Source organism: Kitasatospora sp. NPDC085895 (assembly GCF_040702125.1).
Classification (GTDB): Bacteria; Actinomycetota; Actinomycetes; order Streptomycetales; family Streptomycetaceae; genus Kitasatospora; species Kitasatospora arboriphila.
Genome location: NZ_JBFBJY010000026.1, coordinates 1 through 57,671, shown reverse-complemented (window position 1 = coordinate 57,671; position 57,671 = coordinate 1). Strand labels below are relative to the sequence as shown.

41 protein-coding genes, 3 pseudogenes and 1 riboswitch (1 of these 45 running past the window's edge) are annotated in these 57,671 nt (G+C 74.1%); of the genes and pseudogenes, 17 read left to right on the top strand and 27 right to left on the bottom strand.

The window, feature by feature from the left end; all coding sequences use genetic code 11:
• Positions 1 to 727: the 5' portion of a long-chain fatty acid--CoA ligase gene (locus AB0442_RS18510; protein WP_366164023.1), read on the bottom strand. Its footprint begins 800 nt before the window's first position; only the first 727 of its 1,527 coding nucleotides appear in the window; it begins with the start codon at positions 725 to 727; its stop codon lies beyond the left edge, outside the window.
• Between the two features lie 208 nt (positions 728 to 935).
• Between AB0442_RS18510 and AB0442_RS18505 the strand changes: the two genes are divergently transcribed.
• Positions 936 to 1,580, top strand: a complete 645-nt coding sequence (locus AB0442_RS18505) for a TetR/AcrR family transcriptional regulator (RefSeq protein ID WP_366164021.1) — start codon at positions 936 to 938, stop codon at positions 1,578 to 1,580.
• Positions 1,581 to 1,608: 28 nt separating this feature from the next.
• Here AB0442_RS18505 and AB0442_RS18500 read toward each other — a convergent pair whose 3' ends face one another.
• The gene (locus AB0442_RS18500) at positions 1,609 to 2,766 is read right to left on the bottom strand and encodes an acyl-CoA dehydrogenase family protein (protein WP_363539400.1); all 1,158 of its coding nucleotides are present in this window, start codon (positions 2,764 to 2,766) and stop codon (positions 1,609 to 1,611) included.
• Between the two features lie 225 nt (positions 2,767 to 2,991).
• Here AB0442_RS18500 and AB0442_RS18495 point away from each other — a divergent pair, with 225 nt between their 5' ends.
• Positions 2,992 to 4,215: a helix-turn-helix domain-containing protein gene (locus AB0442_RS18495; RefSeq protein WP_366164019.1), complete on the top strand. Its 1,224-nt coding sequence runs from the start codon at positions 2,992 to 2,994 to the stop codon at positions 4,213 to 4,215.
• A 42-nt stretch (positions 4,216 to 4,257) separates the two neighbouring features.
• On the opposite strand, the gene AB0442_RS18490 is transcribed toward AB0442_RS18495, so the two are convergent.
• The 5 genes from AB0442_RS18490 to AB0442_RS18470 all read right to left on the bottom strand — a co-directional run bounded on the left by AB0442_RS18490 (position 4,258) and on the right by AB0442_RS18470 (position 11,201).
• Positions 4,258 to 6,090 carry a thiamine pyrophosphate-binding protein gene (locus tag AB0442_RS18490; protein WP_366164018.1) on the bottom strand — a complete coding sequence of 611 codons (1,833 nt, stop codon included), beginning with the start codon at positions 6,088 to 6,090 and terminating at the stop codon, positions 4,258 to 4,260.
• The gene (locus AB0442_RS18485) at positions 6,087 to 8,195 is read right to left on the bottom strand and encodes an FAD-dependent oxidoreductase (RefSeq protein ID WP_366164017.1); all 2,109 of its coding nucleotides are present in this window, start codon (positions 8,193 to 8,195) and stop codon (positions 6,087 to 6,089) included. The genes AB0442_RS18490 and AB0442_RS18485 overlap by 4 nt, the downstream gene beginning before the upstream one ends.
• Positions 8,196 to 9,060: 865 nt before the next feature.
• The gene (locus AB0442_RS18480) at positions 9,061 to 9,555 is read right to left on the bottom strand and encodes a universal stress protein (RefSeq protein WP_366164016.1); all 495 of its coding nucleotides are present in this window, start codon (positions 9,553 to 9,555) and stop codon (positions 9,061 to 9,063) included.
• Between the two features lie 190 nt (positions 9,556 to 9,745).
• Positions 9,746 to 10,174, bottom strand: coding sequence for a hypothetical protein (locus AB0442_RS18475; protein ID WP_366164015.1), 429 nt, complete (start codon positions 10,172 to 10,174; stop codon positions 9,746 to 9,748).
• 79 nt (positions 10,175 to 10,253) lie between these two features.
• On the bottom strand, positions 10,254 to 11,201 hold the full coding sequence (locus tag AB0442_RS18470; RefSeq protein WP_366164014.1) for a chlorophyllase: 948 nt from the start codon (positions 11,199 to 11,201) through the stop codon (positions 10,254 to 10,256).
• Positions 11,202 to 11,377: 176 nt separating this feature from the next.
• Between AB0442_RS18470 and AB0442_RS18465 the strand changes: the two genes are divergently transcribed.
• Positions 11,378 to 11,986, top strand: a complete 609-nt coding sequence (locus tag AB0442_RS18465) for a TetR/AcrR family transcriptional regulator (protein ID WP_366164012.1) — start codon at positions 11,378 to 11,380, stop codon at positions 11,984 to 11,986.
• A 136-nt stretch (positions 11,987 to 12,122) separates the two neighbouring features.
• Here AB0442_RS18465 and AB0442_RS18460 read toward each other — a convergent pair whose 3' ends face one another.
• The 6 genes from AB0442_RS18460 to AB0442_RS18435 all read right to left on the bottom strand — a co-directional run bounded on the left by AB0442_RS18460 (position 12,123) and on the right by AB0442_RS18435 (position 20,901).
• On the bottom strand, positions 12,123 to 13,139 hold the full coding sequence (locus tag AB0442_RS18460; RefSeq protein ID WP_363539415.1) for a ketoacyl-ACP synthase III family protein: 1,017 nt from the start codon (positions 13,137 to 13,139) through the stop codon (positions 12,123 to 12,125).
• Positions 13,136 to 13,843, bottom strand: coding sequence for an SRPBCC family protein (locus AB0442_RS18455; RefSeq protein ID WP_366164011.1), 708 nt, complete (start codon positions 13,841 to 13,843; stop codon positions 13,136 to 13,138). Before AB0442_RS18455 ends, AB0442_RS18460 begins: the two co-directional genes overlap by 4 nt.
• Entirely contained in the window at positions 13,815 to 15,608 is a 1,794-nt protein-coding gene (locus AB0442_RS18450; protein ID WP_366164009.1) for a thiamine pyrophosphate-binding protein, read from the bottom strand. The genes AB0442_RS18455 and AB0442_RS18450 overlap by 29 nt, the downstream gene beginning before the upstream one ends.
• The gene (locus AB0442_RS18445; protein WP_366164007.1) at positions 15,605 to 16,624 is read right to left on the bottom strand and encodes a GlxA family transcriptional regulator; all 1,020 of its coding nucleotides are present in this window, start codon (positions 16,622 to 16,624) and stop codon (positions 15,605 to 15,607) included. Before AB0442_RS18445 ends, AB0442_RS18450 begins: the two co-directional genes overlap by 4 nt.
• Before the next feature lie 548 nt (positions 16,625 to 17,172).
• Complete coding sequence (locus tag AB0442_RS18440) at positions 17,173 to 18,882, bottom strand: SulP family inorganic anion transporter (protein ID WP_366164006.1); 1,710 nt, start codon at positions 18,880 to 18,882, stop codon at positions 17,173 to 17,175.
• A 174-nt stretch (positions 18,883 to 19,056) separates the two neighbouring features.
• Positions 19,057 to 20,901 (bottom strand): ABC transporter ATP-binding protein, encoded by a 1,845-nt coding sequence (locus AB0442_RS18435; RefSeq protein ID WP_366164005.1) that lies wholly within the window; start codon positions 20,899 to 20,901, stop codon positions 19,057 to 19,059.
• Between the two features lie 234 nt (positions 20,902 to 21,135).
• On the opposite strand from AB0442_RS18435, the gene AB0442_RS18430 reads away from it, so the two are divergent.
• Positions 21,136 to 21,681 (top strand): very short patch repair endonuclease, encoded by a 546-nt coding sequence (locus tag AB0442_RS18430; protein WP_366164004.1) that lies wholly within the window; start codon positions 21,136 to 21,138, stop codon positions 21,679 to 21,681.
• A gap of 70 nt (positions 21,682 to 21,751) precedes the next feature.
• Here AB0442_RS18430 and AB0442_RS18425 read toward each other — a convergent pair.
• A pseudogene (locus AB0442_RS18425) lies at positions 21,752 to 21,826 on the bottom strand (hemerythrin domain-containing protein); the annotation flags it as partial.
• A gap of 189 nt (positions 21,827 to 22,015) precedes the next feature.
• Positions 22,016 to 23,230 (bottom strand): MFS transporter, encoded by a 1,215-nt coding sequence (locus tag AB0442_RS18420; protein ID WP_366164002.1) that lies wholly within the window; start codon positions 23,228 to 23,230, stop codon positions 22,016 to 22,018.
• Positions 23,231 to 23,461: 231 nt separating this feature from the next.
• Between AB0442_RS18420 and AB0442_RS18415 the strand changes: the two genes are divergently transcribed.
• The 5 genes from AB0442_RS18415 to AB0442_RS18395 are packed head-to-tail and all read left to right on the top strand — an operon-like array spanning position 23,462 to position 31,394.
• The gene (locus AB0442_RS18415) at positions 23,462 to 27,154 is read left to right on the top strand and encodes a nitrate reductase subunit alpha (RefSeq protein ID WP_366164001.1); all 3,693 of its coding nucleotides are present in this window, start codon (positions 23,462 to 23,464) and stop codon (positions 27,152 to 27,154) included.
• On the top strand, positions 27,154 to 28,665 hold the full coding sequence (narH, locus tag AB0442_RS18410; RefSeq protein WP_366164000.1) for a nitrate reductase subunit beta: 1,512 nt from the start codon (positions 27,154 to 27,156) through the stop codon (positions 28,663 to 28,665). The genes AB0442_RS18415 and narH overlap by 1 nt, the downstream gene beginning before the upstream one ends.
• A 4-nt stretch (positions 28,666 to 28,669) precedes the next feature.
• Positions 28,670 to 29,431: a nitrate reductase molybdenum cofactor assembly chaperone gene (gene narJ, locus AB0442_RS18405; protein WP_366163999.1), complete on the top strand. Its 762-nt coding sequence runs from the start codon at positions 28,670 to 28,672 to the stop codon at positions 29,429 to 29,431.
• Complete coding sequence (narI, locus tag AB0442_RS18400) at positions 29,428 to 30,162, top strand: respiratory nitrate reductase subunit gamma (RefSeq protein WP_366163997.1); 735 nt, start codon at positions 29,428 to 29,430, stop codon at positions 30,160 to 30,162. The genes narJ and narI overlap by 4 nt, the downstream gene beginning before the upstream one ends.
• Positions 30,163 to 30,212: 50 nt before the next feature.
• Positions 30,213 to 31,394, top strand: coding sequence for a molybdopterin molybdotransferase MoeA (locus AB0442_RS18395; RefSeq protein ID WP_366164069.1), 1,182 nt, complete (start codon positions 30,213 to 30,215; stop codon positions 31,392 to 31,394).
• A gap of 601 nt (positions 31,395 to 31,995) precedes the next feature.
• On the opposite strand, the gene AB0442_RS18390 is transcribed toward AB0442_RS18395, so the two are convergent.
• Positions 31,996 to 32,832 (bottom strand): alpha-amylase family glycosyl hydrolase, encoded by an 837-nt coding sequence (locus AB0442_RS18390; protein ID WP_366163996.1) that lies wholly within the window; start codon positions 32,830 to 32,832, stop codon positions 31,996 to 31,998.
• A 173-nt stretch (positions 32,833 to 33,005) separates the two neighbouring features.
• Positions 33,006 to 33,374: pseudogene (locus tag AB0442_RS18385) on the bottom strand (hypothetical protein); the annotation flags it as partial.
• Between the two features lie 132 nt (positions 33,375 to 33,506).
• Positions 33,507 to 33,649: riboswitch (SAM riboswitch) on the top strand.
• Positions 33,650 to 33,841: 192 nt separating this feature from the next.
• Between AB0442_RS18385 and AB0442_RS18380 the strand changes: the two are divergent.
• The 4 genes from AB0442_RS18380 to pknB all read left to right on the top strand — a co-directional run bounded on the left by AB0442_RS18380 (position 33,842) and on the right by pknB (position 38,911).
• Complete coding sequence (locus AB0442_RS18380) at positions 33,842 to 34,555, top strand: IclR family transcriptional regulator (protein WP_366163995.1); 714 nt, start codon at positions 33,842 to 33,844, stop codon at positions 34,553 to 34,555.
• A gap of 109 nt (positions 34,556 to 34,664) precedes the next feature.
• Positions 34,665 to 35,444 carry a class I SAM-dependent methyltransferase gene (locus AB0442_RS18375; protein WP_366163994.1) on the top strand — a complete coding sequence of 260 codons (780 nt, stop codon included), beginning with the start codon at positions 34,665 to 34,667 and terminating at the stop codon, positions 35,442 to 35,444.
• A gap of 168 nt (positions 35,445 to 35,612) precedes the next feature.
• Complete coding sequence (locus tag AB0442_RS18370; RefSeq protein ID WP_366163993.1) at positions 35,613 to 36,599, top strand: phospholipase; 987 nt, start codon at positions 35,613 to 35,615, stop codon at positions 36,597 to 36,599.
• 272 nt (positions 36,600 to 36,871) lie between these two features.
• Positions 36,872 to 38,911: a Stk1 family PASTA domain-containing Ser/Thr kinase gene (pknB, locus tag AB0442_RS18365; RefSeq protein WP_366163991.1), complete on the top strand. Its 2,040-nt coding sequence runs from the start codon at positions 36,872 to 36,874 to the stop codon at positions 38,909 to 38,911.
• A gap of 73 nt (positions 38,912 to 38,984) precedes the next feature.
• Here the strand turns inward: pknB and AB0442_RS18360 are convergent, their stop codons facing one another.
• The 7 genes from AB0442_RS18360 to AB0442_RS18330 form a co-directional block, all read right to left on the bottom strand.
• Positions 38,985 to 40,700 (bottom strand): protein kinase, encoded by a 1,716-nt coding sequence (locus AB0442_RS18360; protein WP_366163989.1) that lies wholly within the window; start codon positions 40,698 to 40,700, stop codon positions 38,985 to 38,987.
• Between the two features lie 140 nt (positions 40,701 to 40,840).
• Positions 40,841 to 41,755 carry an NlpC/P60 family protein gene (locus tag AB0442_RS18355; RefSeq protein ID WP_366163987.1) on the bottom strand — a complete coding sequence of 305 codons (915 nt, stop codon included), beginning with the start codon at positions 41,753 to 41,755 and terminating at the stop codon, positions 40,841 to 40,843.
• A 201-nt stretch (positions 41,756 to 41,956) separates the two neighbouring features.
• Positions 41,957 to 44,482 (bottom strand): acyl-CoA reductase, encoded by a 2,526-nt coding sequence (locus tag AB0442_RS18350; RefSeq protein ID WP_366163985.1) that lies wholly within the window; start codon positions 44,480 to 44,482, stop codon positions 41,957 to 41,959.
• Positions 44,479 to 45,660 carry an acyl-protein synthase gene (locus AB0442_RS18345; RefSeq protein WP_366163984.1) on the bottom strand — a complete coding sequence of 394 codons (1,182 nt, stop codon included), beginning with the start codon at positions 45,658 to 45,660 and terminating at the stop codon, positions 44,479 to 44,481. The genes AB0442_RS18350 and AB0442_RS18345 overlap by 4 nt, the downstream gene beginning before the upstream one ends.
• Positions 45,657 to 46,799 (bottom strand): GNAT family N-acetyltransferase, encoded by a 1,143-nt coding sequence (locus AB0442_RS18340; protein WP_366163983.1) that lies wholly within the window; start codon positions 46,797 to 46,799, stop codon positions 45,657 to 45,659. Before AB0442_RS18340 ends, AB0442_RS18345 begins: the two co-directional genes overlap by 4 nt.
• The gene (locus AB0442_RS18335) at positions 46,796 to 48,100 is read right to left on the bottom strand and encodes an MFS transporter (protein WP_366163982.1); all 1,305 of its coding nucleotides are present in this window, start codon (positions 48,098 to 48,100) and stop codon (positions 46,796 to 46,798) included. Before AB0442_RS18335 ends, AB0442_RS18340 begins: the two co-directional genes overlap by 4 nt.
• Positions 48,097 to 49,359: a phenylacetate--CoA ligase family protein gene (locus AB0442_RS18330; RefSeq protein ID WP_366163980.1), complete on the bottom strand. Its 1,263-nt coding sequence runs from the start codon at positions 49,357 to 49,359 to the stop codon at positions 48,097 to 48,099. Before AB0442_RS18330 ends, AB0442_RS18335 begins: the two co-directional genes overlap by 4 nt.
• Before the next feature lie 508 nt (positions 49,360 to 49,867).
• On the opposite strand from AB0442_RS18330, the gene AB0442_RS18325 reads away from it, so the two are divergent.
• Positions 49,868 to 50,905, top strand: a complete 1,038-nt coding sequence (locus tag AB0442_RS18325) for an alpha/beta hydrolase (protein WP_366163978.1) — start codon at positions 49,868 to 49,870, stop codon at positions 50,903 to 50,905.
• A gap of 54 nt (positions 50,906 to 50,959) precedes the next feature.
• On the opposite strand, the gene AB0442_RS18320 is transcribed toward AB0442_RS18325, so the two are convergent.
• Positions 50,960 to 52,471: an MFS transporter gene (locus tag AB0442_RS18320; RefSeq protein ID WP_366163976.1), complete on the bottom strand. Its 1,512-nt coding sequence runs from the start codon at positions 52,469 to 52,471 to the stop codon at positions 50,960 to 50,962.
• Positions 52,472 to 52,670: 199 nt separating this feature from the next.
• On the opposite strand from AB0442_RS18320, the gene AB0442_RS18315 reads away from it, so the two are divergent.
• Entirely contained in the window at positions 52,671 to 53,021 is a 351-nt protein-coding gene (locus AB0442_RS18315) for a YciI family protein (RefSeq protein WP_366163975.1), read from the top strand.
• A gap of 9 nt (positions 53,022 to 53,030) precedes the next feature.
• A complete protein-coding gene (locus AB0442_RS18310; protein WP_366163973.1) occupies positions 53,031 to 54,308 on the top strand; it encodes a sigma-70 family RNA polymerase sigma factor in 1,278 nt (425 codons plus the stop codon).
• 27 nt (positions 54,309 to 54,335) lie between these two features.
• Here the strand turns inward: AB0442_RS18310 and AB0442_RS18305 are convergent, their stop codons facing one another.
• Together AB0442_RS18305 and AB0442_RS18300 are read right to left on the bottom strand one after the other, a co-directional pair.
• Positions 54,336 to 56,141, bottom strand: a complete 1,806-nt coding sequence (locus tag AB0442_RS18305; protein WP_366163971.1) for a hypothetical protein — start codon at positions 56,139 to 56,141, stop codon at positions 54,336 to 54,338.
• 233 nt (positions 56,142 to 56,374) lie between these two features.
• Entirely contained in the window at positions 56,375 to 57,106 is a 732-nt protein-coding gene (locus AB0442_RS18300) for an alpha/beta fold hydrolase (protein ID WP_366163970.1), read from the bottom strand.
• A gap of 227 nt (positions 57,107 to 57,333) precedes the next feature.
• Between AB0442_RS18300 and AB0442_RS18295 the strand changes: the two are divergent.
• Positions 57,334 to 57,579: pseudogene (locus AB0442_RS18295) on the top strand (5'-methylthioadenosine phosphorylase); the annotation flags it as partial.
• Between the last annotated feature and the right edge of the window lie 92 nt (positions 57,580 to 57,671).

Sequence of the window (57,671 nt, the reverse complement as noted above, 5' to 3'; positions counted from 1 at the left end):
CCGGCCCCTGCTCGAACCGGGGCACGAGGACCATCGTGCCGCCGTACCGGACGCAGGCGTTCAGTACGCTCGACAGCCCGAAGACATGGAACAGCGGCAGCACCGCCACGGCGATGTCGTCCTCGCGGAAGCCGAACAGCTCTCCGGCGACGGTGCAGTTCATGTAGAGCTGGAAGTGGGTGAGTTCGGCGCCCTTGGGCCGGCCGGTGGTGCCCGAGGTGTAGAGCAGCGCGGCGGTGTCGTCCGCATCGGTCGGCTCGATCTCGCCGGTGTCCTCACCGGAGCAGAGCTCGTCGTAGTGGACCGTGCCCGCCGGCAGCCCCGCGCCGCTCGGCGAGGTGACGACGTACGTCGTGACGCCCTCGACCTGCTGTGCGCCCCTGAGCGCCTCGTCGGCGAACGACTCGAAGGTCACCAGCAGCTTCGCGTCGGAGTCGTCGAGGTGGTAGGCGATCTCGGGGGCGCGGAGCAGAGGGTTGAGCGGGACCATCGTCAGTCCCGCCTTGAGGATCCCGAAGTACGTGAACAGGAACTGCGGCACGTTGGGCAGGTGGACGGCGACCTTGTCGCCGCGCTCCAGCCCGAGGGCGCGAAGGCCGTTCGCGACGCGGCCGGAGATCTCGTCGACCTGCGCGTAGCTGAAGGACGTGTCCGCGAAGTGGCACATCGGCTTGTCCGGACGGGCCTGGCGCGACTCCCGGAGCATGGTCGCGAGGTTGAAGCTCATGAGGGCACTCCCGAGGGGATGGGTGCTGTGCGGCCCGGGTGGGCGGGGCGGCGGTCGGCGGTCCCGGAGGCGGCTGGGGAGAGGGGCGTGGGCGGTCGCCTGCGGTGCGGGCGTGTGACGGAGGCTATGACCCCCACCGGTGCTAAGCAAGCGCTTAGTAAGTGTTACTGGCGGGTAATTTCCGCGGCGCGGTTGATAGGGTCGGCACATGCGTCGGAGCGAGGGAAGATCTGCGTCCACCCCGGCCGCCCTGGCGGACGAGCTGTGGCCCGACGTCCAACCGGAGACCGCCCGCCGGCTGATGGCGGCCGGCCTCGAGTGCTTCGCCCGGCAGGGCTACCACGCCACCACCACGCGCGACATCGCCGCGGCGGCGGGGATGAGCTCGGCGGCGCTCTACGTCCACTTCCCGTCCAAGGCCGCCCTGCTCTTCGAGATCGTGCGCAGCGGCCACGAGCAGATCCTCGCCGTGGTGGACCGGGCCGTCACGGGGGCGGGTGACCCGGTGGTGAGGATGGGCCGGCTGGCCCGGGAGTTCACCGAGTGGCACGCCCGCCGCCACGCCGTGGCCCGGGTCGTGGCGTACGAGCTGAAGTCCCTGCCCGAGGACGACTACCGCACCGTGGTGGACCTGCGGCGCAGGATCGAGCACCTCACGCAGGGACTCGTGCGCGAGGGGATCGAGGCCGGTGTGTTCGAGGTCCGCGACGTGCAGGCCGCCGGCCGCGCCGTGCTCTCGCTCGGCATCGACGTCGCACGCTGGTACGAGGACCGCATGCGCACCTCACCGCGGGCCCTGGGGCAGCAGTACGCCGACCTCGTCCTCCGCATGCTCGGCGCCGACCCGGCGTAGTACCGGCCGCGGGAAGGGCCCGCTGCGGTCACAGCCCCATGGACTTGGCGATGACCGTCTTCATGACCTCGCTGGTGCCGCCGTAGATGCGGAAGACGCGGTTGTCCGTGTAGAGGCGGGCGATGGGGTACTCGAGCATGTAGCCGTAGCCGCCGTGCAGCTGCAGGCACTTGTCGACGACCCGCGACGCCGTCTCGGTGCAGAAGAGCTTGGTGGCGGCGGCGTCGGCGGAGGTGAGTTCCTGCTGCTCGATGAGGTCCAGGGCCCGGTCGCAGAGGGCCTGTGCGGCGGCCACCTCGGCGGCGCACTCGGCGAGGACGAACTTGGTGTTCTGGAAGCCCGAGACGGGCTGCCCGAAGACCTTGCGGTCACGGGTGTAGGCGAGCGCGAAGTCGATCGCGGCCGCAGCGGCGGCCACGGCGGACACGGCGATGCCGAGACGCTCGGGAATCAGGTTGTGGGCGAGGTACGCGAACGCCTTGCCCTCCTCGCCGAGCAGGTTCTCCACCGGCACCTTGACGTCGGTGAAGGACAGTTCGGCGGTGTCCGAGCTGCGCAGGCCGATCTTCTCCAGCTTGCGGCCGACCGCGTAGCCCTCGCTGCTCGTGTCCACGCACAGGATGGACAGGCCGCCGCGGCGGTCGTCCGCCGGGGCCGGGGAGGTGCGGCAGACCACCAGCATCAGGTCGGCGAGGACACCGCCGGTGATGAAGGTCTTCGCGCCGTTGAGCACGTAGTGGGTGCCGTCCTCGGACAGCACCGCGGTGGTGCGGATGCCCGCCAGGTCCGAGCCGGTGCCGGGCTCCGTCATCGCGATCGCCGTCATCATCCGCCCGGAGACGAAGTCGGGCAGCCAGCGCTTCTTCTGCTCGTCGTCGGCGAACTCGAGCAGGTACGGCAGCACCAGACCGGTGTGCACGCCGGAGCCGCCGAAGGACACGCCCGCGCGCATCAGCTCCTCGACCACCACGGCCTGGTACTTGAAGCCGCCGACACCCGAGCCGCCGTACTCCTCCGGGACCTCGATGCCGAAGATCCCCAGGTCGCCGAGCTTGTGGTAGAACTCGCGCGGCGCGTGGCCGGCGGCCTCCCAGGCGTCGTAGTGGGGCACGACCTCGTGGGCGATGAAGTCCCGGATCATCTCCCGGAAGTTCTCGTGGTCCTCGGTGTAGACGGAGCGCTGCACTGCCTGTCCCTCCTCTGCGCCCGGGTGTCCGGGCGACCGCCGGTGGTCTTCGCCGCGGGCCGCGCGAGGCGGCCGACGGCGGTGTCCGGCGGACCTGAGCTGCGGTTCTGTCCTGCGACGCGCTCAACCTAGGGTGCGGGCCCGCGCATGGCCAGGTGCATCTGCACAAGACATCGGCCCATGAGTGTGCAGCCTGCCCAATGTGGTCCGGGCTAGCCTGGGACCATGAAGGACGGCTGGGCGGCGCCCGCGCCCGAGGTGGCGGAACACATCCGGGCGACCGCGGAGCGGATGCAGGGCGCGTTGGACGAGCTGCTCGCCGAGATCGGTCAGCAGTTGGCCCCCGACACGCCGGAGGCGCCGACCGACCCGGTCATGGCCCAGGAGATCGCCGCGAGCAACCGGGACACCGTCGGGCGCTGGGTACGCGCCAACCGGCTCCGTCCCGGCCGCCCGGTTCCCGCGGACCTGACGGCGCAGATCCTGGACGTGGCGCGCGACATGGTCCGACGCGGCGTCGACGAGCGCCATCTGGTCCAGGGCTACTGGCGCGGGCACAACCTGCTGTGGCGGTACTGGATGCGCGCCGCGCTCGCCGAGCCGGCCCCACCGGAGGTGCTGGAGGCCTCCCTCGACCTGGCGGCCCGCTCCATGTCCCGGTTCGTGGACCGCACCCTGGCCGGCGTCCAGAAGCACGTGGAGCACGAACGCGACCAGCTCGTCGGCGGCATGCCGGCCCGGCGGCTGGAGACCGTCAACCTCCTGCTGCAGGGCGCGCCGATCGGCGAGGAGCGGGCGAGTGCGCGCCTCGGCTACGACCTGCGCCGGCGTCATCTGGCCCTGGTGCTGTGGCACGCGCCCGGCGTGGCGGAGCAGGGCGAGCTGGAGTCCGCGGCCGATGCGATCGCCGAGGCGGCCGGAGCCCGGCGGCCCCTCACCGTCGTCGCGGGGATCTCGGTGCTGTGGGCCTGGATCGCGGTTCCCGGGCGGGTGGACACCGAGGTCCTCGCCGAGGCGCTCGCCGCCACGGGCAGCAACGCCCGTGCGGCCGCCGGGATGCCGGGTGACGGTCCCACCGGTTTCCGGCTCAGCCACCAGCAGGCGCTGACCGCCCAGCGGCTGATGTTCCGGATGCACCAGCCGCCCCGTCTCACCGCCTACGAGGACGTCCAGGTCGTCGCCATGGCGGCACACGACGAGGACCAGGCACGCGAGTTCGTCGCCGCCACGCTCGGCAAGCTGGCCGACGCGTCCCCCGAACTCGCCCGGACGCTGCGCGTCTACCTGCAGGAGGACTGCAACGCCGGCCGCGCCGCGCGCCGGCTGTACACCCACCGCAACACGGTCCTCAACCGCATCGCCCGCGCCGACGCCCTGCTGCCCAGGCCGCGTCCCGGACGCGGGCTGCAGATCGGCCTCGCACTGGAGCTGCAGCACTGGCTCGGGTGACGCACCGGCCCCCGTCGGGGACGGGGGCCGGTGGGCGAGGGCCTACGTGCACTTCTCGTCGATCTTGTACTGGAGCGCCTTCGGGTAGTCGTGCCGGCCGAGTCGGACGCGGGCCAGGATCGGCGCGTGGTTGAGGTCGTTGCCGGGATCGGCGATGTCCTCCAGGAGCGAGTCGAGCTCGGCGTGGGTGGTGAGCTCGAACCCGTGCATCCGGTCCTTGTCCGTGCCGAAGACCTCGGCCAGCTTCTCGTAGCGCCACGGGTGCAGCACGTTGTAGAAGTCGGCCCCGTTGGACGGCTTCTCCTTGTAGTAGCAGGGGCTGACCAGCATCTGCTCGATGCCGTAGAAGCCCTCGTTGTCCAGGACGAAGACCACCGGCCTCAGATGGTGACGCACGTGGGTGGACAGCTCCTGGCAGATCTCCTGGAACGAGCCGTCCCCGACGAACACGAGCGGGCGCTTCATCGGTTGCTGCCGTCCCAGCGCCACGCCCGTGGCCGCGCCGACGGAGTAGCCGATGGACAGCCAGCTGTTCTGCGCGAGGAAGCCGGCCCGCTCGGTGATCCGCAGGTTCATCGAGCCCAGCAGTGCGAACGCCGCGTCCGAGACCACCGTGAACGGCGAGGGGGCTTCCGGATCGCCACCGGTGGCCCGGTGCTCCAGGAAGAAGTTGACGTGCTGGAAGAAGCTGTCGTACGTCAGCTCGGGCGGGTACCGGTCGGTGCTCAGCGAGTCCAGGAAGTCGGCCGTGCTGGCCGGGACGTCCAGGCCCGCCGCGTGCGCCAGCGCGAAGTGGTCGGCGGGGAAGGTCCGCCCCGCCAGCGCCTCGCGCAACGCCGTGATGAACCGGCCGAGTCGGACGTCGGGGAAGTAGCCGGCGCCGACGCTGACGCCGCCGCGTGCCGCCACGATCCAGTCGTCGCCGATCGACTGCTCGCCGGCGAGGTTCTTGGAGGTGGTCCAGATCCCCAGGCCGATCCGGCACCCGGCGTTCTTGAAGGTCGTCCGGATCTCCGGCAGGCTCGCCCTGCCGTTGTAGACGCCGGCGAACAGCGGATGCCGTTCGGACACCACGGACTTCGCGCCGACCGTGGTGCAGAACTGCATCCGGGTGGTCTGCACGAACTCCAGCAGCTCGTTCTCCAGCCGCCCGCGGACGAGTTCCTCGCCGGCCCAGACGATCGGTGTGCCGAACTTCCCGATCAGCTCCACCGCTGCCGTGACGGCCTTCTCCAGCATCTCCTCGTTGCGCCGGGTGAACGGTCGCTCGTGGGCGCGGAGCTCGCCCTGCGGAGGCTCGCACGGCGCGTGCCAGAGGTCCTCCGTGACCTCCAGGTAGACCGGCTTGCGCTCGGTCAGGCACGCGGTGATCGCGCTGTCGATCTGCGAGGGTGCGAGTCCCGGGTTGGAGAGCACCTGTGCGTCCACCGTGACCTGCCGGTAGACCTCCAGGTTGCTCTCCCGGCGCGGGCTCATGTGCGAGGTGAGCAGGCCGACCGCCTGCTGGTTGAGCCACTGTTCGTAGGACGGCGCCGCGTTGATCGCGATCAGTGGCACGTCCTCGACGTAGGCGCCGCCGATGGTGTTGAGGAGGCTGAACGCGCCCACCCCGTAGGTCACCGCCACGGCTCCGACGCCCTGTTCGCTACCGTCCGGGTCGGCGTCGGCGGCCCGCACCCTGGCGTAGGCATCCGCGGCGTAGCCGCCGCCCATCTCGGTCGGGGTGCCGATCCAGCGCACGGCCGTGGTGGCCTGCATGATCGTCAGGAACGGGCCGAGGAAGTCCCCGGGCACCCCGAACAGGTGCCGGATGCCCAACTGTTCGAGCCTGGTGGCCAGGTAGCGGGCCACCGTCCATTCGCCGTCGCCGCTCATCCGCGCAGTGCCTCCTGTCGGCTCTCCTGCTGCAGCCGGGCCTCGGGCCGGATCTCCGGTTCCGCCGGGGCCGGCGGCGCCGGTGCCTCGTGCACGGCGACGGCCGCCCGGACGGCGGTCTCCACCGCGCCCTCGATCCAGGCGTGCTTCAGCGAGGCGTGCTCGCCGGCGAAGTGCACCGGGCCCTCCGGCTTGACCACGTCGAGGTGGAAACCGGTCATCTGGTGCGGGGTGTACACCGCCGCCTCGCCGAAGGCGTACGGGTCGCGCAGCCAGCTCTGGGTCTTCCCGTAGCCGGTGTAGAACACCTCGATCCGCCGACCGTGCACCGACTGGAGGTTGCGCAGCGCGTGGACGTACCGCTCGTCGTCCTCCATGGAGTCCCAGCGCACCGCGTCGTCCGACCAGCTGTAGCTCGCCAGCACCACCCCGCCGCCGTCGCCGTCGGGCACCGGGTGCGAGGGGTAGTACATGAAGCGGTTCGGGTTGTCGGTGGTCGAGCCTCCGCCGAAGCAGTCGGTGGCGGGGCGCACGCTCGCCCGGAGCAGCGGGGTGTGCCGGTACACCTCCCGCTGGGCCCGGCTGATCCGGCTCTCGTCCACGCTCGCGTGCGCGCCGAGCAGCACCTCGGGCAGGTCCCGCGGGGGACGGTGGCCGTTCTGGGCGGCGGCCACGGCCGCCTCGGCGTCGTCCTCGCCCGCCCGCTGGTAGTACTCGTACAGGCCGGGTGCGACGGTGTCGAGTTCGGCCTTCCAGTCGGCCTCGGTGAACTCCCACCACCGGCGGGAGAACTCCAGCAGCACCTTGGTGGCCTGGTCGTAGTGGGTCTCGATGATCGCCCTGCGCTTCTTGTAGGAGAACGGCGGCGTCACCTGGACGAACCGCAGCGCGGAGAACGGGACCGTGACGATCGCGAAGTCGCCCTTCCAGACGGTGGGTTCGGCCTGCGGGTCGTCCTCGGGGACGGTCTCGACGGCGACCTGCGGCCCGACCGGGCCGACGCTCCGGGCTCCTCCGCCGTCCCGGCGCGGGTCCCAGTACTCCATCCGGATCATTCGCTCGCCCATCCGCAGCTCCTCCCGGAGCTCCTCGGCGAGCGCCTCGGGCAGCTTCGAGCTGCCGCCCACGATCTCCCAGTACGTGGCGTTCGGGTTGATGTCGCTGCGGCCCAGGAAGGTGTGGAAGAAGGCCAGGTGCAGCCGCGAGGTCATGTTCTCGATCGTGCCGATCGCCTCGATCGCCTCGTCGCTGAAGCCCGCGTACTCGCGCAGGAAGCGGCCCATCGAGTACCCGTCGAAGTCGCGGATCACCCGGGCCCAGCCGTCCAGCCACTCGGCGAACGGCTTGTTCACCCGCTTGCCGTCCCTGATCACCGAGTAGTAGTCGCGGACCGGCTCCAGGGCCTGGTTGACCATGTCGGCGGCGGTGATCCGCACCTCGTCGCCGGTGAGGTGGAAGCTCTCGTTGACGCAGCTCGGATCGGCGGCGTACTCCTTGCGGCGGGCCTGGACCCGGTTGGTCCGGATCCAGGAGTTGAAGCGTTTGACCGGTTCGCGGAAGTCCGGGCTGTCCGCGCCGTACTTCCAGACCTTGCCGGGTTCGAACGACTCGTAGACCACCGGTGGGACGGGCGCGTTCTGGTTGCCGGTGTCCGGATCGACGTCGACGTTGAAGAACAACTGCCGTCGCAGGCCGAGGCTGTCGACCAGCGCGAGGGTGAGCGGGTGGAAGCCGGGCAGCCGCATGGCCCCGGCCTCGGCGTACTGCTCCGGGTCGCGGAACGGTCCGTCGACCGCGCCGTCGGTCGACCGGAAGGTCTTGATCCGCCCGCCGACCCGGCTGGCGTTGGCCTCCAGGATGGTGACGTTGTGTCCGGCGTCCTTGAGCAGCTTCCCGGCGACCAGGCCCGCGATGCCCGCGCCGATGATCAGCACGTCCTTGGGTTCGTCGGTCTCCGGAATGCCGTCCTTGATCAGCACGTCGAGGTAGCGGAGCTTCAGGTCCTCGTCGTCCGGACCGACCAGTAACAGCTCGCGCGCCAGTCGCCGGCAGGTCTGCCAGCGGGCGCGCTCACCGGCCGTGCCTTCGATGACGGGGTTCTCCATGGTGTCTCCTCGGGGATGCCCGGCGGTCAGGGACCGACCGGCTTGTCGGGGGAGGTGCTCGCCCTCGGCGAGGGGCCGCAGGCGCGGTCCGCGAGTCCGACCTCGGCCTTGCGGGCGAGGCCGGCGGCCTCGTCGAAGCCGTCGGGGACGTGTGCGGGGGCTCCGGCTCTCCGGGGGGTGAACCCGGGACGGCGGACCGGTGCTGCCGGACCAGCTCGAACCGCTGCTCCGGTGGGGCCGCGTCGCGGGCGGACTTCAGCCCGCGGCCCCGGCCGTCGTCCGCTTCGCGCTCGGACCCCGGCTGTACGGGATGCCCCGGCGCCTCGGCCGCCGGCTCCTCGGCCCGTCGTCGACGATGCCGGCGAAGGCGCGCGGGTGGGTGCGGCGGAGGTGGGCGATTCGGGGGGACGGGCGGGGCCGAGGTCACGCTCGGGTCCTCGCGGTGGGTGACGGGCAGAGGCGATCACGGCACGTGAATTCCTCCGTACCCAAAGTAGCTGCGCTGTCGAGGGTCCTGTCAACCGGAGGCCGGCCTCCTGGCCTGCTCGCGCAGTGTCGCCGGGGCGATCCGGGCCCGGGCGGCAGCCGAAGCCGGAGCCGACCGCGGGGCGCCGGTCGGGTGGCGCGCCGACGGTGCCGCGACGTGCGCGGCTTCCCGGCGGGAGGTGACGGCCTGTTCGTAGGGCCGAGCGCCGCCACCGGTTCCTCGGCCTCGTCCTCGCCGACTCCGGGGCGCAGGTGCGCGCCCCGAAGGCCTCCTGCGCGGGGTGCCGCGACCTGATCGCCGACCACCGGGCGCGGCACGGGAGGTGGGCCGGTCGGGGTGCGTTCCGACGGGTGCGTCGATGGTCCCGGGCGGCGGCGCTCAGGAGGGTGCGGTGTCGTGTTCCGCCGGGACGACGACGACCGGCAGGCGGGCGTGGTGGACGACCTCGGTGCTGGTCGATCCGAGGGCGAGGCGTCCCCAGGCCCCCGATCCCCGGGAGCCGACCACCAGCAGGCCGGCGTCCTTGCTCGCTTCGAGGAGGACCTGCGCCGGCCGGCCGGGCTCGCAGACGATCTCCACGTCCACGAACGGTTCGCCGAGCTGCTCCTGCAGTTCCCGGACGGAGTCGGCCACGGCCTGCATGACGAGATCGCGCTGCTGGGGGACGGGCTGGCCGTCGGGGCCGGAGGAGACCGTCCATGCGAAGCCGGACTGCCGGGCGGGGGTGTACTCGTACGCGCAGACGGCCCGCAGGCCGGCGGCGCGCAGCCGGGCCTCGCGGAGCGCGAAGGTCACGGCATGCCGGGCCTGGGGCGAACCGTCCGTGCCGACCACGATCGGGCCGGCCGCGGGGCGGGCAGCAGGATCGGTCATGGGTGACCTCCAAGGACTCGGTGCGCGGCGTTGCGTGCGGCCGGCGCGGCCGGTACGGCCACGGGTCCGGTCGGCCGTCCGTCGCGAGGCGCACTTATCAGCCTGCCCCGGTCACTCCCCGGGCACCATCGCAGCCGGTGAGCCGTGTCCGGTCGGTCACGATCGGCGACCGACCGGTCGGCGGGGCCCGCTACGACGCGACCGGATCCGGGGCCGCCCAGCGCAGCGAGTACCAGGAGAGCACGGCGAGGACCGTCGCCGCGGGCAACTCGGCGCAGTAGGCGAGGACTTGGGCGAGCAGGTAGTCGTGGCCGTGGTGCGCGGACCAGATGTCGAAGTAGGCGTCCATCGCCAGCAGGACGGCGGTGGCGGCGGCCAGCGGGCTGGTGGCCCGGTGGCGGCGGCGCACCAGTGCGGCGAGCAGCAGCAGCGCCGCCACCTCCATGACGTCCAGCCAGACCCAGGAGTTGGCGAGGTTGCGCGCACCGAAGCGGCGGACGGACAGGGCCAGCACCACGATCCACGGCACCAGCAGGGTCGCGGCCGTCCGCAGCCCGATCGGCAGCCATCGCCGGACGTCCGCCTCGCGGACCGTCGGCAGTCGTCCTGTTCCCGTCACGCGCCGATCGTATCGGCCGGCCGGCCGCGCGCGGGGGCCGGGGACACCGCGCGGGGTCCGTCCGTTCAGCCCCGGCGGGCTACTTGGCCTCGACCCGTCCGACCGGGTCGGGGTCGGCCGCCAGCGCCTCGCACGCGGTCTGCCAGGCCGGGTCGCCGGGGTGGAGCCGGCTGCGGAGGTAGGCGGCGGTGAGTCGCGCGAGGGCGGCGACCCGTCCGGGGTTCTCGTCGGTGGTCTCGGCGGCGTCGTATCCGGCGATCCCGCCGAGACCGTGCTCCGCCCCGAACAGGGTGAGCAGGGACTTGGGGCCGGGGGCGAGGGCGTAGGGGTCGGCGTGCCAGTCCGGGCCCATGTCGGTGAAGTGCCGGGAGTCGTCCTCGTCCCCCGCGACGACCAGGGCGGGGGTGGTCATGGTGGAGAAGTCGACGGCGCCGACGATCGGCCACTGCTCGGCCATGGGCCCGTTGAAGGCGTCGCCGCCCCTGCCGGGTGCGGCGAGCAGGACGCCCGCCTTGATCCGCGGCTCGGCCAGGTGCACCACCTTCCCGGTGTCCGGGTCGGTGAGTCCGGCGCCCAGCAGGAGGGCGGTGGTGAAGCCGCCGAGCGAGTGCCCGGCGACGGCGACCCGGGTGGGGTCGATCCGTCCCGCGAGCTGCGGCACGGTGCGCTCGATCACGTCGAGCCGGTCGAGGACGTGGCCCATGTCCTCGGCGCGGGAGCGCCAGAAGTCCGGTGCGCCGGGGGCGTCGGCGACCAGCTGGCTCAGCGTGCGGGAGGTGAGGTGGGTGGGCTGGACGACGACGAAGCCCTGGGCGGCCCAGGCGTGGGCGAGCGGGGCGTAACCGTTCAGCGAGGAGAGGTTGTTCGAGGGGCCGTGCCCGTGGGAGAGCAGGACGACGGAGAGGCCGGTCCCGGAGGCGGGGGCGGAGACGCGTACCTCGAGGTCCACGGGGCGTCCGGGCACGGGCAGGACCAGGGGGCCGTACGACAGGACGGGGACGGGGGCTGTGCGGGTGGATGCGTGCATGGCGGGCGGGTCTCCCTACTGTGGCGGGTGCCGCGGCCGACCGGAACGGGCGGCGGCGGGCACGGGTGATGGCCGGCTGCGCCCCGCTTCGGCTAGCCTGAAGCGGAACGCTGTCCCGTTTACTATCCGGAACATCGTTCCGTTTTGTCAACGGGTGTCGGAGGGAGCGGAGAGTCGTGTCCAGCGAGAGCCCCACGGGAGGGGCGCCGGCCAGGAGCAAGCGGGCCGACGCGCTGCGCAACCAACAGGCGCTGCTCGCGGCCGCCGCCGAGGTGTTCGTGGCCTCCGGCGTCGACGCGCCGATCCGCCGGATCGCGGAAAAGGCGGGGGTGGGGACGGGAACGATCTACCGGCACTTCCCGACCCGCGCCGATCTCGTCACGGCCGTCTACCGCCACCAGATCGAGGAGTGCGCGCAGGCCGGCCCGGAGCTGCTGGCCGGTGCCGGTTCCCCGTTCGCCGCCCTGCGGCAGTGGATCGACCTCTTCGTCGACTTCCTGGTCACCAAGCACGGACTGGCCGACGCGATGCAGTCCGACAGCAGTGGCTTCGCCGCCCTGCACGGCCAGTTCCTCGACCGCCTGCTACCGGTCTGCGGGCAGTTGCTCGACGCCGCGGCCGAGGCGGGTGAGATCCGGGCGGGCATCCGGCCCTACGAACTGATGCGCGGCATCGGCAACCTGTGCATCGGAGGCGCCGACCCGCAGTACGACCCACGGCGGCTGATCGGCCTGCTCCTGGACGGCCTGCTCCTGGACGGGCCGCGGCGCCCCCGGCCGGAGTGACGCCGACGGCGACCGCTTGCCGGACGCCGGCGGGTGCGCACGGGGCACCGGGCGGGCGGGGCGGCGGGTCGGGTCGCCGCCGAACGCCACCGTGCGATGTCGTCGGCGGTCGGGCCCCGGTTCGGCGAGCGGGCGCTCACCCGCCCCCGGCGCCCCAGCGGACGGCTGCCGCACCCGCGTAGTCGCCGGCGTGCGCGAAGCCGCCCAGCACCACCAGGTCGCCGTCCTTCACCCGACCGGACCGCCGCGCCCGGTCCAGGGTGACGGGGATGGCGGCGCCGAAGAGGTTGCCGCACCGGTCGAAGGTGTCGGGATGCCGGTCGGGCGGAAGTCCCAGCGAACGCCGCCAGTTCTCCAGGAACGCACGGTTGGGCTGGTTGGTGACCAGCACGTCGATCTCCGCGGTGGGGACGCCGATCCGTGCGCAGACCTCGGAGACCAGGTCGGGCACCAGCCGGTTGCCGCGTTCGAGGACGGTACCGACGCTCTCCTCGGTGAAGCCGATCCGCAGCTGGGACCGCCCCGGTTCCCAGTAGCGCCGGCCGTCCTCCAGGACGGCCGTCATGTCCCCACCGTGGGCGCCGATGTGGCGGCCGGCCACGGCCAGCACCGGCGAGGCCGCCGACGTGGTGAGGTAGCCGACGCCGCAGCCGTCCCCGGGGATCGCGGCCTGGGCGAGCCGTCGCACCTCGGACTGGGTGAAGAGCTGCCCGGCGGCGGTCTGCGCGTTGCAGATCAGCGCCGTCCTCGCCTCGGTGGTGCGGAGGATCTGCCCGGCCAGCTCCAGCATGTGGACGAAGGAGGCGCAGCCCGCGTTGGCCACGTCGATCAGCCAGGACGGGTTCAGACCGAGCCGGCGCGCGACCTCGGTGCCGGCCCCGACGAACGGGCTGTCCGGCAGCTGGCTGTGCACCAGCAGGACGTCCACCGCCCGGATCTCGGCCCGGCCGTGGCGCTCGATCAGCGGCTGGACGGCCTGCTCCACCAGGTCCACGTTGCTCTCCCCGGTCACGTGGTGCCGCAGCGCCGGGACGCGGAACATCGGGCTGTCCCTGAGCCTGTCCTCCGCCCCCGGGTGGTCGGTGTAGTACGAGGCGGGAACCGGCTCCCCGGGCAGGTGGCCGGAGACGTCGGTGAGGCTGACGGTCTTCACTTCGCCCCCGGACCGGCAGCGGCGACCGCCGAACGCGGCGGCACGCCCACCGGCAGGGAGTTGTGGGAGCGGTGCTCCAGGATCGCCTTGAGGTTGGCCATCTCCACCGTGTGCCCCGCGTAGAAGAGGTCCCAGTACGCGCCCACCCAGACCCGGTCCGGGCCCGGGGCGAGCTCGGGGCGCGGGTTGGCGTCGTAGTGCGGGTGCCGGCAGTTGGTCCAGGTGATGACGGAACCGGGCCGCCCCAGCACCGGTTCGGCGGGCACGACCCGCATCAGGTAGATCATCCAGAGCTGCTCGCCCTGGTCCCAGGCGCAGTGGAAGTCCACCGTCCGGGCCTCGGCGTTGGACTCCACCCGGCAGTAGATCCTGGTCCCGGCCTCCAGCAGGTCGTCCCCGACCCACAGACCGGGGGTGCCGGCGGGCTCGAAGTTCCGCAGGCTGAACGTCCACTCCTCCAGGTGGTGCCCCTGACGCAGGTAGGCGTACGCGTCGTCCGGCGGGCAGTCGACGTACGCGTGGATCGTGCAGTACTGCCCGTAGACCTCCTGGTGCGGATGGGCCGGGCGGGTCAGTTCCGCACAGCGGGCCGCCAGGACGGCCGGTGCGGTGTTCTCCACCGTGGTCAGACCGGGCACGCCGGTCGGGCCGGGCGCATCGGTCGGGCCGGACGGCTCAGCCGGTGTGGACGGTGCGGCGTTCATGAGCGCTCTCCTCGTGGTCGGCCGGCACGGGGCCGGCTGCGTTCGGGAAGGGAAGGAACGGGGGGATCTCCGCGGGGTCGACGTCCACGGCCACCAGGACCGGACCGCTCGTCGTGTTGCCGCGCAGCAGTGCCCGTCGCAGCTGCGGTCCGGTGGTGGCCCGGTGCACGGCCAGGGAGGGGAACATGCCTGCCGCACCGGCGGCGATGTCCGAGGGGAGGAAGAGGTTGGCCGGGTTCGGAGCACCCAGGAACAGCTGCTCGCGGGTGGCACACATGGCGTGGGCGTTGTTGTTGAGGATCACGAAGGTGACGGGAGCGCCGTACTCGAGCGCGGTGTGCACCTCCATGCCGTGCATGAAGAACGCTCCGTCCCCGGCGAGCACGTAGCTGCGCTGCCCGGTGGCGAGTGCCGCCCCGATGCCGGCGCCGAAGGCGTAACCCATGCCGCCCATGCCGACGGCCACCACGAACCGCCCCCGCCGCGTCGCCCGGAGCCGGTGGATCGCGCTGGCTCCGGTGTTCCCGGCGTCCACGAAGACGTTGGCGTCCGGCGGAAGGGCGTCCGCCACCGCGGCCACCGCCGCGGTGTGGGAGAGGCCTCCGGCACCGGGAGGCGGGGGCGCCAGCGGAACCGGACCGGCGTGCCCGGGGGCGGGACGGACGCCGGCGGCGAGCCGGGAGGCCAGTTGCCGCAGGGTGTCACGCAGACCGCCGGAGAGGTGGAGTCCGGGGACGGACGGGACGAACGGCGGCTCGGGATCGACGCAGATCACGGGGGTCTCGGCCAGGGCCGACTCCAGCCCGCCGCGGGCCAGCACCGGCAGGCGGGTGCCGACGAGCAGACAGAGCTCGGCCCGCCGCAGACAGTCCAGGACGTTCGGATGCCCCATCACCCCGGCCACGCCCGCGAAGTGCTGGTCGTCGTTGTCGAACACGTCCCTGGCGTCCGGGGTGACCGCCACCCAGGCGCCCAACCTCGCTGTCAGGTCGGCGAGTTCCTGCTTCGCCCCGGCCGCGGCGACGCCCTCGCCGGCGATCACCAGCACCCGGGTGGCGGTGCGCAGCCGCTCCGTCGCGCGGTCCAGCCGCACGGTCGGGGTGCGCGGTTCGGGTGCCGGGGTGGGCGGTGCCGTCCCGCGGGGTGTCAGGGTGGCCTGCTGGACGTCCTTGGGCAGCAGGAGCACCGCGGGCCCGCGCGGGTGCGAGCGGGCCGCGGCCATCGCCTCGGCGAGCAGCCGCGGCAGTGCGTGCGGGTCCTCGACCCGGGCGCAGAAGCGGCTGACCGGCGCGAACAGTCGGTGGGCGTCGAGCGATCCGGCCCGTCCGCTGGTGTCCTGGAAGGCGCCGAGCCCGTCCAGGGCGGTGGGTGGCTGCCCGACGAGGGCCAGCACCGGGACGCGTGAGGCGTACGCCTCCGCCAGGCCCGGGAGCAGGTTCATCGCGCCGCCGCCGGAGGTGGCTGCGACGACGCCGAGCCGCCCAGTGGTGCGGGCGTACCCGTCGGCCATCGTGACGGCCGAGAACTCGTGCTTGGCGACGACGGTGCGCGGGCGGTCCCCGAGGCGGTGCAGGGCGTCGTACAGGTCCTCGATGTTCGCGCCGCCGATGCCGAACACCTGCCGGACTCCGTCCTCGGCCAGAGCGGCCGCCAGGTGGTCCACGACGCGGACCCCTGCGGTCGCGCCCGTGGTGTCCCCGGGCGGGGTCGCCCGGATGCCGGTGGGGCCCGTCGGCGGGGTCGTCTCCCGGATGTCGGTGGTCACGGGGTGGCACTCCTCTCTGCCGGGCCGGTACCGAGGACCAGACCGGCCGGCGCGAGGGCCTGGAACCGCCGGCGGTACTCGTTCGGAGTGAGCTCCAGCGTCCGGCCGAAGGAACGGAAGAAGGTTTCGGCGGAGGCGAATCCGCAACGGCGGGCGATCTGGCCGACCGGTAGTTCGGTGGACTCCAGCAGTTTCCGGGCCCGGGCGATGCGCATCCGCTCGATGTACTGGCCCGGCGGAGTGCCGACCTCGCGCCGGAACACCCGGGCGAAGTTGCGTACGCTCATGTTGGCGCGCCGGGCCACCTCGGGTACGGGCAGAGGCTGTTCGAGGTTCTCCAGGATCCACTCCTGCGCGGCCCGGATCGGCGGACGGTCGGCCAGCTGGGCCTCCAGGATCGTGCTGAACTGCGACTGGCCGCCGTTCCGTTTGAAGAACAGCACCAGGAAACGGGCCACCTCCAGCGCGAAGGAGGCGCCGTGATCGGCCTCGACCAGGGCGAGGGCCAGGTCGATCCCGCTGGCCACGCCGGCCGAGGTCGCGTAGGTGCCGTCCCAGACGAAGATCGGATCCGGGTCGACGGCCACCTCCGGGTAGCGTCGGGCCAGCTCGTCGCAGAACGCCCAGTGGGTGGTGGCCCTGCGGCCGTTGAGCAGACCCGCCTCGGCAAGCAGGAAGGCGCCACCGCAGACGGACACCACCCGTCGCGAGCGCCCGGCCGCCCGCCCGATCCAGGAGACCAGCTCCCGGTCGGCCAGTGCCTCGGGGAGGCTCCAGCCGCCCGGCACGACCAGCGTGTCGATCGGGCCCTCGCCCGTCCCGAGCGGCTCGGCCTCGATCACGATGCCCGTGCTGGTCCGCACCCGCGGCGCACGGGGCGAGACGATCTCGATCCGGTACTCGCCCTCCTCTCCGGGACGCCGCCGGTTGGCGGTGTCGAACACCTCGATCGGGCCCGTGATGTCGAGGGCCTGGGCACCCGGGTAGACCACCACAACAACTCGTCGCTGGGACACCGTCACAGCCTGTGTCCGGCCGGGGAGTGGCGGCAATGACGGCTTACTGACGAATCCGGCCACGGGAGTTGGACATGTCCACGGCGAGCAGCGCGAATGACGCAGCGTCACGACTCCGTGTGAGGCGTGTCATAGTGCCGGTGCGCGCGTCCGGCCGAGAGGTGGCGGTGATGGCGCGACGTCACGATCCGGTGCGAGACGGGTCGTAGTCCCGTGCACGTCCCCGGCTGCTCCCCGCGACTTCCCGACCCGAGGGGTGAGCCCCCGGCGCTTCACCACGGCGACCGGAAACACCCTGCACCCCTGACTGCTGGACCAACGCCTCGCCCGTGCCGAGGAACTGCTGGAGACCACCGGCTACCGGTGGAGGAGGTCGCCCGTAGAGTCGGCCACGGCAGTGCGACGGCCCTCGCGGGCAGTTCGTCCCCCGCCGCGGCGTCCCGCCGAGCGCCCGCGCCGCGCCTTCACCCGCACCGCGCGGCCCCGCTGACGCCGTACGCGCCCGAGCCCGTGGCCAGGCCCGGGAGTGCGCGAGGACCGGGCCGGGCTCACCCGGCCGGGGGCTCCTCGGGCGGGGAACCGGGTGACCGGCCTCCCGGATACGCGCGGACGGCGTCGATCAGGTTGCCGAAGACGTTCTCCGGCGGGATCCGCTGCCACAACTCGTAGACCTTCAGGGTGTCCACCAGGGCCGCGTCGGGCCGCGCGAGGACGAAGGTGACGCCGCGCGTGGCGAGGAAGTCGAGCAGGCTGTGCAGGCGGACCCCGGCGGAGTAGTCGACGTCGGCGATGCCCGCGGCGTCGAGCACCAGCCAGCGCACCGGATGGGGCGCGCCGTCGACGAGCGCCCTGACCTGGTCGGCGAAGCGGCTCGCGTTCGCGTAGAAGAGCTCCGCGTTGAAGCGGAAGACGATCAGGCCGGGCGCACTCTCGACCCCCGGCCCGGCGACCGTGTAGGTGGGCACGCCCTCGCCGGTGACGCCGACGACGAAGTCCTTGGGCCGGTACTCCCGCCGGACCACCTCGAACAGGGACAGCGCGAGGGCCAGCAGCACGCCCTGCTCGACACCGATGCAGAACACCGCGAGGGCGGTGGCGACGGCCACGACGAACTCGTTGCGGCGCCGGGTGCGGATCCGCCGCAGACCGCGCACGTCGATCAGGTCGAGGCCCACCAGGAACACGATCCCGGCCAGCGTCGCGAGCGGCATGTCGGCCAGCAGATCGGTGAAGACCAGCGCGACCAGGAGCGACAGGAACGCCATGGTGAGGTTGGCGACCTGGGTCCGGCCGCGCTGCTGGTCGAGGATCTCCGTCTTCGTCGGGGAGCCGTTGACGACGAAGGTGCCGCTCAGCCCGGCGGCGATGTTGGCGACCGACAGGCCGACCAGGTCGCGGTCGACGTCGACGCGGTCGCCGTGGCGGGTCGCGTAACCGTGGGCCGTGGCCGCGCTCTGGGCCAGGATCAGGACGAAGCAGGAGACCGCGACGGAGAAGACCGCGGACACGTCGCCGGGGGACAGCCCGGACGGCAGGCCGAGCGGTGGGAAGCCGCCCTCGACGGCGCCGACGACGGCGACCCCGTGGCCCGAGGCGTCCGTCGCCGCTGACACGGCGATCAGCACCACCACCGCCACGACGGAACCGGGGAACCGGGGCAGGAGGCGCTTGAAGGCCACGATGATCACGACGGTGGCGGCGCCGAAGGCGGCGGTGCGCCAGGAGACCTCGTCCAGGCGGGACATCCAGGACCACTGCTGCTGGAACCAGTTGCCACGGCCCCTGGGGATGCCGAGCAGCTCGGGGATCTGAGCCGTCGACACCTGGACACCGACACCCGTCAGGAACCCGATCAGGACGGCCGCGGACAGGAAGTCGGCGAGGAAGCCGAGCCGCAGCAGCCGCGCGGCGGCGAGGATCACGCCCGACAGCAGGGCGACCAGCCCTGCCAGCCCCACCCACTGCGGCGACCCCGGGACGAGACCGTCCACCCCGAGCCCGAGCAGCCCGGCGGAGAGGATCGCCGCGGTGGCGGAGTCCGCGCCGACGACCAGCAGCTTCGACGAGCCCAGCACGGCGAAGGCGATCGCCGGCAGGACCAGCGTGTACAGGCCGGTGACGACGGGCATGCCGGCGATCGAGGTGTACCCCATGACCTCGGGGATCGCGACCGCCGACAGCGTCACCCCGGCGAGCACGTCCCGGCCCAGCCACGCCCGCCGGTACCCGCGCAGCGACACGGGGACCGGCCTCGTCATGCCAGTCACCTGGGCACCTCCGCAGCGGCCGGAGAACGCGTACGCCCCCATGGTCGCCGTCGCCGGACCGCGGCTGCGGCATTTCGCCCGGGTCCGCGACGTCGGCGACCGACTGCCGGTACGGCCGGCCCCGACCACGTCGCCCCGGATGCGCGGAGAGCGCCGCGGCCGGCGTCAGTGCAGGTCGGCACGGGCAGGGTCGGCACGGGCAGGGTCGGCGCGGTCCGGGGTGTCGTCGAGGAAGCCGCCCGACTGGTGCTGCCAGAGCTTCGCGTAGGTGCCCTCCGATGCGAGCAGTTCCTCGTGGGTGCCGTGTTCGACGATCCGTCCGCGGTCCAGGACGACGAGCCGGTCCATGGTGGCGACCGTGCTCAGCCGGTGCGCCACCACCAGTGCCGTCCGTCCCTCCATGAGCCGCCACAGGGCCTCCTGGACGAGGAGTTCGCTCTCCGAGTCCAGGGCGCTGGTCGCCTCGTCGAGCAGCAGGATCGGCGCGTCGCGCAGGATCGCCCGGGCGAGGGCGACCCGCTGCCGCTGTCCGCCGGACAACTTGATGCCGCGCTCGCCCACCATGGTGTCGAAGCCCTGCGGCAGCGCGTCGGTGAACTCCGTGACGTGCGCGGCCTCCGCGGCGCGGCGGATCTCGGCGTCGGTGGCGCCCGGCCGGGCGAACGCGATGTTGTCCCGAAGCGACCGGTGGAACATCGCCGGGTCCTGCGGCACGTAGGCGATCAGGCTGCGCAGGTCGGCCTGGCGCAGCCGGGTGATGTCCTGGCCGCCGATCAGGATCCGTCCGGCGTCGACGTCCGTCATCCGCAGCAGCAGCCGGGTGAGGGTGGTCTTCCCGCCGCCGGACCGGCCGACCAGTCCGAACTTCGCCCCGCTCGGCACCGTGAGGTCGAGGCCCCGGAAGATCGGGTCCGCGCCCGCGTGGGCGAAGTGCACCCGCTCGAAGCGGACGTCCGCGCCCCGGCGCAGCAGCGGTTCCGGCACGGCGGGATCGAGCACGGTCGGCGGCGTGAGCAGCAGCTCCGTGAACTGTGCGGCCTCCGTCAGCGAGCTCTCCAGCCGGCGGTAGATCTGGTTGAACTCGAACATGATCCGCGTCGCGTTGCTGTAGTAGGTGAAGGCGACCACCACCGCCTCCACGTTGTGCCGGCCCCCGCCGAGGGTCACCGCCAGCAGCAGGCCGAGGGCGTTGGTGAGCACCGACATCGGCGCGACCAGGGTGTCGATGCGCAGGTTGCCGTAGTCCCAGGACCGCAGCGAGAGCCGGCGCGACTCGGCGACACGGGACCGGTGTTCGGCCGCCTCGCCCCGCTCGGCCGCGAACGCCCGGACGGTGTCCATGTTCATCAGGCTGTCGGCGACGTGGCCGGACACCCGGGCGATCGCCTCCTCGCGCTCGTTGACCAGTGCCTGGCGACGGCGGATGAGCGGGGCCGCGCACAGCGCCGTCAGCGCGATCATCACCAGCAGCCCGACCACGAGGAGCGGTTCGTAGCGCCACAGCACCACCGAGCCGAAGACCAGCGGCACGAAGCTGGCCACGACCGAGAAGGTCAGCGTGTCGACGAAGTCCTCGAAACGGGAGGCGAAGCTCAGCACCCGCTTGGTCAGCGAGCCGGCGAAGTTGTCGTGGAAGAACGCCGCGTCCTTGGCGAACAGCTCGTCCATGCCGATCACGTAGAGGTGCTCGATGCCGAGGGCGTCGAGGCGGTTCAGGCAGTGCAGGCCGACGCGCCACACCGCCTCCCCGGCCAGCAGGGCGCCGGCGAAGCCCAGGACGTACGGGAGCAGCGAGCCGGAGCCGGCCCCGGTGGGGGAGGCGATCTTGCCGACGAGCTTCGCCACCGCCAGCGGCGCGAGGTAGGCGATCCCGATGTTGCCCAACGCCGGCAGCAGCATGGCCGGCACCGTGAGGTACGGGAGCCGGGCCAGCTCCCGTCCGTAGTAGCGGAGTGCGAGGAGCACCGAACGCCTGCCCGGTGCTCCTCGGAATGTCTCGGACGATCCCATCCCGACCTCGTTGCGTCGTGCGAAGCCCAGCGACTGCCCCTCCCGGCAAATGAAATGATGTATGACTAATCGTCAAAAACCTTGTACAGAGGGGCAGAAGCCACAGTCTCCCGCGACGGCCCCGGTGCAGTCCAAGCAATTTCCGGCAGGGCGTCACCTCCGACGGTCGCGGGCCGCTCGGGGTCGGCGACGGGTCGCAGTGACCACCCGGGCCGGGCCGGAGTTGATCGGGGCATGGAAGAGACGGGTGCCCGGCAGGTGGTCCCGCGACCGAGGGACGCCGACGCCCGCCGGGTGATGCGGGCCCAGCGCCGTGTGAACACCGCGCCCGAACTCGCCCTCCGGCGGGCGCTGCACGCACTCGGCTTCCGCTACCGGGTGGACCTTCCCCTCCCCACCATGCGGCGCCGGAGGGCGGACATCACCTTCGTGCCCTGGCGTACCGCGGTGTTCGTGCAGGGCTGCTTCTGGCACGCGTGCCCCGAGCACCTGCACGCGCCGAAGCACAACGCCGAATGGTGGTGGCGGAAGCTCGACGACAACGTGCGTCGCGACCGGCACACCGATGCGAACCTCGTCCGGCTGGGTTGGCTGCCCCTGAGGATCTGGGAGCACGAGGCCGTCGAGGCCGCCGTCGACAAGGTCGTGGAGTTGCTCGCCCACCAGGGGCATCCACGAGCACGGCGGCTGCACCGGAGCTCCGGACGCGGCACGGGGGTGCCGCCGAACGCGACGGACCCCGTCGGCCCCGCCCGGCTCCGCTCCGGCGGACCGGTGTGATGCCGGTGGGGATGCCGGCCGCGGCCTCGGCGAGGACGGCTTCGATGCGGCGGTGGTCGGCCTCCAGGGCGGCGATGTGCTCGGGGAACTCGCCGGCCAGGGCCGGGAACAGGCCGTGTTCCTCGACCTCGGTGTGCGGGCGCAGGATCGCGGCGATCGCCCGGGCGGCCTCGGCCGTCCGGGCCCGGGTCGCCCTCGCGGTGGGCGACCCGGGCCGTGCCGATCAGGTTGACCGCCGCCTCGTGTTCGTTCGTCAGACCGCGGATGGCGGCCATCGCCCGGCACCCGCAGTACTCGCACATGTCGGGGTTCTCCTCGTCGGTCGGAGGACGGGTCAGGCGGCGCGGACGGCGCGCCGGACCCGGGTGGCGGTGAAGACCACGGCGGCCAGGGCGACCAGGGTGAGGGCCGCCAGGCCGGCCGCGTACGAGTGGTAGCTGCCGTACAGGGCGCCCATCACGAGCGGCGGGACGAAGCCGCCGAGGCCGCCGGCCGCGCCGACCACGCCGGTGACGGAGCCGACCTGGTTCGCGGGGGCGAGGAGGGCGACCAGGGCGAAGGCCGCGCCGCTGCCGGCGCCGAGCGCCGCGGCCATGGCGAGGAAGGCCGCCGTGCCGAGCGGCGCGAGTGCGGGGGTGAAGCCCTGGACCAGGGCGCCGAGGGCGACCACGGCGAGCGCCCAGGTCAGGACCCGTACGGGGCTGGTGCGGTCGGACAGCCAGCCGCCGACCGGCCGCATCAGGACGGCGAGCAGCACGAACCCGGCCATCCGGTTGGCCGCGTCGGCGCTCTGGAGTCCGTAGGCGGTCTTGAGGTAGGTCGGCAGGTACACGGAGAAGGCGACGTAGCCGCCGAAGGCGACCGCGTACAGGGCGGAGGCCTGCCAGGTGACGCGCAGCCGGAGCGCCGCGCCGAGGCGGCGGGCGAGCGGCTCGGAGGGCACCGTCCGGCCGGGGGCGTCGCGCAGCAGGAGCAGTGCCACCACCGCGTAGAGGGCGAGCACGACCGCGGTGAGGACGAAGGGGGCGGCGGTGCCGTGGCCCTTGACCAGGTTCACGGTGGTCAGGGCGCTGATGGCGGTGCCGCCCATGCCGGCGCCGAACACGCCGACGGCCGCGCCGCGCCGCTCCGGCGGGAACCAGGCGCTGACGAAGGGCACGCCGACGGCGAAGGAGGTGCCGGCGATGCCCAGGAAGAACCCGCCGACGAGCAGTTCGGTCAGCGAGGAGTGCCCGGCGAGCCCGAGGTACAGCACCGGGACGATGGTGGCGGCGGACACCAGCGGGAACATCACCCGGCCGCCGTAGCGGTCGGTGAGCGCGCCGACCGGGATGCGGCCCAGCGACCCGACGATCACCGGCACGGCGACGAGGAGGGACTGCTGGAAGGAGCTGAGGCCGAGGGAGTCCTTGAACCGCGGGCCGAGCGGGCTGATCAACGCCCAGGCCCAGAAGTTGAGGGCGAAGCCGAGGGTGGCCAGGGCCAGCATCAGGGTCCGCCTCCCGGAGGCCGGCGCGGCCGCTCTCGTCCCGTTCGGTCGGGTGTCCATGGGGTTCTCCGTCTCTCCGGTGCGCGGCCGTCAGGTCGTGCACGCCGGTGGCCTCGGGCTCGGTCGGGCATCAGCCTGCTGGTCCGGGGCCTTGCGCGGTCCCTGCCGACCGTCCCGGACCGGGGTGCCGGAGGGCCTGGTTCCCGGCCGGTGTCCCGGGGCCGGCCGGCCGGATGATCAGGGACCTTCGGCCCCCGCGCGGCCCTGCGGGCACTGCCTAGCGTTCGGGCCATGGACGAGGAGAGCGCTGCGGGTGACCCCGGGCCCCGCGAACGACAGCACTGGCCGCTGGCGGCGAGACGCCTGCTGACCCGCCGTGAGGTGTCGGCCGACGGCCGCGCCGCGTTCGGCGAGGGGGGCACGGAGTGGGAGGGCTTCTACCGGGACCGCTGGTCCCACGACAAGGTCGTGCGGTCCACCCACGGTGTCAACTGCACGGGTTCCTGCTCCTGGATGGTGTACGTCAAGGAGGGGATCATCACCTGGGAGCACCAGGCGACCGACTACCCGTCCATCGGCACCGACTGTCCGGAGTACGAGCCGCGCGGCTGCCCGCGCGGGGCGTCGTTCTCCTGGTACACCTACTCGCCGAGCCGGGTGCGCTACCCGTACGTGCGGGGCGAGCTGTTGAAGCTGTGGCGCGAGGCCCGCGGGCGCCTGGGCGATCCGGTGGCGGCGTGGGCCGAGATCACCGGGGACCCGGCGAAGGCGCGGGCGTACAAGAGGGCGCGCGGCAAGGGCGGCCTGGTGCGCGCGGGCTGGGACGAGGCGACCGAGCTGGTCGCCGCCGCCCAGGTGCACACCGTCAGGACGTACGGTCCGGACCGGGTGGCGGGCTTCTCGCCGATCCCGGCGATGTCGATCGCGTCGTTCGCGGCCGGGGCCCGGTACCACTCGATGATCGGCGGGACGCTGCTGTCGTTCTACGACTGGTACGCGGACCTGCCCGTCGCCTCGCCGCAGGTGTGGGGCGACCAGACCGACGTGCCGGAGTCCGCGGACTGGTGGAACGCGGGCTACCTGATCATGTGGGGCTCCAACATCCCGGTGACCCGCACGCCCGACGCGCACTTCCTGACCGAGACCCGCTACAACGGCGCCAAGATCGTCGCGGTCAGCCCCGACTACGCCGACAACGTCAAGCACGCCGACGAGTGGCTCGCCCCGCACCCCGGCACGGACGGCGCGCTGGCCATGGCCATGGGCCACGTGGTCCTGCGCGAGTTCCTCGTCGACCGCGAAGTGCCCTACTTCCGGGACTACCTGCGCACGTTCACCGACGCCCCGTTCCTGGTGGCCCTGCGCGAGCACGAGCACGGCCTCGTCCCGGACGGCTTCCTGACCGCGGCCGACCTCGGGCAGGACACGGAGCACGCCGGGTCCAAGACCGTCCTCGTCGACTCGGCCACCGGCGAGCCCGTCGTGCCGAACGGCTCGCTCGGCTTCCGCTGGGCGAAGCAACAGGGCCGCTGGAACCTCGACCTGGGCGACGTCGTGCCCGAGCTGAGCCTGCTGGAGCGGGCCGAGGAGACCGTCGAGATCGCGCTGCCCCGCTTCGACGAGGGCGCCACCGAGGGCGGCTCCGTCCTGGTGCGCGGGGTGCCGGTGCGCCGGATCGGCGGCCGGCTCGTCACCACCGTCTTCGACCTGATGCTCGCCCAGTACGGGGTGCACCGCCCCGGGCTCCCGGGCAGCTGGCCGTCCTCGTACGAGGACGCCTCGCAGCCCTGCACGCCGGCCTGGCAGGAGACGATCACCTCCGTGCCGGCCGAGCAGGCCGCCCGCATCGGCCGCGAGTTCGCCCGCAACGCCGAGCGCACCAACGGCCGGTCCATGATCGCGCTGGGGGCCGGGACCAACCACTGGTTCCACTCCGACACCATCTACCGGGCCTTCCTGGCGCTCATCACCATGACCGGCTGCCAGGGCGTCAACGGCGGCGGCTGGGCGCACTACGTCGGCCAGGAGAAGGTCCGCCCGGTCACCGGGCAGCAGCACCTGTCGTTCGCCTTCGACTGGCAGCGGCCCACCCGGCACATGGCTGGCACCTCGTACTGGTACCTGAACTCCGACCAGTGGCGCTACGAGGCGTTCGGACCCGACGAGATCGCCTCCCCGCTCGGCGAGGGACGGTTCCGGGGCAAGGGCTTCGCCGACTGCCTGGCGCAGGCCGTGCGACTGGGCTGGACGCCCGGCCACCCCGGCTTCAACCGCAACCCGCTCGACCTGACGGACGAGGCAGCCCGGGCCGGCCGGCCGGTCGCCGAGCACGTCGTCGACGAGCTGAAGTCGGGACGGCTGCGGTTCGCCGCCGAGGACCCCGACGACCCCGCCAACTTCCCGCGGGTGCTGACCGTGTGGCGGGCCAACCTGCTCGGCTCCTCCGGCAAGGGCAACGAGTACTTCCTGCGCCACCTGCTGGGCACCGACGCGGCCGTGCGTTCCGAGGAGACACCGCCCGAGGGGCGGCCGAAGGACGTGGTGTGGCGGGAGGAGGCGCCCGAGGGCAAGCTCGACCTGCTGGTCACCATGGACTTCCGGATGACCTCGACCGGCCTGTACGCCGACGTCGTCCTCCCCGCCGCCACCTGGTACGAGAAGGACGACCTGTCCAGCACGGACATGCACCCCTTCATGCACGCCTTCACCCCGGCCATCGCCCCGCCGTGGCAGGCGCGCACCGACTACGACACCTTCCTGGCCCTCGCCGACCGGTTCAGCGAGCTGGCGGCCGACCACCTCGGCACCCGCACCGACGTCATCGCCGTGCCGCTGCTGCACGACACCCCGGACGAACTCGCCCAGCCCGGCGGGGTGGTGCGGGACTGGAAGGCCGGCGAGTGCGAACCCGTCCCCGGGAGGACGATGCCGAAGCTGGCGGTCGTCGAGCGGGACTACACCGCGATCGCGCAGAAGATGCGTGCTGTCGGCCCGCTACTCGACACCCTGGGCACCACCACCAAGGGCGTCACCGTCGTCCCGGACAAGGAGATCGACGAACTCCGGCACCGCAACGGCACCGTAAAGGACGGGATCGCCGCCGGACGGCCCTCGCTCGCCACCGCGAGCCACATGTGCGAGGCGGTCCTCGCGCTGTCCGGCACCACCAACGGACGGCTGGCCGCCGAGGGATTCCGGGTGCTGGAGCGGCAGACCGGCAGCGGGGGCCTGGTCGAACTCGCCGCCGAACGCGAGGCGGAGCGGATCACCTTCGCCGACACCCGCACCCAGCCCCGCGCCGTGCTGACCTCGTACGAGTGGTCGGGCTCGGAGACCGGCGGGCGGCGCTACTCGCCGTTCGTCATCAACACCGAGCACAAGAAGCCCTGGCACACCCTGACCGGCCGGCAGCACTTCTTCGTCCAGCACGACTGGGTGTCCGAGGTCGGCGAGCAACTCCCCGTCTACCGGCCCCCGCTGAACTCGCCCCGGCACTACGGCGACGAGCACCTGCGCGACGGCCGGGCCGAGGTCACCGTCCGCTACCTCACCCCGCACTCCAAGTGGTCCATCCACTCGAACTACCAGGACAACAAGTACATGCTCGACCTGTCCCGCGGCGGCCCGGTCATCTGGATGTCCACCGGCGACGCCGAGAGGATCGGCGTGAAGGACAACGACTGGATCGAGGCGTACAACCGCAACGGCGTCGTCGCCGCCCGGGCGGTGGTCACCCACCGGATGCCCGAGGGCACGGTGTACATGTACCACGCCCAGGACCGCAACGTGAACGTGCCGAAGACCGAGGTCAGCGGCCGGCGCGGCGGCATCCACAACTCGCTCACCCGGCTGCTGCTCAAGCCCACCCACCTCGCCGGCGGCTACGCGCAGTTCACCTACGCCTTCAACTACTACGGCCCGACCGGGAACCAGCGCGACGAGGTCACCGTGATCCGCCGCCGCTCGCAGGAGGTGACCTACTGATGAAAGTCATGGCCCAGATCGCGATGGTGATGAACCTCGACAAGTGCATCGGCTGCCACACCTGCTCGGTCACCTGCAAGCAGACGTGGACCAACCGCACCGGAGTCGAGTACGCCTGGTTCAACAACGTCGAGACCAAGCCCGGCGTCGGCTACCCGCGCCGCTACGAGGACCAGGAGAAGTGGAAGGGCGGCTGGATGCTCGACGCGCGCGGGCGGCTCGTCCTGCGCTCGGGCGGACGCGTCAAGCGGCTGCTGTCGCTGTTCTCCAATCCGGACCTGCCGTCCATCGAGGACTACTACGAGCCGGTCACCTACGACTACGACAACCTCGTCAGCGCCCCGGCGGGGAACGACGTCCCGGTCGCCCGCCCGCGCTCGGTCCTCACCGGGGAGCCGACGGCGATCACCTGGGGCGCCAACTGGGAGGACGGCCTCGGCGGCGCGCCCGAGCACGCGGGCGGCGACCCCAACCTGACCGGCGAGTGGGCCGAGAAGGTGAAGTTCGAGTTCGAGCAGACCTTCCTCTTCCACCTGCCCCGGCTGTGCGAGCACTGCCTCAACCCGGCCTGCGTGTCGGCCTGCCCGTCCGGCGCGATGTACAAGCGGGTCGAGGACGGCGTCGTCCTGGTGGACCAGGACCGCTGCCGCGGCTGGCGGATGTGCGTCACCGCCTGCCCGTACAAGAAGGTGTACGTCAACCACGCCACCGGCAAGGCCGAGAAGTGCACCTTCTGCTTCCCGCGGATCGAGGCCGGCCAGCCCACCGTCTGCTCCGAGACCTGCGTCGGCCGGCTGCGCTACCTCGGCCTCCTGCTGTACGACGCCGACCGCGTCGGCGAGGCCGCGGCCACCCCCGACGACAAGGACCTGCTGGACGCCCAGCGCGGGGTCTTCCTCGATCCGCACGACCCCGAAGTGATCGCGGCGGCGCGGGAGTCGGGCATCCCCGAGGACTGGCTGGAGGCCGCCCGGCGCTCCCCCGTGCACGCGCTGGTCTCCACCTACAAGGTCGCCCTGCCGCTGCACCCGGAGTACCGCACCCTGCCGATGGTCTGGTACGTCCCCCCGCTCTCCCCGGTGCTCGACGCGGTGGACTCGGCGGGCGGCAGCCGGGACGACCCCGACCACGTCTTCGCCGCCGTCACCCGGCTGCGCATCCCGCTGGAGTACCTGGCCGAGCTGTTCAGCGCCGGGGACACCGAGGTGGTGGCCGGCGTGCTGATGAAGCTCACCGCGCTGCGCTCCCACATGCGCGGGCGCGCCCTCGGCGAGGCGGGCGACGAGGGCGCGCTGAAGGCCGTCGGGCTCACCGCCCGCGAGGCGGAGGACCTGCACCGGCTGCTCGCCGTCGCCAAGTACGCCGACCGGTACGTCGTGCCGGCCGCGCACAAGGAGGACGCCGCCGCCCTCGCCGGGATCGAGGACCGCTGCCCGGTCGAGGTCTCCGGCGACCGGGGCGGCCGGGTGACGCTCGGCATCCCCACCCTGCGCAGAAGGACGGGGGAGTAGCGGCATGAACGCACCGCACATCGGCATCCCGGCCCGGGCCCGCCGGAGCCGTCCGGCCGGCACGGCGGAGCAGACCGCGCAGCGTGTGCTCCTGCTGCGCCTGCTCTCCCTGCTGCTCCAGTACCCGGACACCGAACTGGTCCTCGGGCGGCAGGAGTTGGCCGCCACGGCCGAGGCCCTGGAGCCCTCCCCGGCCGCCGCCGAGATCGCGGCCTTCACCGCCTGGTTCGCCGAGCAGCCGCCCGACGCCCTGGAACGCCACTACGTCGAGGTCTTCGACCTGCGCCGCCGAAGCAGCCTCTACCTGACCTACTACCTGCACGGCGACACCCGCCGCCGGGGCACCGCCCTGCTCGCCCTCGCCCAGCGCTACCGCGCCGCCGGCTGGGAGGCCGACGCCGCCGAACTCCCGGACCACCTCCCGGTCGTCCTCGAATTCGCCGCCCTCGAAGGCCCGGGCGCGGGCGAGGCGCCGCTGCGCCAGCACCGGCGCGGACTCGAACTGATCCGGCACTCGCTGGCCGACGCCGGCTCCCCCTACCGGCACCTGTTCGCCGCGCTCCTCACCCTCCTCCCGCCGCCCACCGCCGCCGACCTCGCGGCGGTCGCGGAACTCGCCGCCGCGGGCCCGCCCGCCGAGGAGGTCGGCCTCGACCCGTACGGCGGCGGCCTGTTCGCGCCGCCGCAGACGTTCGTCCCGCCGGAGCCGGCCCCTTCGACACTGATCCCGCTCCTGCCGACCAGGACCAAGGAGGGCCACCGATGAGCCCCGCAGGCACCCCCCTCGCCGCACCGGCCACCGGCGCCGACCTGCTGCTGTGGGTCGCCTTCCCCTACATCTGCCTCGCCGTCTTCGCGGTCGGGCACGTCTGGCGCTACCGGCAGGACCAGTTCGGCTGGACCTCGCGCACCAGCCAGCTGCTGGAGCACCGCTGGCTGCGCTGGGGCAGCCCGCTGTTCCACCTGGGCGCCTTCGCGGTGATCGGCGGCCACGTCGTGGGCCTGGCCGTCCCGGCCTCGTGGACGGAGGCGGCCGGGATCTCCGAGCACGCCTACCACCTGACGGCCGTCTCGCTCGGCACGGTCGCCGGAACGGCCATGATCACCGGGCTCGGCATGCTGAGCGCCCGCAGACTGCTGAACCGTCGGATCCGCATCGTCACCGACCGCAGCGACGAACTGCTCTTCCCGCTGCTGTCGGCGACCGTCCTGCTCGGCTTCGCCGCCACCGCGGTGCACAACGTCGTCGGCGGCGGCTACGACTACCGCTCCACCGTCTCGATCTGGTTCCGCGGGGTGTTCGCCCTCCACCCCCGGCCCGAGGCGATGGCCGGCGCCCCGCTGCTGTTCCAGCTGCACGCGCTCTCGGCCTGCCTGCTCTTCGCGGCCTGGCCGTTCACCCGGCTGGTGCACGTGTGGAGCGCCCCCGTCGGCTACCTCGTCCGCCCCTACCTGGTCTACCGCCGACGCCCCGCCCCGACCGGCGGTGCCCGGTGAACCGCCCGACGCTGCGCACCCGCGCCGAACACGGCGCCGCGGCCGGGGCCATGACGTGGGAAGCGGCGCGCGAGGCCGCCCGGGACAGCGCCGGGCAACCGCTGCCCGCCGTCGTCCGGGCCCTCCCCGAGGCGCTCGGCCACACGCTCGCCGAGCCGCTGACCGCCCTCACCGACCTGCCGCCGTTCGACACCTCAGCGATGGACGGATGGGCGGTGGCCGGGACGGGACCGTGGCGGCTGCGCGACGGCGGCGTCCTCGCGGGCGGCGCCGAGGCCGGGCCGCTCGACCACGGCACCGCCGTACCCGTCGCCACCGGCGCCCGGCTGCCGTCCGGTGCGACGTCCGTGCTGCGCCGCGAGCACGGGCGGGCGACGGCACCCGACGGCGTCCTGTACTGGCGGACACCGGAGCCGGCGGCACCGGGCCGCGACGTCCGGCCGCGCGGCCAGGAGTGCCGCCGGGGCGACCTGCTGCTGGCGGCGGGCACCACCGTCACCCCGGCCGTGCTGGGCCTGACGGCGGCCGCCGGGTACGACCGGCTGACCGTCCACCGCCGTCTGACCGTGGAACTGCTGGTGCTCGGAGACGAGTTGCTGACCTCCGGCCTCCCGCGGGGCGGCCGGGTGCGTGACGCCCTCGGCCCGCTGCTGCCGCCCCTGCTGCGGAGTGCGGGCGCCGAGGTGACCGGGATCCGGCGGGTGGCGGACGACGCCGGGCCGCTGGGCGCCGCCCTGCGCAGCTCGACGGCCGACGTCGTGGTCACCACCGGCAGCACCGCGGCCGGGCCGGTGGACTTCCTGCACCACGCACTCGGCGGGCCGGGCGCCCGGCTGCCGGTCGACTCCGTCGCGGTGCGGCCCGGGCACCCGATGCTGCTCGCCGAACTGCCGCCCGCCGCCGACGGGAGGGCCCGCCTCCTGGTCGGCCTGCCCGGCAACCCGCTCGCCGCGGTGGCCGGAGCGGTGACCCTCGCCCTGCCGCTGCTCCGACGGCTGGCGGGCCGGCCGGACCCGTCCCGCCGGGTCGTCGCCGCCGCCGACCTGCCGGGCTGCGCACGGGACACCCGGCTGCTGCCGGTGGCGTTCACCGGGGGCGGCGCGGTGCCGATCGGGTTCGACGGGCCGGCGATGCTCCGCGGTCTGGCGCTCGCCGACGCCCTCGCGGTGGTGCCGCCGGGCGGGGTCGCCGACGGCACCGCCGTCGAGGTCCTGGAGCTGACCGGCCACTGACCGGCCGCACCCGGTGTCGGTTCTTCCGGAACACCGTCACCGCGAGGCCGGCGCAGGAGGTGTCGCCGGTGGCGGAGGCCGCGCCGTCGCGGTCGAGGACCTTCGTCCACGTCCCCCGGCGGCAGGCCCACGTCGTAGGTGCTGCCGGTGGGGTTGTGGACGACGACGGTGTCGTGGCTCGTGGGCGCCGCGGCGTCGGAGCCGATGCGGCCGACCACCACGGAGCCGTCCACCTGGGCGGTCATCTGGTTGTGGACGGCGTCCCAGCCGGTGAGGCGCAGCGCTGGTGCGGCCTTCCGGAGCGCGACGGCGTCCCGGTAGTAGCGGAACACGGCCGCGTCGGCGGTCTTGTCGCCCCAGTGGATCGCGTTCACCGGGTCGGAGGCGTCGTAGGAGTTCTCCGCCGTGGTGTAGTCGCCCCCGACGACCTTGGAGCGGAGGAACTCGTCGCCTTCGGCGATGACCGGGATCCCCTGGGAGGTGAGCACCATGCCGACGGCGAACCGGTCGATCCGGCCGGCCGTTCCGGCTGCGCCGCCGCGCGCCCCGGAGTAGGTGATCTTGTCGTAGAGGTTCAGGTTGTCGTGGATCGAGGCGTAGTTCATGGTCTGCTCGGGGTCGTGGGCGAACGCCGGGCTCCACAGGTCGGACAGGACGGCGGTGCTCTTCGCGTCCGTCGGTGAGCCGCGCATGCCGAAGGCGATGGCACCGGGGTTGCCCGAACCGCCCATGTAGGCCATGACGTCGTCGTCCGTGCCGCCCCGGATCGCGTCCCGGTAGACGCCGTTGAAGACGCCGACGTGCGCCGGCGCGAGGGCCGGGACGGTGCCGTAGCGCACCTTCCGGGCCTCCTGCGGGTCGGCCGCGGCGCCCCGTACAGCAGGAGGTTGCGGTCCGGGTAGGTGGTGTCGAGGTAGCTCGCCCAGGCGGAGACGCTGCTGTAGCGGTGCACCCCGGCGAGGTCGAAGCGGAATCCGTCGACGTCGTAGTCGCGGACCCAGTGCTCCAGCGAGTCCCGGATCATGCGGCTGACCATCGGGTTGCCGTCGTCGATCGAGTTGCCGGTCGCGGACAGGTCGGTCGGCGTGTAGTACTGCCCGGTGATGCCGCCGAAGACGTTCTTGTCGTAGGGGTGGTTGCAGACCACGTCCATGACCACGCGGATGCCGTTGCGGTGGAATCCGTCGACCATGTCCTTGAACTCCCGGATCCGGTCATCCGGCGCGCTGAACTGGGAGTACTGCTCCTCGGGGACGTTGTAGCCGACCGGGTCGTAGCCCCAGTGGGGCACGGTGCTGCCGAAGTCGAACGAGGGCATCGACTGGACGGTGGTGACGCCCAGTTCCTTGAGGTGGTCGATGCCCGTCCTGGCACCGCCGGCGGTGGTGGTGCCGGTCTGCACCAGGCCGAGGAACTTCCCGCGCTTGGCCGGGTCCACCCGGAGCTCGCGTCGACGGTGAAGTCGCGGACGCTCAACTCGTAGACGACGGAGTCCTCGCGGGCGGCGAGGGCGGGCCGCGGGGCCCGGCTGCCGCCGGTCGGCGCGACCGCGGCGGTGTCGACGACGAGGCCCTGGGTGGTGCCGGGCCTGACCATCTGGGCGTAGGGGTCGCGGACGGCGGTGCCGCGCACGGAGAACCGGTAGGCCTGGTCCTTGAGGTCGCCGCCGACCACGGCCTGGTAGACGGCGGAGTAGCCGCTCACGGTCACCGCGGTCATCGGGTGGCTGGTGCCGCCGACGCTGACGCTGACGTCGGAACTGTCGGGCGACCAGAGCCGGAAGGTGGTGCCGGTGGGGGACTGCCTCCCGGGCGGCCCGGGACGTCGGCGCGGCGGCGTGTGGGGGGCACGTCGCGGCTGTCCCGGGTGAAGGGCGGGTGGGGGTGTGCGGGGGCCGCCGACCGGTGGGACGGGCGATCCCGGCCCGCAGGGGCGGTGGGGTGCGTCGCGCGACCGACGATCCCGCCGTCCTGAGGGCACGTCAAGTCAGGACGCGCGATGTTTCTGCAATTTGCAGCAAGGCCATGCGCTCCGCTCCGCCGCTGACGGACCGGGGCGCGCGGACGGGGGAGGTTTGGCGGCCCGCCCGCGGAATCTTGTATGGTTCCTCGCGAATCATCCAGAGGGGTGGAGGGACCGGCCCTACGAAGCCCCGGCAACTCCCCGGTCGAACCGGCGTCCGAAGTACGCGCCGCGCCGCCCGGGGTCAGTGCCAACTCCGGCCTGCCGCCACTGTGGCGCGGGAAAGATGAGGAGACACGGTGCTCTCTGTGCTGTCCTTCGCCCGGGCGCTTCCCGCCCCGGTCTCTCCGCGTACCCGTCCCGTGCCCGGCGCAGCCACTCGGCCGACTTCTCCGGCCTGTCCTCGCTGACCACCCCCGCTCCCGCGCGGAGCGTCCGTGGGCGGGGCCCCCGCCGCTCACGGGATCTGAGACGGAGTACCCATCATGGAGAACACCAGCGGCGTCGGCGTGCTCGACAAGGTCACCTCGATCCTCGGCACCCTGGAGGCCGGTCCCGCCACCCTGGCCGGACTCGTGGCCGCCACCGGCCTGGCGCGGCCCACCGCCCACCGGCTCGCCGTCGCACTGGAACAGCACCGCCTGGTCGCCCGCGACCTGCAGGGACGGTTCGCCCTCGGCCCCCGGCTCACCGAGCTCTCGGCGGCCGTCGGCGAGGACCGCCTGCTGTCCGCGGCCGGCCCGGTCCTGGCCCACCTGCGCGACCTCACCGGCGAGAGCGCCCAGCTCTACCGCCGGCAGGGTGAGGTCCGGATCTGCGTGGCCGCCGCCGAACGCCTCTCCGGCCTGCGGGACACCGTGCCGGTGGGCATCGCCCTCCCGATGAAGGTCGGCTCCGCCGCGCAGATCCTGCTCGCCTGGGAGGAGCCCGAACGCCTTCACCGCGGCCTGCAGGGCGCCCGTTTCACCGCCACCGCCCTCAGCGGCGTACGGCGCCGCGGCTGGGCCCAGTCCATCGGCGAACGCGAGGCCGGGGTCGCCTCCGTCTCCGCACCCGTGCGTGGTCCGGCCGGCCGGGTCGTCGCCGCCGTCTCCGTCTCCGGGCCGATCGAGCGGCTCACCCGGCACCCCGGCGCCCGGCTCTCCCCGGCCGTCGTCGAGGCCGCCGGCCGGCTCGGCGAAGCCCTGCGCCGGCCCTGACCGGCCCGCCGGGCCGTGCCCGCGGAACACCCGTGGGCCGGCCGCCGGTTCAAGCGTCCGGTTCGCACACCACCGGGTCGGCTGACCGTCCGTCAGTTGGCGTGGGCGTGTGGATCGGGACGAACGCCCACTCCACGCCTCGTCGTTCGGCGCCGCGGCGACCGCCTGCGCCGAACACCGTCCCGACTGCGCGCAGGCCGCCGTGCGCCGGGCGCTCGAACCCGCGCCCGGCCCGCGGGTGCTCGACCTCGGCGCCGGTACCGGCAAGCTGACCGCGGGACTGCTCGCGCCGGGCGCGGAGGTCGTCGCCGTCGAGCCCGACCCGGCGATGCTGGCCGAGCTGCGCCGCTCGCTCCCGGACGTCCGTGCCCTGCGGGGCGGCGCCGAGGCGATCCCGCTGCCGGACGCCTCCGTCGACGCCGTGCCGGCGGGCAACGCCGTGCACTGGTTCGACACGGCCGTCGCGGGCCCCGAGATCGCCAGGGTCCTCGCACCCGGCGGCGTGCTGGCCGGCCTGTGGAACCTGCTGGACGACCGGGTCGACCGGGTCGCCGGACTGGCGCGGACCGCCGGGAGCGCGGCCGTCGGCCCCCGTGACACGCCCGCCGCCTGGCGTGCCGAAACGGCCGCCGTACACCTTCCGAAGGCCGGCGGACCCGCCCGGTTCGGGTCGCCCGAGCAGACCGCGTTCCCGCACGGGCAGCGCCGCACGGCCGACACCCTGGTCGCCTCGCTCGCGACCCGCGCGGGGATGCCGGTCATGCCGGAGCGGGAGCGGGAGGCCGCGCCGGGTCGGATCCGGGCCTTCCTCGCGGGTGAACCGGAGACCGCCCGCGGTGGGTTCACCCTGCCGATGCTGACCGGGGTGCTGCGCAGCCGGAGGCTGTGAGGCCGGTCCCGGCGCTCCGGGCCGCGGCGCTCCCCGCTCGCGGGGCGGCCGCGCGGGTGCGGGGTGTCGTGGCGTGGCCGGATCCGGTTCCCCGTCGCCGGGACCCGTGTCAGCATGCAGTCGGCGAGGTCGACTGACTGAACACGGACAAGAATGGGGGGGCTATTCATGATCACTCGACTCGGGAGGGGTGCCGGCCCGCGGAGGTGGGCGGCGCTGGCCGCCGCCGCACTCTGCGGAGCCGTCGGCGCCGGCACCGTCGGGGCGACCCCGGCCGCGGCGGCCGACCAACGTCACGCGATCTACGCCGTCGCGCACCGGGTCGACGCCCTGGACGGCGTCGACGCCGCACTCGACCACGGCGCCAACGGCATCGAGATCGACGTCTGCGCCTGGTGGAACCCGAACGAATGGCGCGCCCACCACGACTGCTCCTCGGCCGGCGACGCCCGGCTGGGCCCGAGCTTCGACAGCATGATCGACCGGATCGTCGCCGACGCCGGCGCCGGGCGCCGGCCGGCCCTGGTCTGGCTGGACATCAAGGACCCCCACTACTGCGGGGAGCAGCAGAACCGCGGATGCAGCGTCGCCGGACTGCGCGACAAGGCCCAGCGGCTGACGGCCGCCGGCATCCAGGTGCTCTACGGCTTCTACGAGTACCACGGCGGCAGCACCCCGGACGTCGGCGGCCGCGGCTGGAAGGGCCTCGAAGGCGGGCTCGGCCCGCTGGAGGGCATGACGACGACCGGGACCCGCGACCGGGTCCGCGCCGCCTTCGACCGGTCCGGCCCGGCGATCCCGGCCGGCCGCCGGGTGATGGACTACGGCGACAGCGACATCACCAAGGGGTTCGGCAACTGCACCACGTACAACACGTGCGCGGAACTGAAGAAGGGCGCCGCGGACCGCGCCGCCGGACAGCTCGCCGCCACGCTCTCCTGGACGACCACCTACGACGACCCGTGGTACGTCGACAAGCTGCTGGGCGACGCGCGGGTGGACGGCATCATCGCGGGCTACGGCGCCTTCACCGGGGTGCGCGAGTACGACCGGAGCCGGCAGTGCGCCAACGCCGTCAACCTCGTCCGCGACTGGGTGAACCGCCACGGCTCGACCCATCGCATGGCCGACGCCGGTGACCGCATGTTCCGTTAGGGCCCGCCGGAGCCGGAGCCGGAGCCGGAGCCGGAGCCGGGGCCGGGGCCGGGTCGTGCACGCATTCGGTTCGACCCGGCCGTGGTCGGCGCGGTACGGTCGCCTGTCATGCACACCAGGCCCGCCGTGCGGCCCCGGCCGCACCGGTGACGGTCGGTCAGGGCCGGTGCGCACGGGCAGCGATCACGCCCGGCCGACGGGGTGCCACCGGAGTCGACGTTCACCCGGTGGCGGCCCCGCGCCGAGAGGGCGACGGGGGGAAGACGGGGGCGATGGACGCCGAGGAGACCGAGGGCCTGCGCACGGCGGGGCCGATCCGCTCGGCCGGGCAGGGACGCTACGAGATGCAGGCACCGCTCGGGGAGGGCGGCATGGCGTCCGTGCACCGGGCCCGCGACCGGGTGCTGGGACGGACCGTCGCCGTGAAGACGCTCCACCCGGACCTGGCCCGCGACCCGGCCTTCCGCGAGCGGTTCCGCCGCGAGGCCCGGGCGGTCGCGGCGCTCAACCACGTCAACATCGTGGCCGTGCACGACAGCGGCGAGGACACCGGGCCCGACGGCGTGGTGCCGTACATGGTGATGGAGTACGTCCGGGGCCGGTCGGTGCGCGAGCTCGTCCGCGAGGCGGCCGCGGGCCGTGCCGGCGGCACCGTCCCGCTGGACCGTGCGCTGGCCGTGACCTCGGCCGTGCTGGACGCCCTGGAGTGCAGCCACCGCCAGGGGCTCGTCCACCGGGACATCAAACCGGCCAACGTCATGACGACGGACGACGGCACCGTCAAGGTGATGGACTTCGGCATCGCCCGGGCGCTGCAGTCGGACGCCACCGCGATGACCCGTACGGGCACCGTCCTCGGCACACCCCAGTACCTCTCGCCCGAGCAGGCGCAGGGCAGGCCGGCGGACGCCCGCTCCGACCTCTACTCGGTCGGCTGCATGCTCTTCGAACTGGTCACCGGCACCCTGCCGTTCGACGGGGAGTCGGCGATGAGCGTGCTCTACCAGCACGTCCAGCAGCCGCCGCCGGTGCCGTCCTCGATCAACCCGTCGCTGCCGCCGGCCGTCGACGCGGTGGTGGCCCGCGCCCTCGCGAAGGACCCCGCGGGGCGCTACCAGAGCGCCCGTGCCATGGCCGAGGACGTCCGCCGGGCCGCCGCGGGCGGAGCACCGACCCGTCCGCTGCACTCCGCTCCCACGGTGACGGCCGAGCACGTCAGGGCGGAGCACATCGGGGCCGAGGACGACGAGTCCCGGCCCGCCGGGGCCGAGCACGCCGACGCCCGGGACACCGGGGGCGGGGGCGCGGGTGCCGGCGCGGGTACCGGCCCGTCCTGGCCGTTCGCGGCGTTCACCGGTGCCGACGACGCCGCTACGGCCGACGCCCTCGCCGAGGGCGTGCGGTACGTCGCGATCCGGCGGCAGGCGCAGCTGAGGCGCGTGCGCAACGCCAGGATCGTCGGTCTGGCCCTGGTGCCCGTCGTCGCGGTCGTCTGGGCCGTGACCGCGTTCGGTGACCCCTTCGGGTACCGGACCGCCACCCACACCCCGGACCCGCGGGCGACCGGCCCGTACTCCTCGTGCGATCCGCTGGCCTTCGGGGGCGACGGCTTCAGCCCACCCTCGTTCTCGGGCATGTCGCCCGCCGAGGCGCGGGCCTGCGCGGAGATCGCCGGACTGAAGATCGACCAGAAGACCACCACCGGCAGCAAGTACAACAAGGACACCGTCACCCGGCAGGAACCGGGGACCTCCCAGTCGGTGAAGCGGGGCGGCACCGTCACCGTCTGGGTGTCGACGGGCGGCGATCCCCGGGCGACGGGGGACCTCGCCAACTGCGAGGCCGAGGAGCAGCACGGCAAGGTTCCCACCCCCTGGCTCAAGGGCAGGACCCTGAACGCCGCCCGCACCTGCGCGGACATCGCCCACCTCAAGCTGGAGGAGGCCGGCAAGGTCCAGGACCGCCTCACCCCGGCCGGGCAGGTGGCACGCCAGGAACCCGGATCGGAGGACACCACCGTCGGCAGCACCGTCAAGGTCTGGATCTCCACCGGCGGCGACCCCAGGGCCGTCGGCGCCCTCACCGGCTGCGACGGCGCGAGCGGCGACCGGCCCGAAGCACCGGCGCTGGAACACATGACCGTGGCCGACGCCCGCACCTGCGCCGACATCGGCCACTTCAAGCTGCAGGAGCAGAGCGTGCCGGACAAGATCTGGCCGAGCGGCGAGGTCGTCCGCCAGGAGCCGGGCAGCTTCAGCCGGATCGACCCCGGCAGCACCATCAGCATCTGGGTCTCCTCCGGCGCGCCGTGACCGGAGTCCCCCCGCCGGCCGGTGAGCCACGGGTCGGCCCCGCGGACGGCGGGCCGACGGCCGTGCCCGGCGGTCACCTCCTCGCGAGGTCGCCGGAGTAGGCGCCGACGCTGAGGTGGAGGCTGCCGTCGGCGTTGCGCGTGTAGACCTGCTCGTGCGGGTCGGCTGCGCAGCCGGTGAGGATGCTCATCGGGCGGGTCTTGAGGATCAGGCGGTCGGTGCCGACGGAGATCAGGTCGGCGACGGAGTCGCAGTAGCGCGTGCCGGCTCCGGTGTTGTTGTGGATGGTGCCGACCGGCTCGCCCGGCCGTCCCTGGGCGAGGGTGATGGTGAAGTCGGCCCGGATGTCGTCCTGTCGGCCGGTGAGCGGACCCTGCCAGGTGCCGAGCATGGCGGTGGGTACCGTGCCGGCGGGTGTCTGCGGGGCCGGTTCGCCGGAGGTCGGCGACGTCGGGGCGGACGCCGGTGCGGACGGGCCGGCGGATCGGGCGTCGCGGCCGCCGACCGCCGGCTGTCCGGCGCCGGAGACGCGGTTGCCGTGGCTGGTGGAGAGGTAGACGGCCGTACCCGTCACCACGACCGCCGTGGCGGTGGCGATGACGAGACCGGGACGGAGACGACCGGAACGGGCCGCCACGGGCGGGGGGTCGACCGCCGCCATGATGCCGGCCGACGGGACGGCCGCAGCCGTCGGCGTGGGCGGGTGGGCCGGCGGCGGCGGTACGGCCGTGGCTCCCTGCACCGTCGGACCGTGGTGTGCCGGGTCCGGCACCTGGACGGCGGACCGGAGCGGTGGCGGGGCGGCGTCGCCCGGGCGTCCGCCCGGTGCGGCCTCGGCGTCGAGGTCGAGCAGTTCCACCGCGAGGCGGGCCAGTGAGCCGGCGATCCCGGACGGCAGCCAGCCGCGCCCCGTCAGCCGCTCCGCCGCCGCGCCGTCGCCGGCCGCCAGCCACGCACGGATCCGGTCCGGGGTGGGCCGTGCCGCGGGGTCCTTGGCGAGGCAGGCGGACACGAGGTTCCGCAGGCCCGGGTCGACGGTGTCGAGCCCGCGGAGGTCGGGCTCCTCGTGCAGGACGCGGTAGAGCAGGACGGGTGTGCTCACGCCCGCGCCGAACGGCGGGACGCCGGTGGCGGCGTACGCCAGCACCGCGCCCAGCGAGAAGACGTCCGAGGCCGGGCCCACCGTCCGCCCCTCGGCCTGCTCCGGCGAGAGGTAGCCGGGACTCCCGATCACGAAACCCGATCGGGTCGGCGTGGTCGTGGCGTCCAGCGCCCGGCTGATGCCGAAGTCGATGAGCCGCGGCCCGTCCAGGGCCAGCAGGACGTTCGACGGCTTGACGTCCCGGTGGACGAGACCGAGGCCGTGCACGGCCGTCAGCGCCTCGGCCAGTCCGATCCCCAGCGAGTGGACGGCCGCGGCCGGCAACGGACCGTGCTCGCGGACCGCCGATCCCAGCGACGGCCCGGCGACGTATCCGGTGGCCACCCAGGGGCGGTCGCCCTCGGTGTCGGCGTCCAGCACCGGCGCGGTCCACCGACCGCCGACCCGTCGGGCCGCCGCCACCTCCTGCCGGAACCGCACCCGGAACTCCTGGTCGGCCGCGTAGGGCGGGTGCACCATCTTCACCGCCACCGTGCGCCCGCCCGCGGTCCGCCCCAGGAAGACCTGGCCCATCCCGCCCGCGCCGAGCCTGCGGACCAGACGGTAGTCGCCCACCTGCCGGGGGTCCGCGGACCCGAGTGCCTCCACGCCGCCGATCCTCTCGCCGTCCCACGTCCCGTCGTTCACACCAGACGGTAGCGGCCGCGGAGACGGTTCCGGTCCACCGATCGGGAGAGCCGACGTCGCGTGGGGTCGGCCGGCGGTGCCGCTCGGCCGCAGGGCCCGGCCCGGGACGGGGTCGTCCGCCGGGGCCGGGCCCCGCCGGCTCAGCAGTCGGGGACGACGGTGCCGTTGTTGTCCTTGGCCTGGTCGTTGCCCCACTTGGAGAGGTAGTAGGCGGAGACCCATTGGCCGGCGGGTCCGGTGTCGGGGTCGGTCTTCAGCCACCAGTGGTTGTAGCTGCCGCCGTTGCGGATCTCGCGTCCCCAGGCTTTGCAGAACACGTAGTTGGTGCCCTGGTTGAGGGTGCCGGTGCTCGCCGTGCTGGTGGGGGAGGCGTAGACGGGGGCGTTGGCGAAGGTGTCGACCCAGTACTTGGTGGTGCCGGACGGCGGCGGGGTGGAGCCGCCGGGGCCGTAGAGGCGGACGGCGCCGTAGTAGTCGCCGTGCGAGGACAGCGCGGCCACCTGCACGTGGCCGCCGGAGTACGGCGCCTCGGCGATGTATCCCCGGCCCAGGTACATCGCCACGTGGTGGATGGTGGACGGGGTGCCCCCGAAGAACACCAGGTCGCCCGGGAGCAGCGGGCCCGTCCCGTCGCCCCGGAGGAATCTCGCCACCGCGCGCGAGGTGGTCCACTGGGTGGTGGTCACGCCGTTGATGACGTCCGTGCCCACGGCCAGGTGGTAGGCGTAGCGGACCATGCCGGAGCAGTCCAGGCCCTTCACGTGGCAGTCGTTCGGGGCGCCGTTCGATGCGTCGCAGATCCCGTACGAGGGGCCCGGCTGCCCGCCGTGGCCGCCGCCCCACGAGTACGGCGTGCCGATCAGGCGGCAGGCCGCGTTCACGGCCGAGTCGGCCTGTGGCGCGGCACCGGAGGAGAGGACTCCGCAGGCGGGTGCGGCGTGGGCGGCCTGCGCGCCGACGAAGAAGACGGCGAGGGAGGCGAGTACGGCCAGGAGTGCGGCCAGGCGCAGGGTCGGAAGGGACCGCGGGGGTAACGGGTCGACGCGCGTAGTCACAGGGCATCCTCGGGGGCGTGTGCCACAAGTGGCAGCAACGGAAGGGGGGTTGGTGGCGGACATTCAAGCACCGTGCGGTCCGCATCCGACAGGCCCGGGTGAAAACAATTTCTGCAAGCCGCGCGCACGCGGCACCGAGGTGGCCGCGCCGGAACCCGGCGGGGCCGGTGGCCCCGCCGGGCGTCAGGGGTGTCGCGGACGTCAGGCGGTGGCCGGCCTCCGGTCGACGACGGTGCGGAGCTTGCCGCTGGTCGGGGTGCGGTCGAAGGCGCTGATGGGGACGGTTTCGACGGTGCAGGTGAGGAGCGACTCGGCGGTGGCCGAGGCCAGTTCGGGGACGGTGGCCAGGAAGACGTCGAGGGCGGCCTCCGGGGCGGGGGCGTAGCGTTCGTCGAGGCGGACGGTGAGGTGTTCGCGGACGGGGTCGGCGTCCACGAGCAGTTGGAGTTCGCCGCGGTAGCCGAGGTGTTCCTCCGCCACCGCCATGAGCCGGCGGACGTTGAGGAAGTAGGTGCCCACCCGGACGACGTCGCCGTACCGGCCGAGGAGTTCGATCCGGAGGGTGTGGCTGCCGCACGGGCAGGGGCCGTCGACGCTGCGGCCGAGATCGCCGATCTGGTACCGCTCCAGGCGCTGGCCGGCCCGGGTGCGGGTGGTGAAGACGAGGCGGCCGGGCTGTCCGGCGGGGACGGGCCGGTCGGTCTCCGGGTCGAGGATCTCCAGGGTGTGCAGCTCGGTGAGGACGTGGTGGACGGAGCCCTCGGCGTGGGTGCACTGGTAGCCGAGCGGTCCGAGGTCGGTGCTGCCGTACGCCGCCGAGCGGATCGACTCGACGCCGAACTCCTCGGTGAGCACCCGGCGCTGTTCGGCGGTGAAGTGCTCGCCGCCGTAGAACACCTTGCGGATCCCGCCGTAGGCGCGCAGCACCGCGCCCTGGTCGTGGAAGAGCTGCCAGAGGTAGGAGGGCATGCCGAACACGGTGTCCGCCCGGTGGGTGACGAGCGCCTCGGCGGTGGCGGCGTGGTCGGGTCCGGCCGCGATCGGCAGCTGGGTGGCGTTCAGCCGTTCCAGGATGGAGAAGAAGCTGATGAAGCTGCCGTACATGCCGCCGCAGTAGAAGAGGTTGGCGGCGCGGTCCCGGGCCGGGTCGAAGCCGGCCGCGAGCAGGCCGTTGGCGCCGGCCCGCATCTGGGTGTCGTAGTCGGCGTTGGTGAAGACGGACAGTGCCGGCGCGCCGCTGCTGCCGCCGCTGCGGAAGTACAGGTGGGCGTGTTCGGGTGCGAGGGTGCGCAGTTGCTCCTGGACGCCCGGCTTGTCGAGCAGCGGCCCGCCCGGCGCGGCGGGGAGGGCCTGGGGCCCGGCGAGGTCGTCGAGGCAGGCGGTGGTGGCGAAGGCGGCGCCGGTGCGGACGGCGACCCGGCGGCTGTAGCGCTGGAGCGCGTAGACGCCGTCGTGGGGTTCGCCGTGGTAGCTGTCGAGCATGGCGCCGACCGGGGTGACCCGCAGGACGCCGGCGGCGAGCACGGCCTGCGCGAGCCGGGCGGTGTCGGCCCGGTCGGCGCCGATCGCGGCGGTCTGCAGGTAGCGGCGCATCGGCCGCAGCACGGCCATGACGGAGGCGCGGGGCAGCGGCTTGACCCAGATCGAGCGGTTCAGCGGGGAGGCGGCGAGGGCCGGGCGGGTGTCGGCGAGGACGCGCCAGGAGCCGTCCTCGGCGGCGAGGACGCGGGTGAGGCCGAGGTGTTCCTCCAGCCGGGCGAGCAGTTCGGCGGTGGTGATCTCGGCGTGCTCGGCCGGGTCGAGGACCGGGCGGGGCGACGCGGCCGAGGCGGCGGCGAGATGCGTGGCGAAGCGGTCCGCGAAGGCGAAGACCTCGGTCTCGTCCTCGGTGTCGAGGTAGACCACCTGGGGGCTGGAGCAGGCCTGCTGTTCGAGGCGGCAGACGTCGGCGGCGAGCGCGTCCAGGGTGGCGGTGTCCGACCAGGCGTCGCGGGTCAGGTAGGCGAACGAGATCCGGTGGCCCCACTCGACCAGCCGGCAGCCGGACGGCACGAGTTCGGCGACCGAGCGGACGGCCTCCTCGCCGCCCCAGACGGCCACCGCGTCGGCGGGCTCGCAGAGCAGGCGCAGCCAGTCGGTGCGGCCGGAGGGGAAGCGCAGGGCGACGGTGCGCCGGGCGATCGCCCCGGTCGGGTCGGCGTCGGCCAGTGCGGCGAGCAGGTGCTGCGCGAGCAGGGTGTCGCCGCTGCTGGTCTTCAGCACGTTGAGGTTGCCGGTGAGCAGGCCCTCGACCACGCTGAGCGGGGCGACCGCGGCGGCGTTGCCGGGGGCGATGTGGACCAGCAGGCCGACGGGTGCCCAGGCCTCGAAGACGGTCTCCCGGGCGTCGGGCCGGACGAGGCGTTCGGGGCGCAGTGCGCCGAGTTCGCGGCGGAGCTTGCGTTCCAGCGCGGGCCGGTCGACCGCCCCGGCGATCTCGTCGAGGAGGGCGGCCGCCTCCTCGGCGTCGAGGCCGTCGGCGGCGAGTTCGGCGAGCAGACGGGACCGGACGGGGTCGCCCGCGGAGCGGAGGGTGTCGGCGAGGCGGGCGCAGGCGTTCAGCACCGTCTCGGTGGGCAGCGGTTCGGCGAGCACCTCGGCGGCCAGCGCGGGCAGGTCGGCGAGCCGCCGGGCGGCCTCCTCGTCGTCGACGAGGGCGCCCTGCCAGTAGTGGGGTGCGGTGGTCACGACATTCCCTTCAGGAGTTCGGCGGCGGCGGCCGCGCAGGTGCGGTTGCGGCTGGTCCCGGCACGGCCGTGGACGGTGAACCACGGGGTGGCCAGCGGGCAGGGGCACGCGTCGCCCGGGTGCAGCGAGGCCAGGTCGCCCATGACGACGCTCTGCGCGGGCACCGAGGTGATGTACGGGGAGACCAGGTGCAGGAAGCCGGGCTCGCCGTACGGCAGCGGCTCCAGGGTGCGGGTGTCGCGGACGGCCACCCGCGACCAGACCGGGGCGTGCAACCGGTGGTGCCCGCACTCGATGTACGGCACGCAGTGCTCGACGGAGCCGAAGGTGTCCCGGATCCGGTCGGAGGGGATCCCCAACTGCTCGGTGACGGCGGCGTGGAACGCGTCCTTGCCGATCTGCCGGTCGGTGTGGCCCTTCCAGCCGCCGCCGAGCAGGACGAGGGAGCCGGCGGGCAGCTGCAGCGGCGGCAGGCCGAGGGCGCGCATCCGCTCCAGGGTGAAGTGCAGGAAGGCGGGGAAGCCGAGGATCCGCACGGGCAGCCCCTCCTCGGCGTACCGCTGCAGGGCCTCGATGCAGCCGTGGACGTCGAACTCGTGGCCGCTGCCGGTGTGCCGCAGGGCGTGCGCGGTGCGGTGCGCGGGCGCGAAGTCGCACAGGTAGTTGTCGGTGAAGGAGGTGCCGAGCTTCAGCCGCGGTGCCGGTTCGTAGCTGTACAGGAGGTAGTTGACGGGCTGGTCGGGGGTGATCCAGCCGTAGTGGTCGAAGATCCGGGCGACCATGCGCTGGGCGGAGCGGATCGTCCAGGTGTCGAAGAACATCTGCGACTTCTGGCCGGTGGTGCCGGAGGAGGTGAGGTGCAGGAACACCTCCTCCCGCGGGATCGACAGCACCTCGTGCCGCTTGAAGAAGTTGGCGTGCACCAGCGGGGTGCGGACGTCCGCGCCGACGGTCGGGGCCGGGGTCTCGGCGGGCCCGGCCAGCAGCGAGCGGAGGAACGGCGAACGCTGCGCGTGCCAGGCGTTGGTCTCGGCCATGGCGGCGGCGAACAGCGCGTCGGCGTCCGGTCCGGCGGCGTACGGGTCGGCCAGGTCGCACAGCTGCTGCAGGTGCGCGAGCGCGGCGGGGTCGGGGACCTCGACCGGTGCGAGATGCGGGTTCGGGGCAGGGACGGTCACGGGGCAACCTCGGGAAGGGTCAGGTAGGTCGAGGTCCAGGCGGTCAGGTACGACTCCAGGTACGGCCGCAGCCGCGGGCCGGCGGCCGTGGCCCGGAAGTCGATCTGGCGGCTGGTCCGGGACAGCACGACGTAGTCGTGGAACCGGTCGCCGATCCGGCGCATCGCCGGGTAGACGGCGCTCGGGATGAATCCGGCGGCGAGGAAGGCGTCGAGCGCGGCGGTGTCGGCCAGCGGCAGCAGCGTCTCGACGTAGTCGGCGCCCGCGCGGGTGACGGCCGCCATCAGCGGCTCCAACGCGCCCGCGACGGCCGCCGGGGACGGGTGCACGGCGACCAGCGAGCAGCTCGCCGCGACCGGGTCCAGGTCGGCGTACGCCTCGAAGGCGCCGTCCGGCGGGGTGAGCACGGCGTTCGGCAGGTGCAGCGGGAAGAACCGCGCGCCCGGGTCGGGGAAGAGCTCCAGGAACCGGCGGCGGACGAAGCCGGGTGCGGTGATCAGCTCCATCGGTGCGGTCGCCGGCGCACTCCGCCCGGCCGGGCGGGCCGGGGCCGCGGCCGCGCGCGGGCGGCCGTGGTCGAGGCCGGTGCTGCGCCGGGCCGCCTCCAGCAGCGGCAGCAGGGCGCCCGGGACGGTACCGACGGTCTCCCGCCGGGCCAGCACGCCGTCGGCGTGCCGGGCGAACAGGGCGAGGCTCTCGCAGCCGGCCACCTCGACCGCGTTCGGCAGCAGGCCGAGGGCCCGGAAGCCGTGGCGGACGAAGACCTGCTGCGGGCCCGGGGTGACCACCCGGACGGTGGCGTACACGGAGTCCAGCACGCCGCTCGCGAAGGCGTCCGCGCAGACCGCGGCGGTCAGCCGGCCGGCCAGTCCGCCGCCGCGTTGCTCGGGGTGGACGGCCAGGCCCACCAGCTTGCCGATCCGGCTGCCCGGGTCGGTCTGCACCGCCACCGATCCGGTGAGCCGGCCGCCGTCCTGGCGGGCCGTCAGCCAGTGGGTGTGCGGGTCGGCGATCAGCCGGCGCATCTCCTCGGGGTCACTGCCGAGCGCGACCGGGTAGCCGTGGCCGTAGACGTCGAAGTAGAGCTGCCGCAGCTGGGCGACGTCCTGGGGTGCCGCGGGGGCGATCGTCGAGGTCACGCAGCGCCCCCGATCGGGCCGGCGTCCGCGATCGGACGGGCGTCCGCCGACGGTTCCCGGTGGCCCGTCCACCACAGCGCGGCGGCGACCGGCAGCACGCCGAGGGCCTGGACGAGGCAGAGCGTCCGCGGCGACAGGTGGTCGCCGAGCGCGCCGAAGAGCAGCGAGGACACCGGGAGGACGGCCCCGAGCAGGGCCTGCATCACCGCGAAGAAGCCGGCCCGGTCCTCGGCCGGCACGGTCCGCTGGAACAGCGCCACGAACCGCACGCCGATCACGCCGACGCACCAGCCGGCGACGGCCATCGCGGCGAGTGCGGTGGCCCGGCCGGCGGCCAGCCCGGGCAGGGCGAGGGCGGCGGTCATCAGGCCGAGGCAGCCCGCACCGATCGCGGTGGGCGCGCCGGGGAGGCGGCCGCCGGTGGCCGAGCCCGCCAGGGTGCCGAGGCCGAGGGCGGCCTCCAGTGCGGCGACGGTCGTGCCGTCGGAGTGCAGCACCCCGCGGGTGTACAGCGGCATCACCACGAAGACGGCCGTGGTGAACAGGTTGGCCGCGGTGAAGCAGAGCAGCACCCGCCGGACGAAGGGCAGGTCGGCCAGGATCCGGCGCAGCGGTCGCCGTTCGGCGCGGGCGCCGGCGTCCGCGGCCGGGGCGGCGGGGAACCGGGTCGCGCCGATCAGTGCGGCGGCGAGCAGGTAGGCCCCGGCGCAGCCGGCGACCACGCCGGGCAGGCCCGCGGCGTCGACCACCAGCGGTCCGAGCAGGCCGCCGGCGAGTCCGGCGAGGGACTGGGTGGCGAGTTCGAAGCCGGTCGCGGTCTCCAGATCGGCGTCGTCGACCAGGTCGGGGACGGCGGTGGTCAGGCAGGGGTCGAAGACGGCCTGGCAGCCGGCCAGCAGCAGCGCGGTGCCGTAGGCGAGGGCGGTCGGCGGGGTCGCGGCGTACGTCCAGCCGGCGGTGGCGAGGGCGGCCAGCCCGGCGACGGCGGCCGCGGTGCCGAGCACCGTGCGGTGCGGGCAGCGGTCGACGATCGCGGCGACCAGTGGCACCAGGGCGACGGCGGGCAGGGTGCTGACGGCGAGGAAGGCGCCGGAGGCGAGGCCGCGGTCGGGCCCGGCGGCGTAGCCGACCAGCCACCAGACCGCGCCGACCTGGAACATCCGTCCGGCGGCCTGGGTGAGCACCTGGGCGGCCCAGACGGCGCCGAAGCGCCGGTTGCGCAGGACGAGCGGCAGACGGCGCGCGGCCCTCCCGGCGAGCCGGGCCGGGTCGGTGCGCCCGGTCGTTCCGGTGGCGGTCATGAGTGCGGCCGTTCGTCGAGGACGCGGATCAGCTTGCCCGTCCGGGAGTTGACGGCGAGTTCGTGGTGGCGCACCCAGTCGACGGAGAGCGGGTGGACGTGACCGGCGGCGACCGCCTCCGGGTAGAGCGGCCGGGCGGTGTGCACCGCCCGTTCGACGGCGGCGGCCGTCGCGGCGAGGCCGTCGGGGCCGCCGTTCCCGGCGAGGCGCAGCACCAGGCCGTCCCGGCCGTCCCGGCGGCGCACGACCAGTTGCACCCCGGTCACCAGGCCCGCGGTGTCGGCGGCCCGGACGAGGTCGAGCACGTCCTCGGTGTACAGCGACACCGGGCCGACCCGGACGCCCTCCTGGGCACGACCGAGGATGCGGAACCGGCCGGCGGAGGCGTCCGTCCACGCGGCGCGGTCCCCGACGGGGTAGCGCAGCACGGGCATCAGCCGCCGCCGCAGGTCGGTCACCACGACCCGGCCGGGCACGCCCGCTTCGGTGATCGGCTCGCCGGTGTGCTCGTCCAGGATCTCGACCACGGTCTCCGGGGCGAACACCCGGTGCACCCGGGTGTCCTCGCCCGGGACGGGGCGGCCGAGCAGGCCGGCGTCGACGGCGGCGTAACCGACCGACGACACCCGGGCGTTGGGGAACGCCTTGCCGAGCAGCGGTTGCTGGTCCTGGAAGAGGCCCTCGCCGCCGAACAGCAGCAGTTCCACGTCCGGCAGTTCGCGGCCGTCGGCGAGGAGGTGGTCGGCGAGCGCGCACAGCGTCGTCGGGGTGCCGGCGACCACCTGGGCGGCGAACTGCTCCAGGGTGCGGACGGTGGAGGCGAGCGGCGCCGCCCCGCCGATCGGCAGCCGGACGTTGGCGACCGGGGAGTGCTGCAGTGCGTCGAGGACGAAGGTGTGACTGGCGTACAGGTCACCGGCGTAGAAGAGGTCGGCGACGCGGTGGCCGGGGCGCAGGCCCGCGTCGACCAGCCCGCTGCCGAAGGAGGTGGTGAACTCCCGCCACTCCTCCCGGCTGTAGAAGGAGAACTTCGGGGCGCCGGTGGTGCCGCCGCTCTTGAAGACCACGGCCTCGGTGAGGGGGCCGGTCAGCAGCCGGTTGTCGCGGGGCGTGTTCGCCCGCCAGAACTCGGCCTGCGGGACGACCGGCAGATCGGTCAGCCGCTCCGTCCGGTCGGGCAGGCCGGCGTACAGCTCCGCGTAGAAGGGTGAATTGCGGCGGACGAAGCGAATGAGTTCCGCTGGTGGGTGAACGGGCATCGATTCCTGCTCTGGGCATGCGCGGGCGGAACGGGTCGCGGGGGTGGTGCGATCCCGCCCCGGACGATCGGGTGCGACGGATTGCGGTCGGCACTCCGCAGAGGTCGGGCGGGTGCGGATCGTCGAAAAGTTGACGTGAAGTAAGGAGCGTATGGCTTCCCGCTCGATGAAACTGAGGCTAGCACCTTCATCGGCCTTTGGATTCCAACCGCAAGGCCCCCGGGAGGGCGGTTCGGGCGGTGATCTGAGCCCCGGTCAGGGGTGATTCGGGCACGTCGCAATGGCGTGGTGAGATACGTCTCAGGAGGCAATTTCCGGTTGAATGGGAAACATTTCAGGTGCGCTCGCCGGATTCCGCTAGGGATGCCGGAATTGCCACCCGCCGTTCGGCGGGGACGGCATCCGCCGACCGGCGGGAGCGCCGCCGGGGCAGCGGATCCGAAAGCGCACCACGGGCTCGCTCCGGCTGGCAGGCTGTCCCGGACGGCACGTCCAGGAGGGGGCTGGGATGGGCATCGGTGGACCGCCGCGGCAGGACGGGCAGGCCCCGCCCGCGCCGCCCCTCGACCCGGAGCTGCGGGCAGCGCTGGCCGCCTCGGGAGCGGCCGCACGCGAGCGGGTCACCCCGGAGAACCTCGCCGCCGTCCAGCGCCGGGACGCCGGGGCGCGGCCCCGGCCGACCCTCCCGGAGCTGCGGGCGGACGGCCGGTTCGAGGCGGCGGAGCTGACCGCGCCCGGCCTGAACGGCGGTCCCGAGGTGCGGCTCGTCCTCGCCCGGCCCGCCGGCGTGCCCGGACCGCTGCCGCTGCTGTACTACCTGCACGGCGGTGGCATGGTGATGGGCAACGCCCGGTCCGTCCTGCCGCGGCTGCTGCGCGAACTCGCCCTGCCGCTGCACCTCGCCGTCGTCTCCGCCGAGTACCGGCTCGCGCCGGGGACCCGTTACCCAGGACCGCTGGAGGACTGCTTCGCCGGGCTCGTCCACACGGCCGGCCGGGCGGTCGCGCTCGGCCTGGACGCGGACCGGATCGTCCTCGGCGGCAAGAGCGCCGGCGGCGGCCTCGCCGCGGCACTCGCCCTGCTGCTCCGCGACCGCGGCGGCCCGGCGCCGATCGGCCAGTTGCTGCTGAGCCCGATGCTCGACGACCGCGGCAGCACCTTCTCCAGCCACCAGATGGCCGGCGTCGACACCTGGGACGCGACCTCCAACGCCACCGCCTGGCGTGCCCTGCTGGGCGACCGGTACGGCACCGTAGACCTCCCGCCGCACGCGGCCCCGGCCCGCGCCACCGACCTGTCCGCGCTGCCGCCGGCCTACCTGGAGGTCGGCTCCGCCGAGACCTTCCGCGACGAAGCGGTGGCCTACGCCGACGCGATCTGGCGGGCCGGCGGCGAGGCCGAACTGCACGTGTGGCCCGGCGCCTGCCACGGCTTCGACGCGCTCGCCCCGCAGGCCGCCCTCAGCCGCGACGCCCGCGAGGCGCGCCGCCGCTGGCTGCGCCGGATCCTCGGGGCCTCGGGCCCCGGCAACGGCAGTGCAGAATGACGGCGGGACGCGGCCCGGAGGCGTGCTCCGGGCCGCGTCCCGCCGATCGGCCGGTCACCCGTCGGAGCGCGCCGCGACCGCGGTCCGGCCGGCCCGCACCGGACGGGCGGCAGTCGCCGGCCCCGCTTCCGCGGACGGTCCCGCCTCCGGAGGCGGCGTCGTCCTGCGGGGTGCGAGCAGCGCCGAGACGATGCCGAGGGCGGCCAGCGCCGCACCCACCCACAGCGCCGGCTTGAAGGCGTCGACGAAGGCGTCGGGCGTGCCGTAGACGCCGGGGCCGGTGAACACCGCCGCGAGCACGGCCACGCCGAACACGCCGCCGAGTTCGCGGATCGCACTGTTCGCCCCGGAGGCGACGCCCGCCTCCTGCGGCGGGACGGCGCCCATCACCGCGTTGGCCACGGTCGGGAAGCACATCGAGGTGCCGACGCCGGCCACCGTGAGCGCGATGCTCAGCTGCGCGTACCCCATGCCGGGGTCGGCGATCGCGGCGACCCAGCCGAGCCCGGCGGCCTGCAGGGCGAGCCCGGCCGCCATGAACGGCCGGTTGCCCCACCGCTCCGAGAGGGCGCCCGCGAGCGGTGCGACCACCATCGGCGTCGCCGTCCACGGCAGGATCCACAGGCCCGCGGCGAGCGGCGAGTTGCCCAGCCCGATCTGCAGGAACTGCGACATCAGGAAGAGCGCGCCGAACAGCGAGGCGTACATGAAGAAGCTGACGCCGTTCGCGGTGGAGAAGCCCCGCAGCCGGAAGAGGCCGAGCGGCAGCATCGGGTAGCGGGCCCGCCGCTGCCGGGCGAGGAAGCAGGCCACCAGCACCGCTCCGGCCAGCAGCGAGAGCACCACCTCGGCGCTGCCCCAGCCGGCCGTGTCGGCCCGGACGAGCCCCCAGGTCAGGCCGAGGAAGCCGGTGCCGGCCAGGGCGAGACCGGGAAGGTCGAGGCGGGGCCGCGGGCCGAAGCTCTCGGTCAGCCGGCGCAGCGCGAGCGGGGCCAGCGCCAGGCCGATCGGGACGTTGAGCCAGAAGATCCACTGCCAGTCGAGGCCGTTGGTGACGGCTCCGCCGACCACCGGACCGGCGGCGACGGCCAGGCCCGCGATGCCGCCCCAGAGCCCGATCGCGGCCCCGCGCTTCTCGGCCGGGAAGGCCTGGCTGATCAGGGTGAGGGTCAGCGGCATCACGATCGCCGCGAAGCCGCCCTGCACCGCGCGGGCCGCGATCAGGGCGCCCACCGAGGTGGAGAGCGCGGCCGCGGCGGAGGCGGCGGAGAAGCCGAGCAGCCCGACGGCGAACATCCGCCGCCGGCCGAACCGGTCGCCGAGCGCCGCCCCGGTCAGCAGCAGACAGGCGAAGGACAGGTTGTAGGCGTTGACCGTCCACTCCAGGTCGGTGAGTTTCGCGTCCAGGTCGACCCGCAGCACCGGCAGCGCGGTGGTGACCACCAGGGTGTCGAGGGCGACCATGAACAGGCCGAGGGACGCCAGGACGAGGGTCCACGTCTGGTGCGGCCGGCCGGCGGCCGGGGCGGCGGACCCGGGGGCGTACGGGGTGACTGCGGAGGGCATGGGAGGCGCTCCTTGCGGATCGGGTGCCGGAATCGGTCTCACTCGACCGACGGACGGCCGGGCGCCGGATCGACAGGAAACGTCGGAGAATCTCCCGGAACGGAAGAATTGTCCGCAGAGGTGTCGATCCGGTCGGGCGCCGACCGTCGACATGACGGGAGGGCCCGGCCGGCGGGCCCGATCGAGAAGGGATCGCGTCATGGCGCAGTACCTGATCCTGGTCTACCGCGACGAGGCCCGGGTGGCCGCCGCCTCCGCGGACGAATGGGAGGCGGCGCTCCAGGACCACCTCGCGTTCCAGGAACGCAACGCGGCCGCCCTGCTCGGGGCCAACGCCCTGCACCTCACCGAGACGGCCACCTCCGTCCGCCCGGACGGCTCCGGCGGCTTCGCCGTCACCGACGGGCCGTTCGCCGAGACCAAGGAGGCGCTCGGCGGCTACTACCTCGCCGAGGCCGCGGACCTGGACGAGGCCATCGCCCTGGCCCGGCAGGTTCCTGCGCACTTCGGCGGCGGCGTCGAGGTCCGGCCCGTCCGGGTGTTCGACTGACGGGGCCCGATGGGCACCGACCCGGCGGTCGCCGCTGCGGTCGCCGACGCGCACCGGCACGAGTGGGCCTTCGTGCTCGCCGCGACGGCGCGCGTCACCGGCGACCTCGACCTGGCCGAGGAGTGCGTGCAGGACGCGTACGCCAAGGCGCTCACGGTGTGGGGCGACCGCGGCATCCCGCGGCGCCCCGGCGCCTGGCTCACCACCACCGCCCGCAACCGGGCCACGGACGAGCTGCGCCGCCGCGCCGCACTGCGCCGGACGCTGCCGCGCCTGCTCGACCCCACCGCGGCCCCCGGGGCGGACGGGCCCGTCGTGCCGGAGCCGGCCGAGGAGGGGGAGGAGTTCCCCGACGACCGGCTCCGGCTGATCTTCACCTGCTGCCACCCGGCGCTCGCCGAGGAGGCCGAGGTCGCCCTCACCCTGCGGCTGCTCTGCGGCCTGACCACCGCCGAGGTGGCCCGGGCCTTCCTGGTCGGCGAGAGCGCCATGGCCGCCCGCATCACCCGCGCCAAGAAGAAGATCGCCGCCGCGCACATCCCCTACCGGGTGCCGCCCGCCGCGGAACTGCCCGAACGCATCGACGCCGTGCTCACCGTCGTCCACCTGGTCTTCACCACCGGCCACACCGCCCCCGCCGGCGACGACCTCGTCCGCCGCGACCTGGTGGAGCGCGCCGTCGACCTCGCCCGGATGCTGCGCACCCTGCTGCCGCAGGACGCCGGGGTCGCCGGACTGCTCGCCCTGATCCTGCTGACCGACGCCCGGCGCGAGGCCCGATCGGCCGAGGACGGACGGATGCTCCTGCTCGCCGAGCAGGACCGGCGGCGCTGGGACCGCGCGCAGATCGACGAGGGCCTCGCCCTCGTCCGCGAGGCGCTGCGCCCCCGGCCGCCCGGACGCTTCGCCCTGATGGCGGCCGTCGCGGCCGTCCACGCCGAGGCACCGAGCTGGCAGGAGACGGACTGGCGCGAGGTGGTCGCGCTCTACGACCTGCTGGTGCAGATCTGGCCGTCGCCGGTGGTCGCCCTCAACCGGGCCGTCGCGGTCGGCTTCGCCGCCGGCCCGGCCGCCGGGCTCGCCGCACTCGACGCCCTGGCCGCCGAACCGCAACTGGCCGGCTACGGCTACCTCGCCGCCGCCCGCGCCGACTTCCTGCGACGCCTGGGCCGCACGGCCGAGGCGCGGCTGGCGTACCGGGAGGCGCTGGTGCTCACCGCGAACACCGTCGAACGCGACTTCCTGGCCGACCGGCTGCGCGCACTGGACGCCCCCGGCCCGGCCTGAGCGCCGCCGGGGCCGGGCGCCGTGCGGTCAGCGGAGGCAGCCGGCGATCCGGACGGTGGTCCGGGCGTGCGCGACGAGACCGCTGTCCGGGTCGGTGGCCGCGAAGTCGAGGGTGTAGTCGCCGTCGGCGAGCAGCGGGACGGTGAAGCGCCCGGAGCCGCCGGTGCCGAGGGTGACCGGGCCGCCCGGTCCGGTGATCTGCCAGAGGGTGTGCTGCGGGTCGGTGATCGGCCGATCGCCCGGCCGGGTGCGGGCCGTGCCCGTGAACGTCTCCTCGCAGCCCCGGTGGAGCGTCCCGCCCTGCTGCGGTGCGGTGACGGCGACCACCGGGGGCTGCGGCCGGACCGAGGCGCTGCCGCCCGGCGCGGGCGCGGTGACGGTGCTCGCGCCCGGCCGCGGCGTGGTGCCGGGCGTGCGGGAGGGGCCGCCGGCCGAGGGCCCGGCCGTGGGCGTGCCGGCGGACGCGGCCGGGCCGGGCGAACCGCTCGGCCCGGCCGTCGCCGGGGTCGGCGGGCCCGGGACGGTCGGGACGTCCCAGGAGGGCAGCGGCACGGCCGGGGTGGCCGCGGTCACCGTCGGGCCCGGCCGGGTGGGCGGGGCGTCGACCGTGCCGCAGACCGCGACGGCCGTGATCTGCTGGCTCGCCGGCACGGTGGCGCCGCGGAGCTCCTGGTCGTCCGCGCCGCGCGCCCGCGCGTCGAAGTAGCCGTTGCCGGTGAGCTCTTCGCGGCTGCGGTGCTCGATCCACACCGAGTTGTGGAACTGGGTGCCGGCGGTCTGCTCGTTGCGTCCGGCGAGGTGCCACTCCCGGACGACGTGTCCGGAGCTGTCGGGCGGCGGTCCGTCCGCGGAGGCGTACAGCAGGCCGTCGCCGAAGTACGGCTGCGGACGGGCACCGCCGCCCGCGGCGGCCACGGTGAAGCCGAAACCGCCGCCCACCGCGAAGGTCTTCTTCGGGCACCGGACGGTGAGTTCGGCCGTGCCGCCGGCCGCGACGGCGGCCTGCGCGGTCACCACGGAGACGTCCTTCAGCTTGGCACAGATCGCCCGGACGCCGACCGCGTAGTTGGCCTGAGGCGGCTGCGGGTCCTCGATCCTGGTCCGGCGTTCGGCACTGTCGCTGCTCTGCAACGGGTAGGTGCGGGACGCGAGTCGGGTCCCGGGATTGACCGAGGCCACCCAGGAGAACGGGGCGGTGCCGGAGCCGTCGAGCGGGGCGAGCCTCTCCAGCGGCAGCGGGGCCGCGCCGTGCCCGGTGACGGCCCGGTCGGCCCGGAACTCCATGCCGGTCATGGTGAATCCGGGGACGCAGGTGTCCGTGCCGAGCGCGGAGCCGGCCAGCCCGGCCCAGGGGCCGTCCGTGGTCAGGTCGTGGATCCGGCCGTCGGCACCGGCGGTCACCTTGTCCACGCGGTCCCGGAAGGCCAGCGCCCGCCGGGTGTAGCCGCCGCGCGGCGCGAACTCCACCGGCGCGTTCACGCACAGCGCGTACACGGTGAGGGTGACCGGCGCGCTGCCCGGGTTGTACGCGGCCGCCAGCCAGGCGCTGCTGCCGATGAACTCGCTGGTGGTGGCGTACCCGGCGCCGTCGACGGCGTACCCGCCGCCGAGCGCCGTCTCGTTCGCGGCGCACCCCGCCACCGCCGTCCGCTGCCCGCCGGCCTCCAGCGCCACCTGCGCGTTGCGCTGCACCACCCGCAGCTGCGGCTCCGTCCTCGCCCACCACACGCCGGCGCCGACCGCGCCGGTGAGCACCAGGGCCCCGGCCGCCACCGCCGCGGCGGTCCTGCCGCCCAGCACGCCGGCCGCTCCCGTCCGGACCGCAGAACCCATCGCCGCCGCCCCTCCGCCCCGTTCGGGGCGTCCCGCGCCATCAGGACGTGCCGTGCCCGGCCGCGCCGGCCCGTGGAAGTGCCCTCGTGCCCCACGCGCCCCGGCGCACCCGTGCCCGTGGGGACGTGCTCCGCGGGTGTGCGAGGGGACGGCCGGCACAATGTAGCGCCGCCGCAGGGCCGCGCCCAGGGTCCGCACAACGCTTTCCGTGCGGGACCCCGGACGGCGGACGGTCAGCGGTGGGCGAGGGCGAGCAGGAGTCCGCCGTCGGCCGAGGCCGGCAGGTCGAGGGCGGCCGCCACGTCCGGCGGGAGGTCGCGCAACCCCAGCAGGCCGGCGGTGAGTTCGGCGGTGGCGCGGTGCCAGTCGCCGGCCCGGCGCAGCAGGGTGTGACCGCTGCCCGCCACCCGGTAGCCGGCCGCCCGGGCACCGGCGCCGCGCGCCCGGCCGGCGAAGCGCAGGGTGGCGTCCGGCGCGGTGACCCGGTCCAGGTCGCCGTGCAGCATCAGCAGACGGCGGCCGGTCAGGTGCTCGCACGGCTCGTCCTCGGGGCACCAGGGGGCGAGTGCGACCACGCCGGTCACACAGGGGTGCCCGCCGGCCCGCAGGGCGGCGCGGCCGCCCATCGAGTGGCCTATCAGCACGGTCGGTACCGGGCCGAGTTCCTCGGCGAGCTCCTCCAGGGCGGCGAGGGTGTCCCGGGCGGCGTCGGCGCGCTCGCCGTTCCAGCCGCGGCAGCGGTAGCGGACGACGCCGACCGCCACCCCCGCGCCGGCGGTGGCCTTCTCCACGGCCCGGGCGAAGGGACGCATCCGCAGCCCGGGCAGGTTGACCGGGCCGGGCCGGTGCAGGCCCGCCTCCTGGCCGCCGTGCAGCACCAGCACCGCGGCGGCGGGTGCCTCGGGCCGCTCGCGCCACACCAGCGCCCGGTGGCCGGGTGCCCCCAGGGCCGCCTGTCCGTCCATCGCCGTCACTCCTGCTCAGAGCCGAGGCTGTCACTGTACGCGGCGCCGCGGAGCGGCCGGGAGGACGGCCCGGCCGCCGCCGGGGCCGGCGGGTGCGCCGTCCGTGGACCGTTCGGCGTCCGTCCCGTCGGGGCGGCCCCGCGGCTCGTAGGGTTGGGGACGCCGGCCGGCCGCGCTCTTGGCCGGCAGCCGTCCGACGAGAGACCGTCACCCCCGAAGGAGAGGCCATGCCTGACGCCCCCTCGATCCCGCCCGCCACGGGCGCCCCCGTCCGGGCCGAGATCGGCGTGATCGGCGGCTCCGGCCTGTACGCGCTGCTCGACGACGTCACCGAGGTCACCGTGCAGACCCCGTACGGTCCGCCGAGCGACTCGGTCTTCCTCGGCGAGGTGGCGGGCCGCAGCGTCGCCTTCCTGCCGCGGCACGGCCGCGGGCACACCCTGCCGCCGCACCGGATCAACTACCGGGCCAACCGTGCGACACGAGGTCGCTCCAGAGAAGTGAGTGCAGCTGCATGAAGGAGGTGCCGAGCGGCTGAACTTCGGGCCAGTGTCCAGGGCCCGTC

What these genes read in the sequence shown, in the direction of transcription:
- AB0442_RS18395 (WP_366164069.1), top strand. Translation starts at nt 30,213, where the DNA reads ATGACGTGGGAAGCGGCGCGCGAGGCCGCCCGGGACAGCGCCGGGCAA.
- AB0442_RS18455 (WP_366164011.1), bottom strand. Translation starts at nt 13,843, where the DNA reads ATGAACGCCGCACCGTCCACACCGGCTGAGCCGTCCGGCCCGACCGAT.
- AB0442_RS18370 (WP_366163993.1), top strand. Translation starts at nt 35,613, where the DNA reads ATGATCACTCGACTCGGGAGGGGTGCCGGCCCGCGGAGGTGGGCGGCG.
- AB0442_RS18330 (WP_366163980.1), bottom strand. Translation starts at nt 49,359, where the DNA reads ATGCCCGTTCACCCACCAGCGGAACTCATTCGCTTCGTCCGCCGCAAT.
- AB0442_RS18420 (WP_366164002.1), bottom strand. Translation starts at nt 23,230, where the DNA reads ATGGACACCCGACCGAACGGGACGAGAGCGGCCGCGCCGGCCTCCGGG.
- AB0442_RS18415 (WP_366164001.1), top strand. Translation starts at nt 23,462, where the DNA reads ATGGACGAGGAGAGCGCTGCGGGTGACCCCGGGCCCCGCGAACGACAG.
- AB0442_RS18320 (WP_366163976.1), bottom strand. Translation starts at nt 52,471, where the DNA reads ATGCCCTCCGCAGTCACCCCGTACGCCCCCGGGTCCGCCGCCCCGGCC.
- narJ (WP_366163999.1), top strand. Translation starts at nt 28,670, where the DNA reads ATGAACGCACCGCACATCGGCATCCCGGCCCGGGCCCGCCGGAGCCGT.
- AB0442_RS18380 (WP_366163995.1), top strand. Translation starts at nt 33,842, where the DNA reads ATGGAGAACACCAGCGGCGTCGGCGTGCTCGACAAGGTCACCTCGATC.
- AB0442_RS18495 (WP_366164019.1), top strand. Translation starts at nt 2,992, where the DNA reads ATGAAGGACGGCTGGGCGGCGCCCGCGCCCGAGGTGGCGGAACACATC.
- AB0442_RS18300 (WP_366163970.1), bottom strand. Translation starts at nt 57,106, where the DNA reads ATGGACGGACAGGCGGCCCTGGGGGCACCCGGCCACCGGGCGCTGGTG.
- narI (WP_366163997.1), top strand. Translation starts at nt 29,428, where the DNA reads ATGAGCCCCGCAGGCACCCCCCTCGCCGCACCGGCCACCGGCGCCGAC.
- AB0442_RS18505 (WP_366164021.1), top strand. Translation starts at nt 936, where the DNA reads ATGCGTCGGAGCGAGGGAAGATCTGCGTCCACCCCGGCCGCCCTGGCG.
- narH (WP_366164000.1), top strand. Translation starts at nt 27,154, where the DNA reads ATGAAAGTCATGGCCCAGATCGCGATGGTGATGAACCTCGACAAGTGC.
- pknB (WP_366163991.1), top strand. Translation starts at nt 36,872, where the DNA reads ATGGACGCCGAGGAGACCGAGGGCCTGCGCACGGCGGGGCCGATCCGC.
- AB0442_RS18490 (WP_366164018.1), bottom strand. Translation starts at nt 6,090, where the DNA reads ATGAGCGGCGACGGCGAATGGACGGTGGCCCGCTACCTGGCCACCAGG.
- AB0442_RS18315 (WP_366163975.1), top strand. Translation starts at nt 52,671, where the DNA reads ATGGCGCAGTACCTGATCCTGGTCTACCGCGACGAGGCCCGGGTGGCC.
- AB0442_RS18485 (WP_366164017.1), bottom strand. Translation starts at nt 8,195, where the DNA reads ATGGAGAACCCCGTCATCGAAGGCACGGCCGGTGAGCGCGCCCGCTGG.
- AB0442_RS18335 (WP_366163982.1), bottom strand. Translation starts at nt 48,100, where the DNA reads ATGACCGCCACCGGAACGACCGGGCGCACCGACCCGGCCCGGCTCGCC.
- AB0442_RS18310 (WP_366163973.1), top strand. Translation starts at nt 53,031, where the DNA reads ATGGGCACCGACCCGGCGGTCGCCGCTGCGGTCGCCGACGCGCACCGG.
- AB0442_RS18430 (WP_366164004.1), top strand. Translation starts at nt 21,136, where the DNA reads ATGGAAGAGACGGGTGCCCGGCAGGTGGTCCCGCGACCGAGGGACGCC.
- AB0442_RS18305 (WP_366163971.1), bottom strand. Translation starts at nt 56,141, where the DNA reads ATGGGTTCTGCGGTCCGGACGGGAGCGGCCGGCGTGCTGGGCGGCAGG.
- AB0442_RS18480 (WP_366164016.1), bottom strand. Translation starts at nt 9,555, where the DNA reads ATGACCGATCCTGCTGCCCGCCCCGCGGCCGGCCCGATCGTGGTCGGC.
- AB0442_RS18435 (WP_366164005.1), bottom strand. Translation starts at nt 20,901, where the DNA reads ATGGGATCGTCCGAGACATTCCGAGGAGCACCGGGCAGGCGTTCGGTG.
- AB0442_RS18325 (WP_366163978.1), top strand. Translation starts at nt 49,868, where the DNA reads ATGGGCATCGGTGGACCGCCGCGGCAGGACGGGCAGGCCCCGCCCGCG.
- AB0442_RS18470 (WP_366164014.1), bottom strand. Translation starts at nt 11,201, where the DNA reads ATGCACGCATCCACCCGCACAGCCCCCGTCCCCGTCCTGTCGTACGGC.
- AB0442_RS18440 (WP_366164006.1), bottom strand. Translation starts at nt 18,882, where the DNA reads ATGACGAGGCCGGTCCCCGTGTCGCTGCGCGGGTACCGGCGGGCGTGG.